Consider the following 56,697-nt stretch of genomic DNA (forward strand, 5'->3'; position numbering starts at 1 on the left):
GGCTCTGTTTACATTGATTGGCTACATTCTGGTGTATGCCTCTATCTTCACTGCCGGCCTGTACTACCTGATGCGGGTTCTGTACGTGGGGCTGGAAGGCGATGGCGGTCATACTGAAGACGAGGCCGACCGCCCTGCCCGACCACTGTCTGCGGCGCACGTCCAGTTCGAATACGATTCGGAAGAGAACTCGGCAAACCCGGCGAAAACCGCCAATGAAGGGGGGCAACAATAATGGAAGTGTTCGATTTGGCCCTCATTTGGGCGTTTATTATCGGTTTTGGCATCATCATGTACGTGCTGATGGATGGCTTCGATCTGGGCATTGGCATTCTCTTTCCCTTTGCCCCGGCGGAAGAAGATCGGGACACCATGATGAATTCCGTAGCCCCCGTCTGGGACGGCAACGAAACCTGGCTGGTGTTGGGCGGGGCCGGTTTGCTGGCTGCGTTCCCCATGGTGTACAGCATCATTCTGCCCGCCATGTACATCGGCGTGTTTTTGATGCTGGCCGGTTTGATTTTTCGGGGTGTTGCCTTTGAATTCCGGTTCAAAGCGCGCAGCTCTCGCTACCTCTGGAATTGGTCGTTTGCAGGTGGCTCTACCATCGCGACCTTCGCTCAGGGCGCCGTGGTTGGCGCGTACATTCAAGGCTTCAATACCGTCGATGGTGTTTACGTTGGCGGAGCACTGGATTGGTTAACGCCCTTTACGGTGCTAACGGGCTTAGGCACTTTGGCGGGTTATGCATTGCTGGGTTCCACCTGGCTGATTCTGAAAACCGAAGGGCGGCTACAAGACTGGGCCTACAGCATTACTACGCCGCTGTTGATCACCGTTCTGGTGGTGTTCGGCATTATCAGTGTGTGGACACCGTTCGTTGACCCCATGGTTTGGGATCGCTGGTTCTCGAATCTGGGCATCATCTGGATTCTGCCAGCATTGACGTTATTGTGTGCGTTCCAGATCTGGCGCTCGGTTCGCAATCGGTTTGAAGGCATGCCGTTTGTGGCCACCATGGGGCTGTTTATCACCACGTACCTCGGTTTGATCGTCAGCCGCTGGCCGTATGTGGTGCCACCAAACTACACCTTGTGGGATGCCGCCTCTGCCCCGGAAGCACAGCTGTTTTTGCTGCTGGGTTTGCTGTTCGTGATTCCCATCATTCTGGTTTACACCGCCTGGACCTATTGGGTGTTCCGAGGCAAGGTGCGCGCCGGAGAGGGGTATCACTAGGTGGAATCGTCGGACCCGGCCCGTGTCCGACGCTGGCTCTCTGAGTTAACCAAGAGCAGTCAGCGCTGGATACGAGCCACGGTTTTAGCCGGCGTATGGGTTGGGTTGGCAACCATCGTCCAGATGGCTTTGCTGGCCTGGCTGGTGTACCAAGGGATTATCGAGCAACAACCGGTAGCCAGCCTTGCCCCGGCATTTCTATTGCTGATCGCTGTACTCCTGCTGCGCGCCATCGGCCAGGGCCTGCAAACCCGCTTTGCCGCGCGCTGCAGTGAAGAGGTACGTCGGGAGGTGCGCCGGCAGCTGCACCGCAAGTGGCAATCGCTCGGGCCGGTCGCACTGTCAGATGCGTCGGCCGCGTCGCTTACGCGGGAATGGCTGGACCACGTGGAGGCCCTGCATGGGTACTTTGCCCGCTTCCTGCCGCAAATGATGTTATCGGTGATTATGCCGCTGTTGATTCTCACTGTGGTGTTCTGGCTGGATTGGTTGGCCGGTATTTTTCTGGTGTTATCCGCGCCCTTGATTCCTTTGTTTATGGCGCTGGTGGGGATGGGTGCCGAGAAGGTTAACCAGCAGCATTTTGAAACCGTCAGCCGGCTTTCGGGCCAGTTTCTGGACAAGGTGCGAGGGCTGACCACCCTGCAGTTGTTCGGGCACACGGCCCAAGCCAGTGCCACACTGCACCACCGTTCCGATCAGTTTCGCCTAATCACCCTCAAGACCCTGAAGATTGCCTTTCTCTCGTCTGCGGTGCTGGAGTTCTTCGCGTCAGTGGCGATCGCGGTGATTGCCATCTACATTGGTTTCGGGCTGCTAGGCTACATCTCGTTCGGGCCCAGCTCGGAGCTAACGCTGTTTTCCGGCTTGCTGATTCTGCTGTTGGCACCGGAATTTTTTCAGCCCCTGCGCACCCTTTCCCAGCATTACCATGATAGAGCCGCGGCTCTTGGTGCCAGCGCGGAAATTATCGCCCGGCTTGATCAGTCTGCGGCTCCGGCCAAAAAGTCTGCCTTGGTGGCTACCGGTGATGCCTCGGCCATCGCACTTCAGCATCTATCCCTCTGCTACGACTCTGGCCCCGAAGTCATCCGAAGTGTGACGCTTACGATCAAGCAAGGCGAAACCATCGTACTGACCGGCCCCTCCGGTGGCGGCAAGTCGTCGCTGCTGCATATGCTGGCCGGATTCCTTCAGCCGGAATCCGGCTCGATTTCGATATTTGGCCAACCAGCCGGAGAACAGCCTTTTGGTTGGTTGGGCCAGAAAGGTTTCTGGATTCAAGGCAGTTGGGCCGACAACCTGCGGATGACTTGCCCGGATGCCTCAGACATCGCGATTGAAAAGGCGCTTCATCAAGTGGGCCTGGCCGATCTGGTTGAGCAGCGAGAACTTGGTATCTACAGCCAAATTGGCGAGGATGGCCAAGGACTGTCGGGCGGTCAGGCCCGGCGTTTGAGCCTGGCACGAATCTTTCTGGCCGATTACGATCTGGTGCTTTTGGACGAACCAACCGCCGGGCTGGATGCCACCAGTGAAATCTATGTACTGGAAGCCCTGCACAAGCTGTCCCAAGACGGCAAAACCCTGATTCTATCCACTCATCACCAAGCCCTGTTCACCCTGGCCGACCGGCTCTTGATCGTTAATCACGGCGAGGTGAAAAATGCGTGATCTTCGCCCCTGGTTCACGTTGATTCTGCAGCGCCGCGGGCGTCTGTTCATCGGTGCGCTCTTACTGCTGGCGACGTTAATTTCCGGCATTGCCCTGCTCGCGTTGTCCGGTTGGTTCCTGACCGAAACCGCTCTGGTAGGTTTGCTGTTTGCGGCGGGCATTCAAGCCTACATCAACCTGTATGTGCCCGGTGGAGCCATCCGTTTTTTTGCCGTATCTCGAACCGTCGCCCGCTATTTCGAGCGGCTGTATAACCACAACACGGTTCTGCGTTTGTTGACCGACATCCGCGTTGCGCTGTTTGATCGAATGGCGCAATCGGGCCACCGGGACAGAGGCCGCCACAAAGGCGCGCATTGGCTATCCCGGCTTACCGCCGATGTAGATGCCCTCGATACGCTGTACCTCCGTCTGGTTGCTCCTTCGGCTTTGGCAGCGGTGGTGGCATTACTGGTGGTCGTCCTGGTGTGGCTGCTATTCACCTGGGAGATCGCCTTAACGCTGTTGGCATTACTGGGCTCAGCGTTCGTGATTGCTACCTGGGTGCTGTATCGCCGGACACAGGGGCTTTCAGGGCAGCTCAACGAACGGCAGGAGCTCCTGCGCAGCGAGGTAATTGAACATCTGGAAGGGTTCTCAGAGCTAACCGCAGCGGGGCGTATCGGAAAACACGCAGCCCTTTTGAAGCGCCAAGCCCTGGCGCTCGATAAAGACCAGGCTGTGATTGAGACTCAGACCGGGTGGCACCTGGCGCTGACGCAATTATTGATCAATCTGTCAGCAGTGCTTGTGCTCTGGACCGGATTAAAACTGTTTCAGAACGGATCGGTGTCCGGCCCGGTCTTGGTCATGCTACCCATCGTGTTGCTGGGGCTGAACGAGGTTTATGCCATGCTCCCGGACGCATTCGGCAAACTCGGGGCAACGGTGGCTGCGGCTAAGCGATTGAATGAGGAAATTAAGCCTTCTGCCGTCCATCCTGCGAACACAACCACCGGCACCACACTGATAGCGTCCGATCTTTCCGTCGGTCACCCCGGCAGTGCGCCGGTCATGACACACTTTTCCCTGTCGGCTCAGGCCGGCGATCGCCTTGGTATTGTTGGCGTATCTGGCAGTGGCAAATCCTCCTTGGCCGATACCTTTGCGGGTGTGATTCCAGCACTGTCGGGAAGGGTTGAGCGCCCGCCATGCGCTTACCTGACACAAAGAACCGTGGTGTTTGAGGATACGGTGAAAGCCAACCTGTTACTGGGAAATCCAAAAGCGACCGACGCAGAGTTATGGCGGATATTGCAGTTGGTGGAGCTGGCAGAGCGATTTACGCGGGAAGACGAAGGGCTGAACACGTGGCTAGGCAGCAGCGGTAACCGTTTATCCGGAGGGGAAGCCCGCCGATTGGTTCTGGCCCGGGTACTGCTATCGAGCGCTCCGTTGGTGATTCTGGACGAACCGTTTACCGGTGTAGATGCCGACACCCGTACCCGAATCGCGCCACTGATTGACCGCTGGCTGGAAGGCCGCACGGTCATCAGTCTGGGGCATGGGCCGGAAGCTCTGCTGCCTTCCGACCACATACTGCACCTGAGCTAGGCGCTTATCGGGTTTCCAGCACCTCGAAGGTCAGGCCAGCGTTGCTGGTCAGGCGCTCATGAAGCTTACCGTTCATGGCTGAAGACGGTGTCCAAAAACCGCCGGGCAACTCGTCGTTAGTATCCAGAGCCAGACACAAACCGGCTTCACCCAGCATTTTTCCTGTTGAGCCATAGCCCGGATCCCGGTCGCCCGTCACCTTGGTGATCATCGTTTTGCCATCTTGGGTGCGGCCGATGAAGCGAATATCGTAGAAGCCGGCTTCCTGTGCTTCCGGAGTCGGGCCTTCGCCTGGCTGAGGAACCAGTTTTTCAACCAGCCAACGGGTTGGTTTGATCGCAGATGCCGTGAAAAATGCACCCAGCGCGGCCACAACACCATAAGCCGTCAGACGGCCCTTGGTGCCCTTCCCTGTCATGATGGCTTCATCGTAGGTGAACTCTTTGCCGTAACGAGCACCCTGCACTGCGTTCGAGCGATGAACCACACGAGTGTTAATGGCACCCATTACAAACGGCGCCAGCCAAACGTCGAAATCTTTGTCGTATTCGGCGGATTTCAGGCTGGGCTGTCTTGTCTTCGAGCGGTGTTCTGGCGGGCAGATCGAAAACGGGTTCGCGAGTTCTTTACGCAACGCCGGGTTGGCACCCACTTCCTTCGCGATGTTAATCATGGATGCAACCGTGCCGCCCGAAAGACCGCCTTTAGCCACTTTCACGCGCATTCGAACGTCCTGACACGGTTGACCAAAGGTTTCTTCGGCCTTCTGTTGCAGGAACCAAACCCCCATGTCAGAGGGGATCGAATCAAAACCACAGCAATGCACGATGCGCGCGCCGCTTTCCTTTGCCTGATCTTCGTAACGCTTGATCATCCGGCTAATCCATTGGACCTCACCGGTCAGATCGCAATAATCGGTGCCGGTGGTTACACACGCCTTGATCAGCGGCTCACCGTACAAAGCGTAGGGACCAACCGTTGAAATCACCACTTTGGTTTGCTCGCACAGAGCAATCAAAGCGGTTTCGTCGCTGGCATCGGCAATCAGCACGGGCAAGTCAGCGGCGCTGGCACCCAACGTAGCTTTAAGATCATTCAGTTTGCCCTCGGAGCGACCGGCAATAGCCCATTTCACCTCACCGCCTATCCCGTAGTTCTTAGCAAGGTAGCTGGTGAGTATCTGGCCTACAAAGCTTGTGGCGCCAAATACAATCAGATCGTAATTTGCCTGTGTGTTGGTCATTGCGTGTCCTTGTCTTTATTGGATTTTATGATGGAAACGATGGTAACAGGTTTAATCGTGCGTGTTACTTTCATCTTTTCACGAAAACTGCGTCCTTCCGGCCAATCGTTTAATGGCAAAGCAGGTTCAAACTGGTGACACCTTAACAAATACCCCGGAGGACATACGTGGTTGTATTCCTGCTTATCACGAGTTTCGTACTGGCGTGCCTGAGCGGCCTTCTGCTCTGGCAATTGCTGGAACAGCGCAAGATGATTGAGCAAATGCTTGAGCGCGAAGATATACCCGAGCATCCGCCCGAACCAGAGCTGGCGATCGTTCTCAAGGTGCTGGACCCTATCGGGCTGGCCAAACGCGAGTCCAGAGCCGGGCGTCTGATCGGCGACCGTTTGCCCACGACGGCAACCAAAATGGTGTATCAGGAAGTTCTAAAGGAATTGACAAGCGAGCTGGAAGCCCGTGAAATCGATGTTGATATGCAAATCGAATATCGCTGAGGGAGCCCATCATGGCCATTTTGATAACCGCCGGTGTTTGTCTGGCTCTAAGCGCAGGTTTGCTGGCTGCCGGTTTCAGGGAATCTGTCAGTTCTCGTAAACAACTACGCGTTCTCAATGCCAGCCGGCTAAACGCCCAAAACGAGATTCAGCGAAAAAGAATGGAGCTGCTTGAGGTGCGTAATCGCGCCAAGCTGATGGAAGATACTGTATCCGGGGGTACAGCCGCCGTTGAGAAAGTTCACAAAGTGATTGCCAATACCACGTTTGGTTTGATCGACCGTTTCGCCAAGGATGAAGCGTTCAAGAGCACCGCGCGTAGAGTCAGGAAAACCCATCACGAGAAAAGCGAGAAAGTGTATAAAGTGGTAAGAACCACGAATCGAGCTGCGCATTTACTGGCCGACAGCCTATTCATCGGTAAAGCCGAGAAGCGCATTATCTCCAAAACAAAAAAGGCACCCTAAGGTGCCTTTTTCAGAGAGATCAGAAAGTTACAGAACTTTCTTCAACTCTTCTTCAAGCTGAGGAACAGCTTCGAACAGGTCCGCTACCAGGCCGTAATCGGCAACCTGGAAGATCGGAGCTTCTTCGTCCTTGTTGATCGCAACGATCACTTTGGAGTCAGACATACCTGCCAAGTGCTGGATAGCACCAGAGATACCAACCGCTACGTACAGCTGAGGCGCAACGATCTTACCAGTCTGGCCTACCTGCATGTCGTTCGGTACGAAACCGGCGTCTACCGCGGCACGGGAAGCACCTACAGCTGCGCCCATCAGGTCAGCTACTTGCTCAAGCATCTTGAAGTTTTCGCCGTTCTGCATACCACGGCCACCGGAGATAACGATGCCGGCAGAGGCCAGGTCAGGACGGTCAGAAGCGGCTTTCTCTTCGCCTACAAAAGAGGACAAGCCAGCGTCTTTAACAACGTCAAGCTGTTCTACAGAAGCAGAACCGCCTTCAGCAGCTACCGGATCGAAACCAGTCGGACGAACAGTAACAACTTTGATGCTGTCGCTCGCTTTTACAGTCGCGATGGCGTTACCAGCGTAGATCGGACGAACAAACGTGTCTTCAGATTCAACACGGATGATGTCTGAAACCTGGGCAACGTCCAGCAGCGCAGCTACGCGAGGCATGAAGTCTTTACCTGTGGTGCCGGCAGAGGTCAGGATGTGGCTATAGCCCTTACCTACTTCTGCGACCAGCTCACTCAGGTTTTCAGCCAGGAAGTGGCCGTAGGCAGCGTTGTCAGCAACCAGAACCTTGTTTACGCCTTCGGCTTTTGCAGCGGCTTCAGCGACGGCGCCTACGTTTTCACCAGCAACCAGCACGTCGATGTCACCACCGATGGCCTTGGCTGCCGCTACAACGTTCAGAGTAGCCTGCTTCAGGCTGCTGTTGTCGTGTTCAGCAATTACCAGGATGCTCATTTAGATCACCTTCGCTTCGTTCTTCAGTTTATCAACCAGCTCAGCAACGTCAGCCACCTTGATACCAGCCTGACGTGAAGCAGGCGCTTCTACTTTCAGGGTGGACAGACGAGGTGCGATTTCAACACCCAGGTCAGCTGCACTTACTGTCTCGAGGGGCTTCTTCTTAGCCTTCATGATGTTCGGCAAAGAAGCGTAGCGCGGCTCGTTCAAACGCAAGTCAGTGGTAACAACCGCAGGCAAGTTCAGAGCAACAGTCATCAGACCGCCGTCTACTTCACGGGTTACGTTAACTTTTTCACCGTCAACAACTACTTCTGAAGCGAAAGTACCCTGACCCATACCGGTCAGAGCGGCCAGCATCTGGCCAGTCTGGTTGTTGTCGGAATCGATGGACTGTTTACCCAGAATAACCAGTTTCGGCTCTTCTTTCTCAACGACAGCTTTGAGCAGCTTGGCCGCTTCGAGGGATTGGACTTCTTCGTCAGTCTCGATGTGGATACCACGGTCAGCGCCCAGTGCCAGAGCAGTACGGATTTGCTCCTGGGAGGCCTTCGGGCCAATGGATACAACAACGATTTCAGTGGCAACGCCTTTTTCTTTCAAACGAACCGCTTCTTCAACTGCGATTTCGCAGAACGGGTTCATTGCCATTTTGACGTTGGCGAGGTCAACACCGGTGTTGTCCGGCTTGACGCGCACCTTTACGTTGTAGTCGATAACTCGTTTTACAGCGACCAGAACCTTCATAGATTCCTCGTTCTTCTACAATGGGTTTAATGATGCACAGTGCTAAACAGAGCGCCTGCCACGGAAAGCATGACAATACTGCAGGTTAAAACAGAAGGGGTAATTGCCCCATCCGACGCTCCAGGCCTGCGTTCACAGCCAATCGACCGGGTTGACCCGGCCAGGCAATGAGACGATACTAAAAATCGACTCAAAACACACGTTATTTCGGTGTATACGTACAATGCCAAAGGTAAGTGCAAATTTCAAACAAACGTTTGTTTGATTTGTCAAATGCGTTATCCTTCGGAAAATAACATTCATTAAAGCTGTATGAGGAGACCAACGTGGAACGCGAATCAATGGAGTTTGATGTTCTGATCGTAGGCGGCGGCCCTGCGGGACTGTCGGCAGCCTGCCGAGTCATGCAACTGGCCCAAGAAGCCGGTGAAGAACTGACTGTTTGTGTAGTTGAGAAAGGTTCCGAGGTTGGTGCACATATCCTCGCCGGTACCGTTTTCGAACCTACCGCTTTGAACGAACTCTTCCCTGACTGGAAAGAAAGAGGCGCGCCTCTGAACACTCCGGTTACCCGGGACGACATTTTCCTGCTTAAAGATCAGGAAAAAGCCACCAAGATTCCGAACGCGTTTGTGCCCAAGAACATGCACAACCACGGCAACTACATCATCAGCCTTGGCAACCTGTGCCGCTGGTTGGCCGAACAAGCCGAGCAGCTGGGCGTAGAAGTTTATCCAGGCTTTGCCGCGTCAGAAACTATCGTTGAAGATGGTCAGGTTAAAGGCATCATTACTGGCGATATGGGCGTAGCCCGTGACGGTTCCGAGAAAGACGGCTACATGCCGGGCATGGAACTGCGTGCCAAGTACACCCTGTTCACCGAAGGTTGTCGTGGCCATCTGGGCAAGCGCCTGATTAACGATTTCAAGCTGGACGAAGGCAAAGACCCCCAGCACTACGGCATCGGCATCAAAGAGCTGTGGGACATCGATCCGGCTAAACACGAGCCAGGCCTGGTTGTTCACACCACTGGCTGGCCACTGAACGAATCCGGCTCTACCGGCGGTTCCTTCCTGTATCACCTTGAAGGTGGTCAGGTGTATGTAGGTCTGATTACTGACCTGTCCTACAGTAACCCGCACCTGAGCCCGTTTGAAGAATTCCAGCGCCTGAAGCACCACCCTGAAGTGAAGAAGTACCTGGAAGGCGGTAAGCGTGTTGCTTACGGTGCCCGAGCCATCACCAAAGGCGGCTACAACGCCCTGCCTAAGATGAGCTTCCCGGGTGGTCTGCTGCTGGGCTGTGATGCCGGTACGCTGAACAGCTCCAAGATCAAAGGTTCCCACACAGCCATGAAGTCTGGTCTGTTGGGTGCTGAAGCGGTGTTTGAAGCCCTGAAAGAAGGCAAGAACGGCGAAGAGATCACCAGCTTTGCGAAGCGTTTTGAAGACAGCTGGTTGTACAAAGAGCTTTACGCAGAGCGTAACTTTGGCCCGGCCATGCACAAGTTCGGCAACTTTGTTGGCGGAGCAATTGCCTTCTTCGAGCAGAACATTCTGCGCGGAAGCCTGCCGTTCACGTTCCGTGATACCACTCCCGATTACGCAACGATGAAGCCAGCAGCCGACTGCAAGAAGATCGATTACCCGAAACCGGACAACAAGTTGACCTTCGACCGCCTGAGCTCTGTGTTCATCTCGAACACCAACCACGAGGAAGATCAGCCGATTCACCTGAAGCTGACCGACCCGGACATTCCGCTGCAGGTTAACCTGCCAAAGTACGACGAGCCCGCGCAGCGTTACTGCCCGGCTGGCGTGTACGAAGTGGTTGAAGCCGAAGACGGAAGCGGTAAGAAGTTCCAGATCAACGCCCAGAACTGTGTTCACTGTAAGACCTGTGACATCAAGGATCCTTCACAGAACATTACCTGGGTAACACCGGAAGGAAGCGGTGGACCAAACTATCCGAACATGTAAGAAAATGTTCTGATATGACCAAAAAAGCCGGGATTTTCCCGGCTTTTTTGTGTTTTGATGGCACAAAAAAACGGCTCCCGAGGGAGCCGCTTTCAATCAACCTTTCGGAAGAGATCAGTGCACGTGACCGTGCTCTTGCTCTTCGTCAGTTGCTTCGCGAGCTTCTACAACTTCCACGTCGAAGTGCAGAGTCTCACCCGCCAGCGGGTGGTTTGCATCGATAGTGACCGTTTCTTCGCTCACTTCAACAACACGAACAACCTGAGGGCCGCCCGGAGTTTGTGCTTGGAACTGCATGCCCGGCTCGATGGTGTCTACACCTTCGAAAGCGGAGCGAGGAACAGGCTGGATCAGCTCTTCGTTAACTTCGCCGTAGCCTTCAGCAGGTTCTACGGAAACTTTAACCTGGTCGCCAGCGTTCTTTTCGTTCAGTGCGCTTTCCAGTCCACCGATGATGTTCTGTGCACCTTCCAGGTAAGACAGAGGCTCACGGCCTTCTACACGGGAGGAGTCAAGCTGCTCTCCCTGGTCGTTGGTGAGCGTGTAATGGATGGTGACAACACGTGGTTGGGCCATGTGATCTCCTTGCGAGTCGCAGTGACTATGTATTTAAAATGGAGGTAATCGAAAGGAACGTGAACAGATGCACTGCACAGAGGGACTAACGACCACCGGCCTCGTTAGAGAGCCTGGCTCGATAACAAGAAAGAAACCACAGTTTAACAAGTGACAGACTGCGTTTTCTACCTTCTTTATGGAGACAGCTCCGGGCTTTTCAACCGCCCTGCCCGATTTTCCAGAAATTTCCGTTGCTCATCACACCGACAACGTTAACTCCGTTGATCTCCCGCTCTTCAGCAACCGCCACCAAATCGTAAAACGCACTGGTTTGCAGCCGTGCTTCAACACCATGACGCACAGAGATTGTCGGTCTTGGCTCATCGCTGCCCGGATAGCTTTCAATCGTCAAGCCGTGGTCGCGGCCAATCTCGAGGGTTTCACCCATGTTGGTGGTAAAACTCAGCACCTGGCTCTCGCCTTCTCCCGTTACTACCAACGTGTGCGCAAGCAAGGGAGAATCCTCAACCTGGATACGCCATTTCTCTACGGGGGTTACCAGGTAATAATGGCCGTCGTCTTCACGGCGTAGAATGGTCGAAAAGAGTTTAACAATGGCCTCACGCTCGATGGGGTTGCCTTTGAAAACCCACTGGCCATCTCGAGTGATCACCAGGTCCATGTCACCGGAGAGTTCCGGATGCCATTTGTCCAGCGGTGGCAAACTGCGCTCATTCGAATGCTCGCTAACGACCTTGGCAATGTCTTCGGGTTTTGTACTCACGGGCGAACTCCTTCTACTTTGTTGCCGGCAGCGTTACAGACCGCGCATAGACTCGGGTCGCAAAGGCACAGCGCCCGGCTTGGTGATGGCGAGATTCACCTGCTCCAGCAACCTCTGCTTGTCCTGACCTAACGTGCCTTTGAGCACCAGATAGTTCGAAGCGTGATCACTGCGGAAGGTGGTATTCTCAAGCTCCAGGTGCTCAAGGAACACCTGAATTTCTTCAAACAGCCCTTGCTGGTCAAGAGGCTCGAAGTCGTCTCCAAAACCCTCACGGAACCGCTCTTCGCCCTGAGGAAAACTGACCACCAACGTAGACAAGTAATCCGGCTGGGTTTCGTTGCACAGCGTCGCGGTGTTGATGGCGTGTTGGCGAGAAAGTGTTTTGCCACCGAGGCCGTTAAGCACCATCACAGAACTGGTCAGGCCGGCCTGCTTGATTTTGTTCAAAGCAGAACGAGTGGATTCCCAGGTTTCACCTTTGTTGATCCGTCGCAGTACTTCGTCGTCGCCAGACTCCATACCCACGTACAGAATACCCAAACCAGCTTCACGCAGAGCGATCAAATCCTCAACGGACTTTTTGGTCAGATTTCGCGGCAAACAATAGCTGGACACCCGCTGCAACCCCGGGAACGCCTCTTTCAGCTCATGAAGAACTTCCAGCAACCGCCGCGTGGGTAGCACCATGGCATCGCCATCGGCCAAAAACACACGGGGCACGCTTCCAAACGCCTTGGCGGCCTTTTCGATGTCAGCCCGAACATCCGCAGGCTTTCTGGCCCGGAATTTTTTCTGGGGCTGGGTATACATCTCACAGAACGTACATTGGTTCCATGAACAGCCATTAGTGAGCGGCAGAATAAGAGACTTTGCCTCACTCGGTGGCCTAAAGACCGGTTCAATGTATTCAATCGGGAAACTGTACATAGCGGCTCAGTTAACGTGAGAAAAAATGGCAGTATCGATAATCAGGGCACGAACTGCGTTTTCAAGGTGGCACAGTCCGGCCCGACAACGGGCATGTCGAGCACAACCGCTTGCGCAGTCATGAACGGCATGCCATTGCGGTGCCCGTCTGATAACAAGGTTGTGAGGCTGCCCACTAAAGGCATGTGCGACACCAGCATCAACGGTGATTCCTTGTTTTCGAGCAACGCATCCAGGCATCGGCCCGGATCATCGTCCGGCGTGATGAAGGACTTCTCTTTCACAGGAACGCCCAGTATGTCGGCAACAATGGCAGCGGTCTGCCGTGCCCGGATGTAAGGGCTACACCATATAACACAGGGCTTGGAATCGGATTTGGCGATTTGTTCCGCCACATTGGCGGCCTGCTTCCGCCCGACCTCGGTCAACTCCCGCTCGTGATCAAGAGAGTGCCTGCCTGCCTCACCGTGGCGCATGATGATCAGTTGCATAATACTCTCCTCGTTCAGCTTGGGTGATTACTGAGCCACTGTACGGGGCAAAATGAACTCCACATCCGAGTTCTGAACGGCGTTCATCAGATTTTTGATAACGGCCCCAATCGGCGCATCGTTGTATAGAATCTCGTACAGCCCCCGTACCAGCGGCATGTGGATTCCGATAGCCTCAGATTTGTCTCGTACTAGCTTAAGAGTATAGATGCCCTCAGCCACCTGCCCCAATTCTTCGGCGGCCTCATCCAGTTTTTTACCGGTGCCTACGGCGTAACCCACCCGGAAGTTTCGGCTCTTGCTGGAGGTGCAGGTTGCAATCAGGTCGCCCACGCCGGCCAGCCCCATGAACGTCATAGGATTGGCGCCCAGGCTCACCGCAAACCGGCTCATCTCCGCCAGCCCGCGGGTAATCAGCATCGCTTTGGCGTTTTCACCAAGATTTTGGGCAGAGGCTAATCCTGCAACGATGGCGTAGATGTTTTTCAGTGCACCCGCCAGCTCGACTCCGTAGACATCAACGTTGGCGTAGACACGGAAATAGTCGCAACCGAGCAATTCCTGAACAGTCTGACGAACCGCTGGATCCTTCGCGGCGATAACCGTTGCCGTCAACTCACGGTTAACGATCTCACCCGCTAGGTTGGGACCACTCAGCACACCGGATCGGCAGCGCGGGATTTCTTCCAGCAAGATTTCACTCATCAGCTTGAAGCCTTGCTGCTCAATCCCTTTGGTCAGGCTGACAACAATCTGATCATCTTTGAAGGCGCTGCTGTTGTCGCGAATCACCGAACGGAACGCCTTCGAAGGAATGGCCACAAAGACCACATCGGCACTGCCCACGGCCCCGGCAAGATCCGTTGTCGGCAGGATCTCGCCTTCAAGGACGATATCCGGCATGTAACGGCCATTCATGCGGGTTGAGCGGATTTCTTCGACCTGACCTTCATCGCGCATCCAAAAGTGCACGGTATGGCCGTTTTCACCGAGAACCTTGGCCATAGCAGTTCCGAAACTGCCGCCACCAAGGACTGCAACGTTTTGCGTTTTCGCCAAATCAGATTTCGGCGTTACGTTTTCTGGCATAGTGTTTCCGTAGGTTCGTGTTAGGCATGACCCGGCGTTAGAGGATAACGATCAGCCGGGTTCTTCACACTCTAAAGCTCGGACGAGATTCTTGAACTCTTCCCGGTTTTTGCTGTTCATGCCCATCAATACCCGATGAGCGTCCAGCACTTTCTCGCGGACTTGTTGTTCGCTGGCCTTGAGAACCGGAATTTCTTCAAGATCTTCAATTCGGGACGCCGGCTCGCGGACAATGATAAAGATCTTGTCGAAGCCCATAGACGAGATGATGCGGGTGACATCGGGGTTGGTAGAAATCAGAGTCGGAAGAAAGTGGCTCTGTTTGTATGCCGCCAACGCAATCTTGGCAAGCAGCCCGAGCGTTGTACTATCGACAATCTCGGTTTCGGTGAGGTCGATTACGACCGTTTTGAAGTCTGGATCCCGGGTGATGGACTCGACGAGATTATCCAGCGTCGAACACAGGTTCAGCCGGATCTCTCCGATAAACTTCAGGACGTAGATTCCCTGCTTATCTGCTTGCAGGATTTTATAACCAGCCATTTTTTTCACAGTGCCACTAAGTCGACGACGTTTGATCTGAGCCAGTTAACTGGTCAGTTACCGATACTATCGCTATATCGTCAGGCAGCTCCGAGATGCTTTTTAATCCCAAGGCCTCGCTCAGCGATGCGATAGTGTGACTACCTCCTGATACGAGTTCAAGTAGCGTTCGTTCCTTTTCATCGAGACTTTTGTCAGGAATGACCTCCAAAATACCATCCGAGAACAATAACAGACGGAAGGGCCGATCCAGTTTAACCTCGTACAACTCCCATTCGGGCTCGTCGAACAAGCCCACCGGCAGGCCACTGCCTTCCAGAAACCGGGTCTCTCCGCCTTCAAATGATAAAATAGGCATCGGAAAATGCGCCCCCACCGCGTAACTCAAGGTTCGCTCGGACAACGTGATAATGCCGACAAATACAGTGACGTGTTTACCGAGCCCGGTATCCATCAACTCTGAGTTTATACGCTCGAGAATCCGCTGTGGATGCATGATGTCATCACTGGACTGGCGGCGCAGGTTACGCTTTAAGCGGTTGGTCAGGTTCTTGAGCAAGACGGTGACAAAGGCCGAGCTGGCACCGTGGCCTGATACATCGGCGATGTAGACCAGCACTTTGTCTTTTGTCAGGCGGATGTAATCCAGAAAATCGCCGCTGAGGTACAAAGACGGCTTGATCAGGTAATCCGTATGCAGCCCGCACATTTCCTGATTGTGATCAGGCAGCATCTTCAACTGAACTTTGCGGCCTGCGTTTTGATCGGCCCGCAGTTCGGCAATGCCGCTACGTAGGTCCAGGTTCGCCTCTTCCAGCTCTTCCCGATAAAGCTTGTTCAGTCGATTCACCCGAATTCGATCGAACAATTTTTCGATGACATCGTCCAGCGCATCTTTGCTGGCGCTGCAAGGCTTGAGCACAATGTCTTCGGCACCCGCACGCAGCAGCTCAACAACCTCGGCACTGGAGGTACTTCGGGTATACGCAACGATGGGGATATAGCTGTCAGCCGCATCCAAACGGCGGTTAAGATCTTCTATAACATCCGGAGCAAGGTCGGCAAAGATGGCGTCCGGCATGTGCTCGGCAAACAAACTGCGGGCCGCGCCAATATCCGGACAAACGCTCACATAGAAGCCCCTGGCATCCAGGTATCGTGACAGGTCTGAACGGGCCTGTTCATTGGCGTCGATAATTAAAATGCGCTCGGTGCGCGAGGTCATGTTAGTTGCCCTAAACTACCAGCGGTAAAAGAAAAACAGGCGTTATAAGGACTATTCTGGCATGACCTTGTGATATAACAAGGCCATACTGATTTTTTTGGGGGATTTGTAACCATGCGACGTGCCGTCAAAGACCTTCTGGGTGCCTACGACAAACTCATCATGGACCCTGTGCATGGTGGTATTCCTCTTTATCGGCACGAAATTCAGGTTATTGACCACCCTCTTTTCCAGCGTTTACGAAACATCTGCCAGAACGACATTCTCAGTTTGGTGTTTCCGGGCGCAACCCATTCACGGTTCCTGCACAGCATTGGTGTCATGCATGTCGGCACACGCATGTTCCGCGCAATGATCGACGCCTATCTTCGCGAGCGGCAACTTAGCGAACAAACGGAATTAAGCCTGAATCAACTCGATGCCATTGATTATCTCGCCAAGATCATCCGCTTAGGGTGTTTGTTGCACGACAGCGGCCACTCCAGCTTTTCACACCAGTTCACTCAGGCCCGCCGGATTCGGGAGCTTATGTCACGCCCTGAACGATTTAAGGAACTGTGGCGTGGCGAAGATTACAGCCGTTATCATCCTGAGGAACCAGAAGAGCTGGAGCACGAGCACTATTCGGTGCGTGTAGCGCACGAAGTGCTTTCATCGGTGGATCTAGACGCTGCTGGCCTGCATGCAGAAGACATCATTGGCATCATGGAAACGACTCAGGTAACGCCAAGTGAAACCTTCTGTCGCCACGCCCATACGTTCCTTGCTTTTATTGCGGGCGATCAGACACTGGCGAAATCCAACGGTGAGCAAGAAGTACCTAAGCTCGTAATGGGACTGTTATCGTCCATCGTGTCTGGCGAAATCGATGCCGACCGCGCCGACTACATGCTTCGGGACGGGTTCCACAGTTCCGTTACCATCGGCGGTTTCAATCTTGACCACTTGCTCAGTAACCTGCGGTTCGGCTGGGATGTTTCAGAGCCCTGGATGGGTCTTGCCATCACTCATAAAGGCCTCGGTGCCCTCGAGGATTTCGTTTACAGCCGCTACCAGATGTATCGCAAAGTGTATGGCCACAAAACTGCGCTCGGGTTTGACTGGCTCCTGCGGGAAGCTATTAACGAAGTGTTGGAAGATGCTGAGAGCTTTGAGTGGATTGATACCTGCCTCAGCGATATGAGCTTTTTTGCCGAGCTGACCGACAGTTTCTTCTGGGAAGCGTTCCGTAAAGTTGCCCGCAAACAGCCCAAGAGCTACTCGTTCCTGATTGTAAACCGGGTCAAGCTCAATCATCTGGATACCCGGGAAAACCTGAGCACCGCGGAGATCCAGAATCACAGCCGGTGGCTGGCAGGGGAACTCGGTTTGTCCGCTGACGACGTGGTGACCTGCACCATGAAAGCCCGGTTCTCAAACATTCAGGACAATTTCAACGGCATCAAAGTACTGGCCAAAGACCCGATCACCCGCAAGCGCTCCCTTCGCAAGATTACCGATGTGAGCGCCTTCTTCTCGAAATTCGGGGACGGCACCATCATCCACTTCTACCGGCAACCCGACGTTGCGGCTAAAGCGCCAGATCTCACTGAATAAATCCGACGCCCAAATCTCAACCCGCCAGCATGGCCTGGGTCAGCCGGCTGGCGCTTTCCCACGCCCCTTCAACACGACCACCCACCAGCCAATCACCGGCGATGCCCACGCCTTCGCTCTGATCCCACAAAAAGCCGGGGCGATCGGTAGACGCTGATCGCGCGTACAACCAGCGGTGTGCAACCGAATCAGTGGGCGTTCCGTCAAAGCCGGTTAGCTGTTTAAACTCCGCCAGCAAATCATTACTCACCTTTTCGGGACTGGCATCTACGTTAGCATCTGTCCACTCAGGCGTAGCATGCAGAACCCACCATTGCCCGTCATCATTGCGCCCCGGCTTTGACGAATTATTAGCCACCCAATACAGCACGTCGGAGTCGGGCCGCATCGCGTCGAATTGAGCCGAGGGCATTTCATCAAACCGCGCTGCAACAGCCCAGCAAGGCAGTATGTCGCCCCCGGGCGATCGGGTTTCGTTCACCAACGGCATCAATCCGCTCGCGGCCAACAGCTCCTGAGTTTGCGCGGGAGGCGCAGTGACCACCACCTGATCAAACTCACCGTGATCTTTACCGTCGGTGCAAATCAACTGCCAACGCGAACCTGCACGGTTCATGCGAGCAATCCGGACCTGCGCCGTGAGTTCTACATGCTCTGAAAGCCCACGAGTAATGGCGGTCATTCTCGGAATCCCTACGTAACGAGATTCGTCCGGAAACGGTTGCCAGCTTTTATCCGCTTGCTGGAACCCGAAAGTCGCGCCCCATTGCCCAAACGAATCTGAGCTCGCGTAAGTTTCGAGAAAGGTCAAAAACGCCGGATCCCGGCCCGTAAAATACTGGGCACCAATATCGACAGATCCGTCTGCTACTCTTTTTGAAGACATGCGGCCACCTGGCCCCCGGCTTTTTTCAAACACCCGGACACGATGGCCTGATTTGCCAAGCAAAATCGCTGCGGTCAAGCCCGCCAGACCTGATCCGATAACGGCAACGCTGCGTATAGCTGGGGTATCTAAGGTTTCACTTTCCATGGCTGTATATGACCCGAATTAATGATTTTTTGACAAACATTCTAAGATGGTTCGACTCTGAAGCAGGTTTGGATCACCTGGATTCTCAATGCCGCCGGTTCAACATGATCAGAGTTCTTCCCTTTCTGGCGCTGCACGCGGCCTGCCTACTGGTAATCTACACCGGAACGAGCACTTTTGCCGTGGGATTTGCCATCGCCTTTTTCCTGATCCGGATGTTTTCAATCACCGCCTTCTATCACCGATATTTTGCTCACAAATCGTTCAAAACCAGCCGCGCTGCGCAATTCGTTTTCGCCATTCTCGGTGCCAGTTCGGCTCAGCGGGGCCCTCTTTGGTGGGCAGCTCATCACCGGCATCACCACCAGCACTCGGATAACCCGGAAGACCTGCACTCCCCTCATCATGGCGGATTCTGGTGGTCACACGTGGGCTGGTTTACCTGCGACGCCGGATTTGTGATGGATGAACGCCGTATCCGGGATTGGCTAAAATTTCCGGAACTCCGCTTTATCAACCGCTTTGATTCCCTGATTCCTGCCGCTTTTGCCGTTCTGATTTACCTTTTCGGGGAGGCGTTGGCCAAATGGGCGCCCGCCCTCGGCACCAATGGCTTGCAGCTTCTCGTTTGGGGTTTCTTTATTTCAACCGTTGCGCTGTTTCACGCCACCGTATCCATCAACTCGTTGTCGCATGTTTGGGGCAAACGCCGGTTCGACACCAACGACGACAGCCGGAACAATTTCTGGTTGGCGTTGCTAACGCTGGGAGAAGGCTGGCACAACAACCATCACCGTTGGCCCCAGTCGGCTCGCCAGGGGTTCCGCTGGTACGAGATTGATATCACCTGGTACGGCCTCTGGATCCTTTCCAAGCTGGGCATCATTTGGGATCTGGCACCGATTCCGCCCCACATCGTTGCAGAAACCCTGGCCACCGACCAAAACCGATCAAGGAAGCCAAGACAATGAATCCCCCAGACAACGTTGTGGAAGTTGGCTCCAAAGAGAAAGCCATGCAGATAACACTGAACGCCTTCTGCGGCCTATACAACAAGCTGGATAAAGGCCACCTTAACGAATTGGCGGCGGTGTACCACGAAGACATCGAATTCCAGGACCCGTTCGGGCAGGTACTCGGGCTTGACGCATTGACCGAATACATGGCAGGCGCCTACCAGAACGTTATCCGGTGCCAGTTCCGATTTGGCGAGCCGGTTATCCAATACCCGCGGTGTTGTATCCCTTGGGTGATGGAACTCAGCCACAAACGTATCCAGCGCGGCAAGCCTGTTTACGTCGAAGGCATGAGCCATTTACTCATCCGAAATGGCAAAGTGTGCACTCACCGGGATTACTTTGATGCCGGGGAGCTGCTGTACGAGCACCTCCCGCTATTCGGTGGCGCAATACGCTGGGTTAAGAGGCATGCCGGATGAGCAAGCGTGTGATGCCTGAATCCAATATCTGGCTGACCGGAGCCTCCTCTGGCATTGGCGAAGCGCTCGTGCATGAGTTGGCCCAACACGGGCACAATCTGGTGATCACAGGTCGGCGCCAGCAACCTTTGAATGAGTTGGCCGGGCATTGGCCAGAGCAGATCCATACCGCGGCCGCTGACACTACCAGTCGGGATGAACTTGCCGAGCTTGCGAAGTCCCTGAATCACTTTGGCGACCTCGACATGGTGATTCTCAATGCGGGCACGTGCGAGTACGTAGACATAGCGGAATACGACAGCTCGATTATCGAAGCCAACCTGAACACCAATGTGCTCGGAACCGCGCGATGTCTGGATATTGCCCTGCCTGCGCTGCGAGCGACCCGCGCCAAAGGTAAACCGGCTCACGTGGTGATTGTCAGCTCCTCGGCCTGGTGGTTTCCGTTTAGTCGAGCAGAGGGATATGGCGCGTCGAAAGCAGCCCTCACCTATCTCGCTCACTCGCTGAGAGCCGACCTGGCCTCAGAGGGAATCGAGGTTGTGGTGGTTTCTCCCGGCTTTGTAAAAACCCCCTTAACCGACCGAAACGATTTCCCGATGCCCTTTATGGTCAGCGCCGAGGAGGCCGCAATCCGCATTCACCAGGGCCTCGCCAAAGGGAAACGGGAAATTGCCTTTCCTCGCCGTTTCACCTGGACTTTGAAGGCGCTGGGCTGCTTGCCTCAAAAGATGATTGATCGTATGGCCGCCTCAATGGCCCGAAACACAGATAACAACGTTTGAATGGATCTGCTACAGGAATTGCTTTGATGAATCAGGAACGCCAACGGATTGCAGTAATCGGTGCCGGAGTATCTGGCTTGACCGCAGCCTGGCTGCTTAGCGAACACCACGATGTGGAACTCTTTGAGGCAGCCGATTACGCCGGCGGTCATACCAATACCGAATACGTGAAAGTGGGTGAAAAAACCTGGCCGGTGAATACCGGTTTTATTGTGTTCAATGACTGGACCTACCCTAACTTCATCAAGCTGATGGATCGTCTTGGCGTGGCCTCGGAAGTCAGTACCATGAGTTTCAGCGTGGATTCCCACGCCACGGGGTTGCAATACAACGGTACGAGCCTGAACACCCTGTTCGCGCAACGTCGTAATCTGTTCAATTTCAAGTTCCTGACCATGGTTCGGGAGATTCTTCGCTTCAACAAGGAAGCCCGTGCCGATTTGTCCGATGGACAAATACCCGAAGGTGAAACCCTGGGCGAATATTTAAACCGCAACCGATACAGTCATTACTTCCGCAAGCACTACATTGTGCCCATGGGTGCCGCCATCTGGTCTGCTCCGGAGCTGGTGCTGGAACAATTCCCGATTCGTTTTTTCCTTCAGTTCTTTAACAACCACGGCATGTTATCTGTCGATGACCGGCCAACCTGGCGTGTCATTTCCGGGGGCTCTGCCAGCTACGTCACACGGATGATGAAACGGCTTGGCGACAAAACGCATCTGAACAGCCCGGTGTCGGATATCCAACGCGATAACGAGGGCGTGACCGTGGTGTCGAATGGCAGAAACCATCGGTTTGATCAGGTTGTTCTTGCCTGTCACAGCAATCAGGCTTTGGCGATGCTGAGTGCCCCAACCTCGAAAGAACAGGATATTCTGGGGGCTATCGGGTACCAGAAAAACGATGTAGTGCTGCACACCGATGCCAGCGTGCTGCCCTCAAACCGGCTGGCGTGGGCGGCCTGGAATTACATGGTACCGGAACACAGCACTCAGCCAGTTTCGGTTACCTACAACATGAATATCCTCCAGAACTTTGACGACGCTCCGGAAACTTTCTGTGTCACCCTGAACCGCAGCCACGATATCGCCCCAGACAAAGTCATCAAACGCTTCGAATACGATCACCCGGTGTTCACACTGAACGCAGTCGCCGCCCAGGAGCGTTACCACGAAATCGGCGAGCACAACCGCACACATTTTTGCGGTGCGTATTGGTTCAATGGTTTCCATGAAGACGGCGTGCGAAGCGCATTACGGGTCGCAAAAGCTTTTGGGGTGGAGCTCTGAGCATGGCCAGCCAATGGCTAGAAGGCACTATAAGACACAGGCGTAAGCGCCCGACACAGCACGAATTTACCTATAGCATTGGCATGCTGGCGCTGGACGTCGACGAATGGGGCACAGTCACAAGCATCAGCCCCTTTTTCTCGCTTGAGCGGTTTAACTGGCTGGCGCTTCGGCGCAAGGATTACCTGGATCCCGACGAGCCGAATTTGCGCAGAGCCGTAGATCAACGGGTTCAGGAGGCCACCGGCTGGCTGCCGGATGGCCCCGTACAGCTGATTACCCACCCTCGCTACTTCGGCCACATTTTTAACCCGGTCAGTTTTTACCTGTGTTATGAACAGGGCCAAGCCCCGGAAAAAGGCGACATTCCCAAAGTCATCCTGGCGCAGATCACCAATACGCCCTGGAAAGAACGGCACGTTTACTGCCTGGAATGCCAGAAACCTGCGGGTAGTTCGGATCAATGGCATACCGAGCGTTTCGCCTTCAGCAAGCGCTTTCATGTGTCACCGTTCAATGGCATGGATCAGCATTATCTGTGGTTATTCAGCTTTCGGGGCTCCGAACTGCGCATTCACATGAATGTCGAGCAGGCACATCAGAAGCAGTTTGATGCAACGCTGGTGGTCCAACGCACTGCTTTGGATCGTATAACCCTCCATCGAAGCCTGCGGCGGTTTCCGCTGGAATCCCTCAAAGGCGTTGTGGGGATCTATTGGAATGCTTTGAATCTAAAGCTCAAAGGCGCGCCCTTTTACACCCACCCGGACAAACTGGACGCCCAGGCACCGGACTACCGCAGAGGCGCAGACGATCAGGGCACAGACATCACCGAGCCGCACCTCTTGGAACAACCAGATACCACATCGACAGGAAGGGTAACCTCATGGAGAACGTGAACACCTCCAGCAACAAATCAAGCGTCGCGCAACGTTTGCCATTGGTGAGCCGGGTTGCCAGGCAGCTGGTTTGCCGTCAGCTGGCTCAACTTGGCAAAGGCACATTGCGTATCAGGGAAACTGACTTCGATGAACAGGTATTTGGCGATGATGATCCGAACTACCCAATAGCCGAGTTGGTTATTCACAATCACAGCACCTGGCGCGATCTGTTGACCGGCGGCAGTGTGGGAGCCGCAGAGTCCTTCGTAGCAGGCGACTGGAGCTCACCCGACCTTGTCGCCCTTCTGCGATTTTTTACCCGGAATGTGGATACCATGAACGCCTTCGAGGACAAGTTCAGCTGGGTCAGCAAGCCTGCGCTGAAAGGTCTGCACTGGTTGAATCGAAACACACCGGAAGGCTCCCGCAAGAACATCAGTGCCCACTACGATCTGGGTAACGATCTGTTCAGCCAGTTTCTTGACCCGACCATGATGTACTCCTCGGCGATCTATCCTCGGCCGGACGCCACACTCGACGAAGCAGCGGTGCATAAGCTGGATGTGATCTGCCAGAAACTGAATTTGCAGCCAAACGACCAGGTGATGGAAATCGGCACCGGCTGGGGCGGCTTTGCCATTCACGCAGCAAAACACTACGGCTGCCATGTCACCACGACAACCATCTCCCGGGAACAGCTGGAGCTGGCTCGATCACGAGTGAAAGCCGAAGGTCTTGAAGATAAAATCACTCTGTTATTTGACGATTACCGCGATTTGACCGGCCAATTCGACAAACTCGTCTCCATCGAGATGATTGAAGCGGTCGGCCCGGAGTTTCTTGACAGTTATTTGAGCCAGATCAGCGCCTTGCTCAAACCCGAAGGCATTGCATTGGTGCAAGCCATCAACATGCCGGAGCAGCGCTATGAGCGCGCTTTGAAGAACGTGGACTTTATTCAGCGATACATTTTTCCGGGCAGCTTCATCCCATCCTTCGGCGCCATTCTGGGTTCAATGAGCAGAGGCTCAGACCTGGTGCTCACACAGGTGGACGACTTCGGCTTCCACTACGCCCGCACACTGCACGACTGGTGTGTACGCTTTATGGCCAAGCGCGAAGAGTTGGCGGCACAAGGCTATGACACCCGGTTCCAACGCTTATGGCAGTTCTATTTTGCGTACTGCGAAGCGGGCTTCAGCGAACGTGCCATTGGCGTCGCCCACATAGTAATGGCCAAGCCTGCCAACAAGCACCGTAGCATTACTGCGTCATGATCAGCTCCGCCACCGTTCGGAATACGCTCAATTTTTTGTTGTTCCAGACCGGATGGTTGGTGTGTGTACTTTACCCAAGCCTCGCAGCCTCGTTGCTTGCGCTACTATTTGTGATCATCCACCTGCTGCTGGTGAGTACACAGCGTGGCGCCGAACTGCGGTTCATCGCGGTTGGCGTTTTCCTTGGCAGCCTGATGGACTCCCTGTGGCTGAACGCTGGCATTTTAGGCATTGAAACTCCTGACGCCATTCAGATTTCGCCAGTATGGCTGGTGGCCATCTGGGCGCTTTTCATGACCACCTTGTGTCATTCCCTCAACTGGGTTGCGAAGCGGGCATGGCTGCCGTTTGTGCTGGCGCCCTGTGCCGGCTCATTTGCCTACTGGTCCGCAAGCAAGCTGGGAGCAGTGACACTCCCCAACCACGCCGTGTCTCTGGTCGTTATCGGGGCTGGCTGGCTTGTGCTGTTCCCATTGTTGCTGTTCATTCGAAATCATCTGGTTCGGGAGCCGGCATCATGAATCAATGGGCAATGATCTGCGCAATACTGTTAACCAGCGGTCCGACAGCAGCCGAAACATTTGAATTTACCGGAACCGCCGAATCGGTTGATACCCAAAGCCAACTTTACGAAGAACGGCACCAAGTCACCGGAATTTGCTCAGATGCCGGGTTCCAACCCCTTGAGCACACCGTTAGTTACCACAAAGGCCCCGACGATCGGCGGTTTGCCGTCAAAACGCTGGAATACGGTAAACACCCGAGCCGGCCCAGCGTCGTTTTCCGCCAGCCGGATTTCGACGAGTCGCTGGAGATCCGTTTCACTGACTCGAACCAGCTAACCATCGACTGGCAACCCCCTTCGGAAAATCGGAAAAGGTTCCAGGTCATCTACAGCAATCGCTTGGTGATCGATGCAGGGTTTGATCAGTTTGTCAGGGCCAACTGGCAAGCGGTCACAGCCGGAGAGTCGCTTCCCTTTCGTTTTCTCGCTCCAACTAGCGGAGATCATTACGGGTTTGTGCTCGAACCGGCACCCGATGCAGCTATCGACGCAGACGTGGTGATTCAGATTCGCCCGACCAGCGTGGTATTACGTTTTCTGGTAGACCCCATCATTCTGGGTTACAACCAAAACGGCGCGTTAACGCACTATCAGGGCCTGACCAACATTCGGGCTAACCAGGAAACAAACCACACCGCACTCATCCGGTACCGTATCAGCCAACACCCCGGCTGCGATCTGACCTCCTGAAGCTTTACCCTGCGGCCACTCGGCCAAACAGTTATACCCCTTCGATATGGTAAACTCCGGGCCAAACTGATTCGGAGATTCCACAACCATGATGTTCGTGTCGTTCAACGTCAACAGTATCCGCACTCGCTTGCACCAACTGGAGGCTGTTATTGAACAGCTGAATCCTGATTTCATCGGGCTTCAGGAAACCAAAGTTCGAGATGAAGAGTTCCCCGAAGAGGCCATTCGAGAACTCGGCTACCACGTGCATTTCCATGGTCAGAAGACCCATTACGGGGTCGCGCTCCTTTCCAGGCAGGCACCCGACGAGGTGGTGAAAGGCTATGCAACCGATGATGAAGACGCACAGCGCCGGCTCATTACCGGCCATTTCACCGTGAACGGCGAACCGCTCACCGTGATTAACGGTTACTTCCCGCAAGGCGAGAACCGGGATCACCCGACCAAGTTCCCCGCCAAGCAAAAGTTCTACGCCGATCTTATGGATCTGCTGGATGAGCTGAACAAGCGACCGGGCCATGTTGTTTTGATGGGTGATATGAACATTTCACCCACCGACAAAGACATCGGGATTGGTCCGGACAATGCCAAGCGCTGGCTCCGTTCCGGAAAATGCAGCTTCCTGCCGGAAGAACGGGAATGGTTGAGCCAGGTCGAAGCTCGCGGATTTACCGACGTGTTCCGGCATTTGAATCCTGACGAAGCCGATACCTTCAGCTGGTTCGATTACCGCAGCAAAGGATTCGAGCGCGAGCCCAAGCGAGGCCTTCGTATCGATCTTGTGATGGCCAGTGACAACCTACTACCGAAAGCCAAGGATGCCGGTGTCAGCTATGAGATCCGGGCTATGGACCGTCCTTCTGACCACTGCCCGATCTGGGCCAGTTTCGAACTCTGATAGGCCAGCCGATCCGTCATGAAGAAAATAAAAACCAGGGACAGGATACTCAACACCAGCTTGCAGTTGTTCAACAGTCTGGGTGAGCCGAACGTCACCACCCTGTTGATCTCGGATGAGTTGGACATCAGTCCGGGCAACCTTTACTACCACTTCAAAAGTAAAGGCGACATCGTTGAAGAGCTTTTCAAAAGCTTTGAAGCTGAAATGCTGGATTTGCTCGCGGTGCCGGAAGATGCAGACGTACCACTGGATCAGTTCAGCTTCTTTCTGCACCTGTTGTTCGAGGCGGTGGCCCGCTATCGGTTCATGTATCAGGATCTGGTGAACGTGCTGTCCCGATACGACCAGCTGCAAGTGCGTTTTCGGCGAATCTTGAAGAAGAAAACCTTGGCGTTCGAATCGCTGTGTACCAGCTTCAAGCGCCAGGGCTTAATGGTCATCGAATCGGCGGAGTTGGATGCTCTGTGCCAGCAGCTGACATTGACTGTTTGCTACTGGAGCAGCTTCGACACGCTGTCGCATCTGGATGATCGGGAGTTCGTCGATCCCGGGAAAGGGGTGTATCAGATTTTGCACCTGATACTGCCCCATCTTACCGAAGACGACAAAGAAGAGGTCAAACTGATCAGTGAGACGTATCTGTAAGCGTTACCTATTCTTCTTCGTCCCTGCCATTTGCTGAGTCTCCTCGGAGCTTGGCCAGCTCAGCTTCAAGGTACTCGATGCGGCTTTCCAACGCCTGGATATCTTCTTTGCGATGAATGCCCAACCGGCGCAAAGCTCCGGAAACGCGCTGATCGAACATATGCTCAAGCTTGTCCCAGGTGCCGGTTGCGCGCTCGCGCACCTCTCCCACCCGGTCTTCTACGGTGCGAATCTGCTTGCCGACAACGCCACGGGTTTTCGATTCGAGCTGCTCACCTTCCTGAACCAGTCGTTCGAAAAACTTGCCGGCATCTTCCTCAGCTTTGGTATAGGCACCAAGCCCTGCCAACCAGATCTGACGAGCAGAGTCCTTAATCTTTCCCGGAAGCTGCGGATCTGTCTCGGGGGTTTGATCATCGTGCTCAGACATGAGTACCTCTTAAATACGGGCCGTAGGATTAGTTACGCATTATATTACAGCCATCTTTTGATTGCAGTGGTTGCGGCAACCCCCTGTAACCCGCATAACGAAGGGCTTCAATATAAAGAACGGCGGCATATGAAGAAATGTTTTCAAAGGAATCGGGCCAAAGCTTGAGTTGTACGAAATATGGTCAATACTTCTCAATACCGGTGTCCCCGTCGATGCCGGTTTGTCTGGAAGTCTTTCATGGATACTACTCGCACGCCTCTGCCCGGCATCCCAAGCCGGGCTTTTTTTGCGCTTATTTCCTGTTATTATATGCTTATTCCAAAACGAACAACCAACCGGAGTTAAGCATGATAGATATTGCCTGGAGTGAATTTACCCCCATCAGCGCCTTGGCTGGCGGTATTTTGGTGGGGCTTGCCGCCGCCAGTTTCCTTTTGTTTAACGGTCGCATCGCCGGCATTAGCGGAATTCTTGGTGGACTGCTAACCCCCGTGCGAAACGACATGCTCTGGCGCATGGCCTTTCTCGGCGGTTTGATCGGAACGCCGATCGTCTGGAAGCTGTTTGCCGAGCTACCGAAAATCGAAGTCAACGCCGGCTTCCCGGCGATTATCATTGCCGGCCTGCTTGTGGGCATCGGCACGCGCTACGGCTCCGGCTGCACCAGTGGTCATGGCGTATGCGGACTGTCACGTCTCTCACCTCGTTCGCTGGTTGCCACGCTGAGCTTCATGGCAACGGGCTTTATTACCGTTTACGTTATTCGCCACCTGATCGGAGCCTGATCCCATGAAATACAACATTACCTCTTTGGTTGCCGGTTTGATTTTTGGTTTGGGGCTGATCATTTCCGGTTTGGCTAATCCGGCGAAAGTGCTTGGCTTCCTCGATCTTGCCGGTCTGTGGGACCCGTCGCTTGCACTTGTCATGGGCGGCGCGATTCTAGTAGGTTTGGTGGCCTTCACGGTCGCCAAAAAACGCACGCTATCGCTGCTTGGCTTCAACATGAAACTTCCAACCAGCACCAAGATTGACAAACGCCTGGTGGGTGGCAGTTTAATGTTCGGCGTGGGCTGGGGCATCGCTGGTTTCTGCCCGGGACCGGCATTGGTTGCCGTCGGCGCAGGTGAAATTAAAGGGATAGTCTTTGTCGCGTCCATGGTGGCAGGTATGATGCTCTTTGAACTTATCGAACGGAAGCGCGCGCAATCTGCCTGAGGAAAATCCAGCGATCACGCTCGAATCCGTGCCGGGCTTATCAAGCCCGGCTTATCCAACCTTTGGAGAAGCCCAGTGGATATCAGAAAAATTGACGACAACATTTCTGTCGCGCCTCAAATCGCCATCGACGATATCGCCGAAATTGCCCGCCTGGGCTTCAAGACCCTGATCGCGAATCGGCCCGATGGCGAAGAATTCGGTCAGCCTCCGATGACCGACATCAAAGCAAGCGCAGAAGAACATGGGTTAAAGTGGGTGTATCTGCCTGTTGCTTCGGGCCATATTACTGATGATGATGTCGATGCGTTTGCCCCCATGTTCAAAGAGGCAGAAAAACCTGCTCTGGCGTTTTGTCGGTCCGGCACACGCAGCACCGTATTATGGGCCCTCAGTTCAGCGCGAGAACAAGACCCACAAGATCTGCTCTCGAAAGCATATCAAGCCGGTTATGATCTCACCGGGTTGATTGGCCGTATGCATACGCAGCAGCAAAACCACCAAAGTTAACACCCCACAACCGGAAAGTTTCAATGCCATACCAAGGGACTGAAAATTTCAGCCACTCCCAGGCCGAACGGCTGGGCGTTCTTGTCACGAATTTGGGCACCCCCGATGCTCCCACCCCGTCAGCGTTGAGAAAGTATCTGGCTGAGTTTTTATGGGACCCACGCGTGGTGGAAGTACCACGCCCACTCTGGTGGCTGATACTTCATGGCGTGATCCTGCGCATTCGCCCCAGACGAAGTGCCAAAGCCTACGCAGGCGTGTGGTCTCCCGAAGGGTCTCCGCTATTGGTACATACCGCCAAGCAAGCCGAAGGCATCCGCGAGGCCTTACAGGCAAAATACGGAAGCAACGTGGTGGTGGGGTTTGCCATGCGCTACGGCAACCCTTCTATCCCGCGAGTACTGGACGAGATGCAGCAGCAAGGCGTCAATAAACTTCTGGTGCTTCCCTTGTACCCGCAATATTCCGCATCGACGTCGGCTTCAACCTTTGACGCGGTTTCCAAAGACTTTATGGGGCGCCGCTGGCTTCCCGACTTCCGTTTTGTGTCCCACTACCATGACTTCCCTCCGTATATCGAGGCGATGGCACAGCACATTGAAGCTCATTGGGCCGAACACGGGCGCAAGCAAAAGCTGATTCTTTCTTATCACGGTATTCCACTGAAGTACCTGCTGAAAGGGGATCCGTACCACTGCGAATGCCATAAAACTTCGCGTTTGCTGGCGGAACGCTTGGGGCTGAATAGCGAAGAATACCTCACCACCTTCCAGTCGCGTTTTGGCCGCGAAGAATGGCTGCAGCCCTATACCGATGAAACCCTGAAATCACTGCCTGCGAATGGCGTGAAGTCGATCGATGTATTCTGTCCGGGCTTTTCAGCGGACTGTCTGGAAACCGTTGAAGAAATCGATGAGGAAAATCGGGAATACTTTATGGAAGCAGGCGGCGAGGCGTTTGCGTACATCCCCTGCCTCAACGCGACGCCGGGTCACATCGATGCACTTGTGCAGCTTGTGGAGGAGAATATCCAGGGCTGGGCCGTGCCTTCTAACCACAGCGAGCAACTGGAAGCTCGGGCAAAACGCGCAGCAGCGCGCAAAAACGCCACCTTCCCTGGCCGAACCGACATCTGATCTGAAGCGGAGGGCCATCATTCTTACTTGGGATGCTGGCCCTTGGTCACTTCGGTCTTCGACACGGCTCCTTTACGCTCCGCATCAGGCAATGCCTGACAGAACGTACACTCTTCTGTATCTATAGCGGCCCCGCCGGATTCAACGTAGCGAATTCGGTGGCTCGCGTTACCCCGATTGGCCGATACCGAGAATCGACGATTCTTGCGCTCATCCTGCTCGGCAAACTTGTCGTCGTGCGCCATAAAACACCTCCTTTCAGTTCACCGGTTATGGTCGAGGAACGGTGGGGTAAAGGCAATACGAAGATAGACGCACCAAAGGAAAGATCAGGCGAACCTGCCCACCGAACACGGTTTCGGCGGGCAGATCCTTTCAGGGGTCAGCTTTTACGAGCGTCCTCCCAGGTTTTCAGCAGTTCCTTGTAAGGCACGGTCTTGCCCTGCACTTTTTCGTTCGCCAGTTTCGGCTTAGGTGCACCGGGCTGATCCAACCAGTACTGGGGGTCGCGAGGCTCGTTGAGTTTCGGACCGCAATTGGGCATGACATTAGCCCGCTCCAAACGTTGCATTACACGGTCTTGAGCATCCGCCAAACCATCCAGCGCTTCTTGAGGCGTTGCTTCGCCACTGGCTGCCTGCGCAATGAACTGCCACCAGAGCTGCGCCAGTTTTGGGTAGTCTGGCACGTTGGTACCGGTTGGGGTCCACTGCACACGCGCAGGGCTGCGATAGAACTCGACAAGACCACCGAGTTTCGGGGCCATTTCCGTCATGTAGTCCGAGTTGATGTCGGAATCACGAATGGGGGTCAGGCCTGCGATGGTTTTTTCCAGGGAAACCGTCTTGGAAACCGTGAACTGTGCATACAGCCACGCAGCCAAGCGACGCTTCTCGGGTGTAGAGTTCAGGAACGTCCAGGAACCTACGTCCTGATACCCCAGTTTCATGCCCTCTTCCCAGTACGGCCCCCTGGGTGAAGGTGCCATCCGCCATTTAGGTGTACCGTCTTCATTCACCACCGGCAGACCATCTTCGATCATGCTTGCCGTAAAGGCGGTATACCAGAACACCTGTTGAGCAATGTTGCCCTGAGCCGGAACCGGGCCGGATTCAGAGAAGGTCATGCCAGTCGCTTCAGGCGGCGCGTATTTCTCCATCCAGTCAACGTACTTGGTGGTTGCATAAACCGCTGCTGGCCCGTTGGTAGCGCCGCCGCGCGACACATTGGAACCAACCGGGTGGCAGCCTTCAACACGAATGCCCCACTCGTCTACCGGTAAACCGTTAGGTAACCCCTTGTCGCCGGCACCGGCCATAGAGAACCAGGCATCGGTAAAGCGCCAGCCCAGAGACGGGTCTTTTTTGCCGTAATCCATGTGACCATACACTTTCTCTCCGTCGATCTCTTTCACGTGGACGGTAAAGAACTCGGCAATGTCTTCATACGCAGACCAGTTGATGGGCACCCCAAGTTCGTAACCGTATCGGTCCTTGAACTGTTTCTTGAGATCGTCTCTTTCAAACCAGTCCGCCCGGAACCAATACAGGTTGGCAAATTGCTGGCTCGGCAACTGGTACAGTTTGCCGTCCGGCCCGGTGGTGAAATCCAGCCCGATAAAGTCGTCCAGATCCAAACTTGGCAACGTCAGGTCTTTGCCCGCACCGTTCATAATGTCTTCAACCGCAACCACCTTGCCGTAGCGCACGTGGGTGCCGATCAAATCCGAGTCGTTGACATAACCGTCGTAAATATTACGGCCGGACTGCATCTGGGTTTGCAGCTTCTCGATAACATCGCCTTCCTGAATCAAGGTGTGGTTGAGCTTGATGCCGGTGATGTCGGTAAACGCTTTGGCGAGAACATTGGATTCGTATTCATGGGTCGCGATGGTTTCAGAAACCACATTGATTTCCATGCCGCGGAAGTCTTTTGCTGCCTCGGTGAACCACGCCATCTCTTCGAGTTGCTGCTGTTTGGTCAGCGTCGATCGTTTGAACTCATTCGTTACCCACTTTTCAGCGGCGTCTGAATATTGATCCGCGTAGGCTTGCAGGCTGAGCCCCATCGCCGCTGCGGCAATAGCCGCGCTGAGTATCAGGGCCCCGGGATGTTTTTTATTCTTGGACATATCCGACCTCATTTACTGTTGTTATTGAGAGAGCGCCACAAACCGCACTCGGGGTTTCATTACCTTTCAGTGACTCCATGAAAACCGTGTTCGTATAAACTGAATGGTCGTTTTCAAACACTGATTACAAGCTAGTTCGCAAACGAACCTTTTACAAATTTCATCGCCCTGCGCTCAGCCCCAACGCAACAGCACCAACGCCCACAGGACGGAAACGCCCAGCGCGACCCATAAACTGATGTCACTGACCGCCAGAAACGCCAGGTGAATATAAGCCGCGGATAGCAGCCCAATGAAAAGCCGGTCACCTCGAGTTGTTTCAATCGGTAGAAAGCCCTTGCGCTCGGTGCATGGGGAGACAATTTCGTAAACCGTCATAACCGCCAGTATGGCGGCAATGACTGCGAAAAAAATGGCGACGCTGGGCGTCCAGTTCATCCACGCAATCATAGGTTATCTCCTTAAACGCGCCCGAGCGCGAAGCCTTTGGCCACGTGATTCCGAACAAACCAGATCACCAGTAAGCCCGGGATAATGGTGAGCACACCCGCGGCGGCCAGAACGCCCCAATCAATACCGCTTGCCCCTATGGTGCGTGTCATGATGGCGCCGATGGGCTGGGCATCGACACTGGTCAATGTTCTTGCCAGCAGCAGCTCAACCCAGGAAAACATAAACGCAAAGAACGCCGTGACACCAATACCGGAGCGGATCATGGGCAAAAACACCTTCACGAAGAACTTCGGAAAGCTGTAGCCATCAATGTAGGCCATTTCGTCGTATTCTCGCGGCACCCCTTTCATAAACCCTTCCAGTATCCATACCGCCAGCGGCACGTTGAACAGACAGTGAGCCAAGGCCACCGCGATGTGGGTGTCGAATAAACCGATGGATGAATACAGTTGGAAGAACGGCAACAGGAACACCGCAGGTGGCGCCATGCGGTTGCTGAGCAACCAGAAAAACAGATGCTTGTCGCCCAGGAACTTGTAACGACTGAATGCATAAGCCGCGGGCAGAGCCACCAGCAAAGTGATAATGACGTTGATGGTCACGTAGGCCATGGAATTCAGATAGCCGTTGTACCAACTGGGGTCGGTGAAAATCACCACATAATTCTCAAGGGTGAAGTTCTCAGGCCACATGGTCAGCCCACCAAGAATTTCCTGATTGGTTTTGAACGACATGTTCAGCAACCAGTACACGGGGGTTAGCAGCAGAACAATAAACACGGTGATGGCGACATTTTTCGAGCGGGCTTGTTTCATCACACTCTCCTTATTGTTCTTTGTCAGCGTGAGTGATCGCGGTGAAGAACAACCACGAAATCAGCAACACAATCAGGAAGTAGATCAGCGAGAAGGCGGCCGCACGGCCAAGATCAAACTGCCCGATCGCCATGGTGGTCAAGGTTTGGCTCAGGAAGGTGGTCGAACTACCCGGGCCGCCACCGGTCAGAACGAAGGGTTCGGTGTAAATCATGAAGCTGTCCATAAACCGCAGCAACACGGCAATGATCAGCACGCTTTTAAGCCGGGGCAGCTGGATGTAACGGAACACCGCCCATTTGGAAGCCCGGTCAATTTCCGCGGCCTGATAGAAGGCTTCCGGAATCGCGCGAAGGCCGGAATAGCACAGCAACGCCACCAATGGGGTCCAGTGCCACACGTCCATTAACAGGACCGTTAACCACGCATCGACGGTGCTTCCGGTGTAGTTATAGTCCACGCCCAACTGGTTAATACCCCAGCCAAACAACCCAATGTCACCACGCGCAAAAATCTGCCAGATCGTGCCAACCACGTTCCAGGGAATCAGCAATGGAATGGCCACCAGAATCAAACACAAGGACCCTTTGATACCAGACTTCGGCATCATCAACGCAACCCCGATACCCAGCGGAATCTGGATCAGCAGTACGGCGCCCGAGAACAAGAACTGGCGCAGCAACGAATCCTGAAGGCGCTCATCCGTCAGGACTTCTTTGAACCATTCCGTACCGACAAAGTACGCCTGCCCCGGCCCGAAGATGTCTTGTACTGAATAGTTGACCACGGTCATCAGCGGGATAAGCGCCGAAAACGCTACCAACAGGAACACCGGCAACACCAACCACCAGGCTCGGTTATTCGGGATTTTATCCATCACGCTTGCTCCTGCATCAGGAATTCATCGACATACAGCATGGTCCATTCAGGCGGCAAAGTAAGGTGAACATGGCTGCCGACCTCGGCATTGAAATCCTCATCAACCCGTACCTTCAACGCCTGCGAATCCAGGTCTACATCGATGATTTTGTAGGTGCCAAGATCTTCCATATCCAACACCTTAGCCTCATACGAACTAACTTCAGGTTTATGGCTTAACTTTATGAATTCAGGCCGAATACCGATCTTTAGATTGGTTGATTCAAGTCGGTTTAATTGCTCAAGCCGCCAGCCCTCCAAGGCCACGTCGGTGGAGCCAAAACGAACGCCCGAAGCGCAGCGTTCAACGTCGATCAGATTCATCCCCGGACTGCCGATAAAGTAGCCAACGAAGGTGTGATTGGGTTGCTCGAACAACTCGGTCGGGGTGCCAAACTGTACGATCTGGCCGTCGTACATAACCGCGATCTTGTCAGCAAAAGTGGACGCCTCTAGCTGATCGTGGGTGACGTAAACCATGGTGATATCGAACTGCTCGTGGATTTGTTTGAGCTTGCGGCGCAGCTTCCACTTCAGCTGCGGGTCGATGACCGTGAGTGGTTCATCAAACAAGATGGCAGACACATCTTCCCGCACCAGCCCGCGCCCCATAGACACTTTCTGTTTTTCGTCGGCGGTGAGGTTCTTGGCTTTTTTATGCAGTTTGTCTTCGATCTCCAGCACTTCAGCGATTTCCTGCACACGCTCCTTGATACGTGCCGCAGGCACTTTGTTGTTCTTCAACGGAAACGCGAGGTTTTGGTAGACGGTCATAGAATCGTAAATCACCGGAAACTGAAAAACCTGGGCGATATTCCGGTCCCTTGGCGAGAGTGCGTTGACTCGCTTGCCATCAAATAAAACTTCGCCTTCCGATGGCTGAACCAAGCCCGAAATAATATTGAGCATCGTGCTCTTGCCACATCCGGATGGCCCGAGGAGTGCATACGCCCCTCCTTTTTGCCAAACGTGATCGAGCTGACGAATCGCGTAATCGTCGGGGCCGGATGGCGATTTGCTGTAGCTGTGAGCCAGGGACTTCAGGTGAATCTCAGCCATTACACTCCCCTCCCCGAACGCTGCGACGGCGTATGTACCAGCTGTTCGTGGGTATCGAATACAAACAGTTTGTTGACCGGCAGGTACACGCGAATGGGTGCGCCTGTGTGATATTGATGCACGCCCATCGATTGAGTGACCATCTCGAAATGGCGGCTCTCGACATGCATAAAGGTTTCAGAGCCGCTGATTTCACTCAGCGCCACTTCCACGGGGATCTCAAGATCGTCCTCGTTGGCGGGTGTCAGGGCAATGTGACTGGGCCGGATACCGAACCAGTATTCGCCGGGCTTTAGATTGGCGAGTTCCTGAGTCAGAGCGTGGCGGGTATCTTCATCGAACGACAGTTCCGTATCCGAAACACGGCCACGAATCAGGTTCATCGGTGGCTCGCTGAATAGTTGAGCGGCCAGCGTATTCACCGGCTTGCGGTATACGTCCATCACTGGACCACTCTGGACCACACGGCCTTCGTGAAGCAGTGTGGTGGTTCCGCCCAAAGCCAAGGCTTCGTTGGCCTCGGTGGTTGCGTAAACCGCAATACACTGACGCTCGCGGAACAAATCCCGCAATTCGGCCCTCAACTCTTCGCGCAACTTGTAGTCGAGATTCACCAGAGGCTCATCGAAAAGCACCAGAGTCGCGTCTTTCACCAAGGCTCTTGCCATGGCTGTGCGTTGCTGTTGGCCTCCGGAGAGCTCGAGGGGAAACCGTTTTAAAAGCGGTTCGATTCGCAGCATAGCCGCGGTTTCTATGACTCGCCGATCGATCTCCGATTCCGGCATCTTCGCTAGGCGCAGTGGTGAAGCGATATTCTCGTAGACAGAAAGATTCGGGTAATTGATGAACTGCTGATAGATCATTGAAATGTTACGGCGCTGGACACTCTGACCGGTTACATCGTTGCCGTTATAGATCAAACGGCCTTCGGTCGGCTTGTCCAGCCCCGCCATCAAACGCATCAGCGAGGTTTTACCTGCGAGCGTCCGCCCCAATAAAACATTGAACGAGCCAGCCTCAAATGTCAGGTTGGCATTCCGAATGTAATCGACCCCGTCGACGATTCGGGAAAGGTTCTCGAGCGTTAAGGACATGTGTCTTCCTTGTTGTTCTTGTGAAAACGTGTCCGGGCACTGGGATCCAGTGCAAGCTGCAATAGAGCTCGGGCTTAGGTTAGCTAAGCCCTTGCCTGCCTATAGCTTTTGCACCGCATTGATCCAGCCCTCGTACAAACGGTCGCGATGCTCCTTTGACATCACAGGCTCAAACCTGCGATCGCAGCGCCATAAATCCGATAAATCGTCCAGCGATTGATACGCCCCGGCTTTCAGCCCGGCCAGATACGCAACACCCAGCGCAGTGGTTTCGACCAGCGACGGACGATCCACCGTTGCCCCTAGTATGTCGGCCAGGAACTGCAGCACCCAGCTGTTGGCGACCATCCCGCCGTCTACCCGAAGTGTAGTCGGGCGAATCCCGTCTTTTTCCATCGCTTTCTGCAAATCCTTGGTCTGGTAACACACAGACTGCAATCCGGCGGTCACAATCTCTTTGATACCGGTATCCCGCGTTAAACCAAAGATAGCCCCTCGTGCGTCAGGATCCCAGTAAGGTGCGCCAAGTCCGGTAAAAGCAGGCACCAGATACACTCCGTGATCAACGGGCGTTCCCTGTGCCAGCGGTTCGGTATCGCAGGCGTTGTTGATCAGCTGCAGGCCATCCCGTAGCCACTGGATCGCGGCTCCGGCAATAAAAATACTGCCTTCCAACGCGTAAGTGGTTTTGCCGTTCAGGCGATACGCCACGGTAGTGAGCAGCCGGTGCTCCGAGCGCAGCGCCTTATCACCGGTATTGAGCATCAAAAAGCAGCCGGTGCCGTAGGTGCTCTTGGCCATACCCACTTCAAAACAGGTTTGCCCGAACAGCGCGGCCTGCTGGTCACCGGCGATTCCGTACACGGAGCTTCCGTTAAGCGCGCCGCCTTCGGTGATTTCGCCGAAGTCGTCGGATGAATCCATCACCTCGGGCAACAACGATTCCGGAATACCGAACATCTCTAACAGATCTTGGTCCCACTGTTGGGTATGAATGTTAAACAACAGCGTTCGGCTGGCATTAGTGGCGTCGGTGCGATGCACCCGACCACCGGTGAGGCGCCACAAGATAAAGGTATCCACGGTACCGAAGGCCAGCTCTCCCCTTTCCGCCCGCTCCCTGACGCCCGAGACATTCTCGAGAATCCAGCGAATTTTGGTGGCTGAAAAATAAGGGTCAATCAATAGCCCGGTTTTACCGTGCACCCAGGGCTCATGGGAGCTCAACTTGAGTGACTTGCAGTAATCTGCGGTTCGCCGGTCTTGCCAAACGATAGCGTTGTAGACCGGCTTCCCGGTTTTCCGGTCCCAGATGATGGTTGTTTCACGCTGATTGGTGATACCGACCCCAAGCACCTCATCGTCCGGACCAAACTCTTCCGCCATCACCGCGTCGCAGGTGCGCTTCACCGTTGACCAAAGATCCTCCGGGTCGTGCTCAACCCATCCGCTGTCTGGAAAATGCTGGGGGAATTCTTCTTGTCGAACTGCATGGATATTGCCGTCCAGATCAAAAAGAATAGCCCGGGAACTGGTGGTTCCTTGATCAATGGAAAGTAGATACTGACTCATGTGCTATCGGCCTCGGCTTCATTTTTGTTCGCATTTTTGCTTTTTTGAAAAAGAAATACCAAGAATTTTGACTCATCCCCCTTATATAGCAGTCATATTGCCCCCAACCCATCTGGAGAGCTGCACAAAGCCATTAAAACAACTAAACTTTCCCCGAATTTTCGTTTTCACGCGAAATCGAGCAGTAAACAGTCAATTGCGGAGGGTATTGAATGGCACAGCGGCGCCGACAGGAACTCATTCTGGAGTTGATCCAGGAAAATGGTTTCGTCACTACCGATCAGTTGGTCGAACAGTTTCAGGTTACGCCGCAGACCATACGCCGGGATTTAAACGAGCTCGCCAAGCACAAGAAGTTACGGCGACACCACGGCGGAGCCGGGATCGACTCGAGCACCGTTAATACCGCCTATCAAGCCCGGAAAATCATGGACCTCGAGGCGAAAGAACGTATCGCCGAGGCCATGGTAAAGCTCATTCCCGACAATGCTTCGCTGTTCATCAATATCGGCACTACCACGGAAACCATTGCCAAGGCCCTGCTGGCAAAAAATGGCTTACAGGTGGTCACGAACAACCTCCATGTCGCTTCGATTCTTTCAGCCAAAGAAGATTTTCGCGTGATCATCGCCGGCGGTGAAGTCAGAAGCCGCGATGGCGGCATTGTCGGCGAGGCAACCCGTGATTTCATCAACCAGTTCAAAATGGATTTTGGCATTATCGGGATCAGTGGCATCCACAATGACGGTTCACTTCTGGATTTTGATTATCGCGAAGTACGAGTCGCTCAAGCCATCATCGCCAATTCCAGCCAAACGCTGCTGGCTGCAGACCACTCCAAATTTGGCCGGAACGCCATGGTTCGCCTGGGCAGCATCACTCAAGCAGACCATGTGTTCACTGACGAAAAACCACCTGAAGAAATTTCGAAAATGCTCAGAGAGCACAACGTTACCCTGCATTTGGTTTAAGTCTCTTTTTTAATCCCCAAACACCCTCCTCGCGACGTTCGTTTGTTTTCTTATTTTCCTTTACGAACATCTAAGACTTTCGCATAATAGCGAAACGAATCTACCAAAGCGTCGGAGAGCATCAGAAATGTCAGCAGAACACCCCCACTACGATGTCGTTGTCGTCGGCGGCGGCATTAATGGTACAGGCATCACAATGGATGCCGCTGGCCGCGGATTGAAGGTTCTGCTGTGCGAAATGAATGATCTGGCGTCCGCTACGTCGTCAAACAGCAGCAAACTGATTCACGGAGGGCTGCGCTATTTGGAGCATTACGAATTCCGGCTGGTGCAAAAGGCGCTGGCTGAACGGGAGTCCTTGTTACGCAATTCTCCGCACATCATGCACCCGATGCGATTTCGCCTGCCCCACCGCTCCCATCTCCGCCCCGCCTGGATGATTCGAACCGGACTTTTTCTCTATGACCATCTGGCCAAGCGTGAAATGTTACCCGGCTCTCGCTCGATCCGCTTTAACGACTCCGGTCCGCTTAAGCCGGAACTGACCCGTGGTTTCGAATACTCCGACGGCTGGGTTGACGATGCCCGATTGGTTGTTCTGACCGCCAAAAAAGCAGAGCAAGCCGGTGCCACCATCATGACGCGAACCAAATGCGTCAACGCAAAACGCGGAGCCAAGGCGTGGCAGGTAACGCTTCGAAACACCCTTACAAATGACGAGAAATCGGTCACAGCGAAAGCGATCGTGAACGCATCCGGCCCCTGGGTGAGTGCCTTGTTCGGTGAAGCACTGTCGATGCAAGCGCCCAAGATGATTCGCATGGTGAAAGGCAGCCACATCGTGGTGCCAAGACTGAATCAGGAAGAAGAGGCCTACATCCTCCAAAACGAAGACGAGCGCATTGTCTTTGTGATTCCTTATGAAGATAACTTCTCCCTGATTGGCACCACCGACGTTGAATACGAAGGCGATCCGTCGAAAGCGAAAATTTCACCAGAAGAAACGAGCTATTTGCTGGGGGTCGTAAACGATCACTTCAAACGACAGCTGCAACCTACAGACGTCATCTGGTCGTATTCAGGCGTGCGTCCGTTGATGGATGGCGAGGAAGAGAATGCCCAGAAAGCGTCGCGGGATTACACATTTGAGGTGAGCGCGGAAAAAGGCCAAGCCCCCCTGATCTCGGTATTCGGTGGCAAGATCACCACTTACCGTAAATTGGCCGAAGCAGCCACCGACAGACTGTGTAATTTTTTTGAAACCTCCGGAAAACGCTGGACGAAAACTGCCGCCCTGCCCGGAGGCGATTTCGATAATCAGGCCAACCTGATCAGCGCGCTCAAAGAAGAGTATCCGTGGCTACCTACCCCAATCGCCCGCCGTTACGCGCGAACCTATGGCACCCTATCCCGCACCATCCTTCAAGATTGCGCGTGCATCGAGGATCTGGGTAAGCACTTCCTTGGAACACTCTACGAGCGTGAGGTGAGCTATCTAGTGCAAAACGAGTGGGCCATCACGTCCGACGACATTTTATGGCGTCGCACCAAGCAAGGGCTTTATGCCAAAGCAGGTGATGTAGAAGCGCTAGAGGCATTTCTGGCGGGCAAATAGTTCTGTGCACGTGCTGAGGGGCGGTTAACACAACGCTCTGAGGCACGAGTGCGTAAAAATAAGACTTCGGATTTGCTGTATTGGGGAGGAAAACTTGGAACTTATTGATAAGAAAGAAGAAATGGCGGTGGGCCAGGGATTCGAACCCCGGGAAGGCTATTAACCTTCGGCGGTTTTCAAGACCGCTGCATTCAGCCGCTCTGCCAGCCCACCGCATCTTTCTTGCCGTCATCTCGACAGCGGTGTGCATGATACCGGAATCGCTTATGCTGTCAACGGTCTATATCGAAATTCATGAAAATTCTCGATCACTTTCTCTATATTGATCAACGATTCACCAACACCGACAAGGTGAATGAACTGTAATGAACTTCTTAACCCTCTTTATTGTCACAAATGATTGAAAGTTGCGCATACAACCTTATTATGGGCTTCAGGTTAAAGGGAAGTGGCGAGGCGCATCGGCCTGCCCTACCCGCCGTTTGATAAATTCGGAGACGAGAATGGATAACAGGCAATACAACGTTCAAAGCCAGGGTGGCATCCAAGTCGCTCGCGGTAGCGCTACCGGCGCCATCAGCCCGGAAGCCACCAAGGTTCTACGTAACACTTACACCCTGCTGGCAATGACCCTTCTGTTCAGTGCTGTTATGGCTGGTGTTTCCATGAGCATTGGCCTGAGCCAAGGCGTAAGCCTGGTTTGCAGCCTGGGCGCGCTGGCACTGGTATGGCTGGTTCTTCCACGAACCGCTAACAGCGCAGCCGGTATCGGTGTCGTTTTTGCCTTTACAGGCCTGCTGGGTCTGTCACTGGGCCCCATTCTGATGCACTACCTTCAGTTTGCGAATGGTAGCCAAATCGTTATGCAGGCACTGGGCGGCACCGCTGTTGTATTTCTGGGTCTGTCAGGCTACGTTCTGACCACCAAGAAAGACTTCAGCTTCATGCGCGGTATGTTGGTAGCCGGCATGATGGTGGTGATCGTTGGCATGCTAGGCGCGTTCGTCGCCAGTTTGTTCGGCGTTCAGGTCACAGCTTTCAGCCTGGCCATGAGCGCAGCTATCGTGTTCCTGATGTCTGGCTTCATCCTTTACGATACCAGCCGCATCGTGAATGGCGGTGAAACCAACTACATCATGGCAACAACCGGGCTGTACCTGAACATTTACAACCTGTTCGTCAGCTTGTTGCACCTGATTGGCGCCTTCACCGGCGAAGACTGATTCAGCCCGCTGAACCAGCCTCCCGAAACCCCGGCGCTTTGCCGGGGTTTCTGCTTTAGGTACACTGCCTAACTGCATCTACCCATTATCAGAATCCCGACACATGCCGAATTCGCTTGCTTACACGCTCGTTATCACCGGTGCCCCATGGACCACTCAAGCACCTCAAACGGCCTTGATGTTCGCGAGAGCCGCACTGTCGGCCGGGCACAAGATTGACCGTGTCTTTCTATACGGAGATGGTGTGCACCTAGCATCCAATCTGAGCTCGCCCCCTTCGGATGAAACGCACTGGTCGCAGCAGTGGGCCGACTTTCTTGTAGAACACCAGATCCCCGCTACCGCCTGTATTGCCTCCGCCTTGCGCCGGGGACTGATAAACGAAACGGAACAGGCTCGCTACGAACTGCCCGCCAACAACCTTCGTTCTCCGTTCGAGATTGCCGGGTTGGGTGAATGGGTTGAAGGTAAGCGGGCTGCCGACAGAACTGTTTATTTCCATGGGGGAAGCTGACGTGACCACACTCATCGTGATCGACCAAGCACCCTACGGGTCATGGTCAGGGCGGGAAGCACTGGACATGGCCTTTTCACTGGCTGCATTTGATCAGCCTGCGGCTATGCTGTTTACAGGCCCGGGCGTTAACTGGCTTCGCAAAGGACAACAACCCGACGAGCTAGGCCAAAAGTCCGCCGAGAAAAACCTGTCTGCTGCGCCGTTATTCGGCATCGAGGCACTGATCGCTGATGAGCGTGCCTGCCATAAATACGGCCTGAGCTCAGAAACCATGCTGTCTGGCGTAGAGCTATCCAGCAACATTCAAGAGCTACTGAACGGCCACACTCACGTGGTATTCGCAAGCTAGCGAGCAGATATTATGAACCCCCACCCTACGCTTCATATCCTGAACAAGACGCCAGAGCACCCACGATACGAGTTGTGCATGCAAGCATTGCTGCCTTCTGACACCCTGATGCTCATCGAGAACGGCGTGCTCAGCATTGCTGGCGCCCAACTGGAAGCCCCTTGCAAGCTGTACGGACTGAAAGCCGATATCGCCGCCAGAGCGCTCGACACGCTCTACGATTCGAGCAATACAGTGGATTTTGAGGGACTGGTTCAGCTTACACAGAAACATGAAAAGGTTATCAGCTGGTAAACATGAGCATCGCAAATCTACCCGAACGAAATAACGAAGGCTTTCTGGAAAACGCCACCGACTGGACATCAGGTGTGGCGGAAATCATTGCTGCCGAAGACCAGATCACGCTGAATGATAAACATTGGGAAATCATAGAGTTTCTGAGGGAATTTTATACAAAACATGAAATGTCGCCTCCCTCCAACCGGCTATTCGTTAAAGCGGTGAAAGATGCATTGGGCGACCAAAAAGGGAACAGCATTTATCTGATGCAACTGTTCCCGGGCACTCCGGCAAAAACTGCCTGCAAAATAGCAGGATTACCTCGCCCCACAAACTGCCTGTGACCGGTTTCGGGGCTCGCCAGCACCCGGCCATTTACCTGGGATGCACTAAAAACCAAAGGGCATCATAGGAAGATAGGCTACTCCCAAGACTTGAACCAAACCGGCAGCTGCACCGAAAAGACCACCCACCAGCATTAGCTGGAGCTCCTCTTCACGGAACGCCGGGCGCAGGATGTCCTGAAACTCTTCAGGCTTTAAGGCCTTCATTTGCTCGGATAGCACGGTGGCCACCGCTGGCGCCCGCTCTTTTTTAAAGTTCGGGTCGGAAAACACATCTTTTGTGGCAATCACGGCCTTATCGTTCATAACACGCTTCAAATCGGTATAGCCTTCGAGCCCGACGCTTACTTGAGCCGCCATTTTCAGCACCAGCGATTCGTCCAGCATCGGCCGGAGATGCTTCTGCAGAATGGCGCGAGTTCGACTGCCCTGCTCACCGTTCACCATCGCATCTGCGACCTGCTCTACCGTAATCAACTCCTCCGCGACGAGTCTGGCCCAAACATCGCTGATTTCGTCCTGGCGACGCAAAAACAACCCCTGAACCTTCCAGAACAGAAATCGACGCGGCTTCAACGGAGCAAAGATAAGATTAATGGCCAACCAGTTGGTTATAAAACCAATGAAGAACCCCCCCACAGGTAAAGCCCACGGCTCCGGATACCGAACCCAGAGCGGTAACAAAGCAGCCCCGAGCAAGGCGCCAATTAATGCACCGCGATTCACCACAGACCTCAGCTCCACCGCACCGGCTTCCTGGAAGATTCGGTTCATGAGATCCGGGTGGGCTTGCAATTGACGACTTAACAGAGCTTTCAAGTCAACAAGGCTGTCGAGATCGTCACCGATATCATCAACCAACTCTTCGATCCGCGAAGGCAATTGCTCCCGGGCCCATCGATAGATTCGGGAGCGGACAAAAAGCGGCAGATTGTCCCAGAGTACGGGCTGAACTTCGTACATCATGGAGTCGATATACTCATCCAGCCTTGGAGAGACAAGATTAACCACGTGCTCGACGATTTTATGGGGTTCAAGCTTGCGGTAAACCGTATTCAGATCTCCAAACTGCTGCAGTGTTTGGTCGATACAAATGTGAGCCATTTTTTCCGCTTTGCGCGGTATTACACCCTGCCAACCGAGAAAGCCTATTCCAACAAACTGAACAGGATAGAACGACATTTGTATGGCAAGCCAGTTAGTGACCCAACCGACAAACGCAGCCACTGCAGGCACCACTAGAAAAGAGTATTCAGACAAGCGCGACCCCAAGCATCATCCCCGCAGCCGTGCGGGTTATTGTTCGAGTTAAGCGGCACACTACCGCATTAAACATGTATTTATATGACAAATAATGAAGCAGCCATGCGCCGGGCACATTGGCCGCATTGCCAGCCAGAAGGCGTGATACCGGCAGGAGGCGGCAAACACCGCCACCTGCTCAAGGAGGGAAACGCGACTACGCGGGGCAGGAATTACTGGTAATAAGCGTTTTCAGTCTGCGTATGATCCGTTACGTCACGAACAGCCGTGATTTCTGGCACACGTTCTTTCAGCGTTTTCTCGACACCCTGCTTCAGGGTGAGGCTGACGGCAGAGCAGCCTTGGCAGCCGCCACCAAAACGAAGCACGGCTACGGATTCATCAACGATCTCGACCAAAGACACGTCACCACCATGAGCCGCCAGGTTTGGATTGATTTCGGATGCGAGTACGTACTGAACGCGCTCCGGCAGCGGCGCATCGTCAGAAACCTGCGGAACCTTCGCGTTCGGCGCTTTGATGGTCAGCTGTCCGCCCATCTGGTCTTTCGAGTAATCCACGAAAGCATCTTCCAAAAACGGTACAGAGTTGTGATCCAGATACAGCATGAATTTTTCCAGATCTTTCGCTTCGTCCGTCGGCACCACTTCGTTTGGCGGACAATAAGCCAAACACGTTTCCGCATTTCGGGTACCCGGCTGGGTTACAAAGATACGAACCCCCATGCCTTCGACATCCTGTTTTTCAATCAAGCTTGCGAGATAATCTCGTGCGGAATCAGTCACAGTTACCACGGCCATGCTTCCTACCTGTTTTCAAATGTAGCTTCCATTTTAAGAGACTTGGATCAAAGTTGAAAGACCAAGTAAAACAGTCAAGCATTCCTGAGGTAACTAGTTTCCCGTATTTGCGCCGTCTTCACTCCTAATTTTCAGTCACTTGATAATGATCATCTGTACTAAGACCTTCTGTTGCATTTTTGCTATGATCCCGCCGCACTACCTTTATTAGATGTTATTCATGACTCCGGAAGATTTACCTATGACCGATCGCAGCAGCCGTCTGGAACAGCTCCATCTCGCCCTTAAAGAACGCATTCTGGTTCTCGATGGCGCCATGGGTACCATGATCCAGAACCAGAAACTGGATGAAGCCGACTTTCGAGGCGATCGGTTCAAAGACTTTGCCCACGATGTGCAGGGCAACAACGACCTGCTGAACCTGACCCAGCCCGCCCTGCTCCGCAATATCCACGCGGAATACCTGGACGCGGGCGCAGACATCATTGAGACGAACACATTCAACTCGACGCAATTGTCTCAAGCGGATTACGGCATGGAGTCACTGGCGCGCGAGCTGAATGTCGAATCGGCAAAAATTGCGCGTCAGATCGCCGACGAATACACGAAGAAAACCCCGAACAAACCTCGATTTGTCGCCGGTGCGGTGGGCCCTACATCACGCACAGCATCTTTGTCACCAGACGTAAACAACCCCGGCTTCCGTAACGTCGACTTCCAGACCCTGGTCGATAATTACTACGAAGCGGTATCCGGTCTGGTTGAAGGCGGTTCCGACATTATCCTGATCGAAACCATCTTCGACACCCTGAACGCTAAGGCCGCCATTTACGCCACTCAACAGTTTTTCGAAGACAGCGGCATCGAACTGCCGATCATGATCTCCGGCACCATTACCGATGCCTCTGGCCGAACCTTGTCCGGCCAGACCACCGAGGCATTTTACAACTCGATTGCCCACGCCAAACCGATCTCCGTCGGCCTTAACTGCGCTTTGGGTGCAGACGCATTGCGGCCATATGTCGAAGAGCTGGCCAACAAGGCCGAAACCTATGTATCGGCCCACCCCAACGCAGGTCTGCCGAACGAGTTTGGTGAATACGATCAAACCCCGGAAGAGATGGCAGAGATCATCGAAGGTTTCGCCCGGGATGGCTTCCTGAACATCATCGGCGGATGCTGTGGCTCCAGCCCCGAACACATCGAAGCCATTGTAAACGCAGTCGCTAAATACCCAGCCCGAAAAATACCGGACCGCCCGAAGTCATTGCGCCTGTCAGGCCTGGAGCCGTTTACAGGTGACGAAAACACTCTGTTCATCAACGTCGGTGAACGCACCAACGTTACCGGCTCTAAACGCTTCCTGCGCCTGATCAAAGAAGAACAATACGAAGAAGCTTTGAGTGTTGCGCGAGACCAGGTTGAAAACGGTGCTCAAATCATCGATATCAACATGGATGAAGGCATGCTGGATTCAAAGGAAGTGATGGTAACTTTCCTGAACCTGGTGGCCTCGGAGCCTGACATCTCCCGCGTCCCCATCATGATCGACTCCTCCAAGTGGGAGGTTATTGAAGCTGGCCTGCGCTGCATTCAAGGTAAAGCGGTGGTCAACTCCATCAGTCTGAAAGAAGGCGAAGAAAACTTTATCAAGCAAGCTCGTGCTTGCATGCGTTACGGCGCCGCGGTCGTGGTCATGGCGTTTGACGAAGATGGCCAGGCCGATACCTTCGAGCGGAAAACAGAGATCTGTAAGCGCTCATACGACACCTTGGTCGGCATTGGTTTCAACCCGGGTGACATCATTTTCGACCCCAACATCTTTGCAATTGCAACCGGCATCGAAGAACACAACAACTACGCCGTGGACTTCATCAACGCCACGCGCTGGATTCGAGAGAACCTGCCCCACGCGTCCATTTCCGGCGGCGTGAGTAACGTTTCGTTCTCTTTCCGCGGTAACGATGCGGTACGTGAGGCCATCCACTCGGTGTTCCTGTACCACGCCATCAAAGCTGGCATGAACATGGGCATCGTGAACCCCGGACAATTGGTGATTTACGACGAGATCGAGCCGGGCTTGAAGGAACTCGTGGAAGACGTGGTTCTTAACCGACGTGAAGATTCCACCGACCGATTGCTTGAAGCCGCGGAAAAGTTCAAAAGCAAAGGCGGGAAGACGCAAGAAGAAGATCTTGCGTGGCGAGAACTGCCTGTTCAAAAACGCCTCGAGCACGCTCTGGTCAAAGGTATTACCAGTTACATCATCGAAGACACCGAAGCTTGCCGCCTTGAGGCCGACCGCCCAATCCATGTCATTGAAGGTCCTCTCATGGATGGCATGAACGTAGTGGGCGATCTGTTTGGCGACGGTAAGATGTTCCTGCCACAAGTGGTCAAAAGCGCGCGGGTAATGAAGCAGGCCGTAGCTCACCTGATTCCCTTTATCGAGGCGGAAAAAGACGAAAACCAGCAGGCCAAAGGTAAGATCCTGATGGCCACGGTTAAAGGCGACGTTCACGACATTGGCAAGAACATCGTCGGCGTGGTTCTGCAGTGTAATAACTACGAGGTGATCGACCTGGGCGTCATGGTGCCCTGTGAAAAGATTCTGGAAACCGCCAAAAAAGAGAACGTAGACATCATCGGCTTGAGCGGCTTGATTACCCCGTCCCTGGACGAGATGGTCCACGTCGCTCGGGAAATGCAGCGATTGGATTTCCATCTGCCTCTGATGATTGGTGGCGCCACCACGTCTAAAGCGCACACTGCCGTGAAAATTGAGCCGCACTATAAAAACGACATCGCTCTGTATGTTTCTGATGCGTCTCGCTGCGTAAACGTTGCGTCACAACTGCTCAGCAAAACCGCAAAGCCTGCACTCGTTGAAGCGGCACGAAAAGAATATGAAGAAGTACGTGAGCGGCGCAAGAACCGTGGCGACCGTACCAAGCTCGTTTCGCTGGCCGAGGCCCGTGCTCGAGCGCCTGAGATTGACTTCGAGAACTATGAGCCACCCCGCCCGAAGTTCACAGGCGTGCGCGTTTTTGACGATTACGATCTGGCCGAGCTCGTTGACTACATTGACTGGACCCCATTCTTTATCGCATGGGACATTTCCGGAAAGTATCCGGCCATTTTCGACGATCCAAAACGAGGCGAAGCCGCAAAAACCCTGTTTGACGACGCTCAGGCTATCCTTAAGCAGATGATCGAAGAGAAGCGTGTCACTGCGCGAGCCGTGGTTGGCTTCTGGCCCGCAAGTCGCCGGGGTGACGACATTGTGGTCTATACCGATGAGTCGCGCGCCGAAGAGCTAACTACCCTGCACCACTTGCGCCAACAGGATGACAAGGCACCCGGAAAGCCGATGATGGCCCTATCCGACTTTGTTGCACCGGAAGACTCTCACAAACAGGATTATGTTGGCGGGTTTGCCGTGACAACCGGCATTGGCGCCGATGAGTACTCCAAGGAGTACAAAGACAAGAACGACGACTACAACGCGATCATGGTGCAGGCCTTGGCCGACCGCCTGGCGGAAGCCTTTGCTGAACGCATGCACGAGCGCGTTCGTAAAGAGTTCTGGGGCTACGCCAATGAAGAGCAAATGGCTAACGAAGATCTGATCAAAGAACGCTACCGTGGCATTCGCCCTGCTCCCGGTTATCCGGCCTGCCCGGACCATACCGAGAAAGCAACATTGTTCAAATTGCTGGAAGCAACGGACAACATCGAGCTTGAACTGACCGAACACTTCGCCATGTACCCCACCGCGGCAGTCTCCGGCTGGTACTTTGCTCACCCTGAGTCGAAGTACTTTCCGATAGGCAGAATTGGCGTTGACCAGGTTGAAGACTATGCTGAGCGTAAAGGCCTTTCGAAAGCCGAAGCGGAACGCTGGCTGATGCCCAGCTTGGCGTACGATCCTGCAGAATAGTTCAGGAATCTCACATGACCAACGTTGCTAACAACAAGAACAAATACAGCGAAAATGAAAAACCCCGGTCGCCGGGGGTTTTGAAAATCACTCAAAGCATTCTCGCCGGTGCGTTTGGTGTTCAATCAGAAAAACACCGGCAAGAAGACTTTTCCAGTCACAGCCCTGCACCTTTTATTATCGCAGGCCTGATCTTTACCGGCCTTTTTGTGGGCGGTCTGATTCTGCTCGTCAACCTGGTGCTATCTGGTCAGTAGGATTTATTGGCCAGACACCCACAGAACTGCGAATCCCACCACAAGTAGAACCAAGGCAATAGCGGCCATGGAATCTACGACACTGTCGGAACGTTCTGACTGCTTCATGCGGACCTCACTCGTATAACGTCATTGTTTTTATCAAGTTGCTGCTGAAATTAAAGCAGATAACTGACATTCGTCCAGCCCGCTCGTAGCCCTTATCACCTGAATCGATAAAGATATTTTGAAATAATCGTTTTGAGAATAAAAACTCGCTGGTATCCTTCGCATCAGGAATAAGGCGCAATGAAAAATTGCCGTCATAACTATTAGCTTCTGATGTTAGCAGGCAGGACGTTCCACTATGTACGTTTACGATGAACACGACCGACAAATTGCCGCAGAGCGCGTCGCCCAGTTTCGGGACCAAACCGAACGCGCCTTGGCGGGCGAACTTTCCGAAGAGGAATTTCTGCCTCTTCGCTTGCAGAACGGTCTCTATGTCCAACGCCTAGCACCCATGCTGCGTATCTGCGTACCCTACGGCATGCTCCGTTCCGAGCAGTTACGGCGTTTAGCCCGAGTGACCCGTGACTACGACAAAGGCTATGCCCACGTCACCACCCGGACCAATATTCAGCTGAACTGGCCGCGCTTGGAAGATGTACCTGACATTCTTGCCGAGCTGGCCGAAGTTGAAATGCACGCCAACCAGACCAGCGGTAACTGCATTCGCAACACCACCACAGACCAGTTTTCCGGCGTGCAGAAAGACGAAATCGCAGACCCGCGCCCGTACTGCGAGATTATCCGCCAGTGGTCAACTTTCCATCCGGAATTTGCGTTCCTGCCTCGTAAGTTCAAAATCGCGGTAAACGCGTCGGAGCATACCGACCGTGCAGCGATTCAGGTCCACGACATTGGCTTGCAAATGGTTCGCAAAGATCAAGGCGAACTGGGCTTCCGAGTTCACGTAGGCGGCGGCTTGGGCCGCACTCCCATGGTCGGCCCTGTAATCCGTGAATTCTTGCCGGAACTCGATCTTCTTACGTATTTGGAAGCCGTCGTTCGGGTATACAACCGCTACGGCCGTCGGGATAACAAATTCAAAGCGCGCATCAAGATCTTGGTAAAAGCTTTGAGCCCGGCAACCTTCGCCGAGAAAGTCGAAGCCGAATGGGAACAAATCAAGAACTCCCCGACTCGCCTTACCTTCGAAGAGATTGACCGTGTTAAGGGTTACTTCACCGAGCCCGCTTATGAAAGCCTGCAAGACGCCACCGATACATTGAGCCAGCAACGATTCGAGAACAAAGAGTTCGATCGCTGGCTGACCCATAACGTAGGCGAGCACAAAAAGCCAGGCTACGCCATCGTCACTCTGACCCTCAAGAAAACCGGCACACCACCGGGTGATTTGACCGACCGTCAACTTGAGCAGATTGCCGACCTGGCAGATGAATACAGTTTCGGTGAAGCACGCGCCACCCACGAACAGAACATGGTGCTGGCCGATGTGCGCCAAGACCGCTTATTTGAACTTTGGCAGTCAATCACAGGCATGGGCTTTGCCACCGCCAATCTGAACACACTGACCGACATGATTTGCTGCCCGGGTGGCGATTACTGCGCACTGGCAAACGCAAAGTCTATTCCAGTTGCTGATGCCATCCAGCGCCAGTTTGATGATCTGGATTATCTCTACGATCTGGGTCCTATTGATTTGAACATCTCTGGCTGCATGAACGCCTGTGGACATCACCACGTGGGCCACATTGGCATCCTGGGTGTCGATAAGAAAGGTGCCGAGTTCTACCAGGTAAGCTTGGGCGGCTCATCCCAGCATGATGCAAATATCGGTAAGATTCTTGGGCCGTCGTTTGCCCGGGAAGACATGCCGGCCGTTGTTTCAAAGATCATTGATGTGTTCGTTGAGAACCGGACTGAAGAAGAGACTTTCCTGGACACCTATCGCCGGGTTGGTTTGAAGCCATTCAAGGAGCGGGTTTATGCCTGATGTTATTGCCGCTGACGGCACTATTCGTAACGATAACTGGGTAGTGGTTGCCCGCCCCGCCGAAGGCGACTCTCTGGATATCCCGGAGGGCCAGCCGGCGCTGATTCCCGCTGATCTGTGGCTAGCAGGCTACGAGCATTTCGCGGGTCGTGCTGATATAGGCGTTTGGTTCGACAGTCATGACGAACCGGAACTTCTGGAAGGGAAGGTAAATGAACTGCCGTTGATTGCAGTGAACTTTCCTCGTTTCGTCGATGGCCGTGGTTACAGCATTGGCCGCCTACTGCGCCAGCGCTTCGGCTATACGGGTGAATTGCGAGCAATCGGTGACGTACTGCTGGACCAGCTTCAGTTCATGAAACGCTGCGGGTTTGATTCTTATGTGCTTCGCGCAGACAAGGATATTACCAAGGCCGCACGTTGCCTGAACTTCTTCTCTGAGACCTATCAGGCCGCGGTGGATAACGATGTACCACTGTTTCGCCGCCGGGTGTCTTAATCTGTAAGCAGTCAGCAGGTGCCAACGAAATAGTTGGCACCTGCTGACCCCGCCTGCTATTGAATTTTCTGATTCCTGAAGGCACTCAAGACCTTCCACACTGAGCGCTCCAGCGCTGTGCTGGTCGCAATGCCGATCTTCTCAGCCAACGTTCGCTTTTGCTGGAACGATACCGACACCACTTCTCCACGATCACAGGCCTCGATGAGGTATTCATCAGAGGTTTTGATGTGGTCAATCAGTTTTACGTCCAAAGCCCGCTTGCCGAACCAGATATCGCCATTCGCGACGGCCTTGATATCAAGATCCGGCCTGCGCTCACTGACATACTCTTTAAACAGGCCATGGGTATCTTCCAGATCTTCAAGGAATTTCTGCCGACCCTTTTCAGTGTTTTCACCAAACATGGTGAGCGTGCGCTTATGCTCACCTGCGGTCAGGACTTCAAAATCGACGTTATTTTTCTCGAGCAAACGATGAAAGTTCGGCAGTTGGGCAACAACACCGATTGAGCCGATCACCGCAAACGGCGATGCAAGGATTTTGTCAGCCACGCAAGCCATCATGTAACCGCCGCTGGCCGCCACTTTATCAACGCACGCGGTCAGTGGCACGCCTTTGCTCCGGATACGGTCCAATTGGGCCGATGCCAGGCCATACGCATGAACAAGGCCGCCACCACTCTCGAGGCGGACCACAACTTCGTCTTTTTCCGGGTCTGCAACGCTCAGAACCGCGCTCACAGAGCGGCGCAGAGTGTCCGTGTCACTGGCTTTGATATCACCGTCGAAGTCGATAACGTAAATACGGGACTTTGGCTTGCTATCTTCTTCAGCTTTCGTTTTTGCCGCTTTTTTCTTCGCTTTTTCTTCTTTCTTCTTTTGTTTGCTCCAGGCTTTGTATTCGTCATCTGACATTAACTTGGCCTGGATAGACTCTTTGAGGTTCCGGTATTTGTCGTTTAGGTTTCTGACCTTCAGCTCGCCTTCGTCGTCGTCCGAATCATTATGCTTACTTGCGGACACAATGACCGCGACCAGAATAATCGCAGCCACAACGAACGTTGCAACCTTTGCAAGGAACAAACCGTACTCACTAATAAATTCCAAAATGCATTCTCCAGTGCGCTTTATGCAAACCCCAGAGTGTACTCTGTCGCACCGTAACTGATAAGCCCGAACAAATTAAAACAAGCGTTCGATCAAGCTTGACATGATCCCTCTGTAACCATAAAGTCGAATACTGAGGTCGGCGATACCCAGCTACGACAGACTCAGTTCCGCTCGGGTTGTTGATCCGCCACGACAAGATATGACAAACACTAAAAAGGGTATAACTAATGTCTGTTGAACAGATTTTTGAGAAGCTGGAAAAGAACTTCAACGCAGACGCAGCACAGGGCTTGGACCTGGTGTTCCAGTTTGATATCGAAGACGACAAACCGTACAACCTGGAAATCAAAGACGGCTCTTGCAAGTTGAACGAAGGCACTCACGAAGATCCTTCTGTTACCCTGATCATGAACTCCGAAACTCTGCAAGGCATCGTTTCTGGCGAAACTGACGGCATGCAAGCATTCATGGCTGGTCAGCTGCGCGCCGAAGGCGACATGATGCTGGCTACCAAGCTGGGTGAACTGTTCGACATGGGCTAAGACCTATTCGGAAGTTCCACAAAAAAACCTGCGAGCTACGCAGGTTTTTTTGTGTCTGGTGATTGGCTAACAAAGCGTTATAAACCCACGTCCGCCAAAGATGTCTCCGCCAAATTCAGCAAGCCGACGTTGCTGTCTTCTCGCCGGCCAATGCTCTCGATATAGTACTCCAGCGAGGTAAGCGCATCTGCCAGCGCCTCCAATACCGAACTCGATGGCGCTTCTTTCGCGTCCAGTAACTCGTTCTGAATGGAATCAGCGATTCTCGCAATGACACTTGCGGCCGCGGGATCACTCACCATGATAAGCCCTCCCCATATGCTTCGCAGCGTACCCGGCAAGTTTGCGAGATGCAGTTTGTCATAATCGGATTCAATAAATGCGGTGATCGCACGCTTCGCCAGGGTTAACGCGCCTCGAGCCTCTTCGGTCACTACCAAAATGGCTTCCTGGAGATACACGGACTCTTCCGTTCGGCTCTCCCCACCCGCCAGCGCATCGGTTTCAGAGGTAATGCCGCGAGTTACGATTTGCATAACTGCGTCTTCGACCCCCAGAACCGAATCCGCCAGCTGGTAAAGCTCTTCTTCTGCCGGCAAACGATTTTCTTCTTCCCACGCGCGAAGCTTTCTGGCTTCTCCGCGGGAAATGCTCGCCAGGCGATTGAGATCAAGCATAACCAACGTGTTGCCAAGACGCTCCAGTGCATCCGCGATGGAGGCAAGTTCGGCGAGGTCAGGCTCGATGCCACGCTCAATGATGTCGAGTTTGTCTTTTAGCTGATTCAGCTCTTCCAGTAAAGCGTCAGACAACGACTTCAGCACATCACTACCAGGGCCATAAAGCCGTCGCGCGTGCGCCTGCATCATGGAATCAGGAAAGTCCGACGGCTGAAGTTTGTAACCTTGCAGAACCCTGGTAATTTCCGGATTCGCTGAACCACTGCGATACAGTAAATACAGCAGATCCTTTACGACTGAATCCGGAGCGTCTTTGGCGGTTGCAACCCGCCCTACGTACACAATTTCACGGGTATAGCGCTCCAAACGCATCAACAAGCGCTTTCGAGCCTTACTGAAGCCCATTGCCCTATCAAGCATGGCATCGGCGGTGATCGCCACCAGACACCACATCTGCCCCATGGGCGCATTCTGGCAAAGCCGCGCAAAACCACGAGCAGCACGAGCAATGAGCTTTTTGCCGATCTCTTCGTTTTGCTCCCGGAGTATCCCCAGCAAAGCGACCTGAAACGTCAAGCGCATACGACGCGCCAACATTTCGTATTCGTGATCATCGTCTACACTCGGACGCAGCGCCAAATCGCAGCAAAAATCTGGGCGTTCACGAACATCCACGTCGAAAAAACACGATTCCGGATAAGGTTTTTCCTTACGGGCTTCGCGCAAGTCGTTAATAACGGGGAGCAATAATTCGGGATGATCAACTCGTTGCTGATGGTAATACTCAACGTAACGGCGCAGAGTGAAGAGCGCGCTGTTCAGAGTTGTAAGCAAAATGTTCTTGTCGTCGTTGGCACCCACGGGTACGTCGTTCGCCAGGTTCACCGCTTCCTGACAAATCAACGTTCCACCGCGAAGTTCAACGAGCAGGAAAATACCGCGCAACTGGTTCAGATAGTCGACACAGTTTTGCAGGTCTTCCCCACTCTCCCGGTTTTCCTGAAAGCGTTCAAGGCTCGATTCCGCTTGTTTGATGGTCTGCTCAATTTCACCTTTAACCAGATCAAACGACTGCGATTTCGTCGCAAGAGACGATTGGACCATAAACGCTTCCTGTTACGTTGCGGAGACGACCGCTTCCTGTGCATGAACAATCTCAATTCGCATAAAACCCGCGAACTTATCATTACTTATAACATAAAATTCATGTAGCTCAAGAAAGCTGAAATGTAACAATTAGTACAGTTAGATACAGATCTCACTCTGAAGCATTAAGATTGCTCCACACTGTATGCCCCGCCTTTTTTTCGATCCGTTCCATCATTTCATTGTGCGCATTGATCTCATCGTTCGTGGCCTCGACAACAGGCAGACGCGCCCGCTCCGACGACAGTCTTCGCACGCCGGTTACACTTCCTTCTTCGCCCGATCCGGCATCCAGCGACAGCGCCGTTTGGCCACCGGTCATCAACAGATAGACATCCGCGAGAATTTCGGCGTCCAACAACGCGCCGTGTAGCTCCCGGTTGGAGTTATCTACGCCGTAACGCTTACACAGTGCGTCGAGGTTATTTTTTTGCCCGGGATGTTTCTTTCGCGCAATCGCCAAGGTATCGACAATGCCGCAGTGGTCAGCAGTTTTCCGTACCGGCTTGAGGCGGGAAAATTCGGCGTCCATAAAACCGACGTCAAACGCCGCGTTATGGATAACCAGTTCAGCCCCTTCGATAAACGCAAAAAATTCCTCGGCGATGTCCGCAAACTTTGGCTTATCCTGCAAAAACTCGTTCGTGATGCCGTGAACGGTAATGGCTTCCGCCTCCACTTCCCGCT

General features: G+C 53.7%; 59 protein-coding genes and 1 tRNA gene (2 of these 60 running past the window's edge). 34 read left to right on the forward strand and 26 right to left on the reverse strand.

Annotated elements, in window-relative coordinates; all coding sequences use genetic code 11:
• The 4 genes in view from Q9245_RS00535 to cydC are tightly spaced (each overlapping or abutting the next) and all read left to right on the forward strand, a layout consistent with a single transcriptional unit that may run on beyond the window.
• Positions 1–235, forward strand: the 3' portion of a protein-coding gene (locus Q9245_RS00535; RefSeq protein WP_305895334.1) for a cytochrome ubiquinol oxidase subunit I. The gene continues 1,211 nt to the left of window position 1, outside the view; 235 of the gene's 1,446 nt are visible here — the last part of the coding sequence; its start codon lies off the left edge, out of view; its stop codon occupies positions 233–235.
• Positions 235–1,236 carry a cytochrome d ubiquinol oxidase subunit II gene (gene cydB / locus Q9245_RS00540; protein ID WP_305895335.1) on the forward strand — a complete coding sequence of 334 codons (1,002 nt, stop codon included), beginning with the start codon at positions 235–237 and terminating at the stop codon, positions 1,234–1,236. The genes Q9245_RS00535 and cydB overlap by 1 nt, the downstream gene beginning before the upstream one ends.
• Complete coding sequence (gene cydD, locus Q9245_RS00545; protein WP_305895336.1) at positions 1,237–2,910, forward strand: thiol reductant ABC exporter subunit CydD; 1,674 nt, start codon at positions 1,237–1,239, stop codon at positions 2,908–2,910.
• Entirely contained in the window at positions 2,903–4,504 is a 1,602-nt protein-coding gene (gene cydC / locus Q9245_RS00550) for a thiol reductant ABC exporter subunit CydC (protein WP_305895337.1), read from the forward strand. The genes cydD and cydC overlap by 8 nt, the downstream gene beginning before the upstream one ends.
• A gap of 4 nt (positions 4,505–4,508) precedes the next feature.
• On the opposite strand, the gene Q9245_RS00555 is transcribed toward cydC, so the two are convergent.
• Positions 4,509–5,747, reverse strand: coding sequence for a trans-acting enoyl reductase family protein (locus Q9245_RS00555; protein WP_305895338.1), 1,239 nt, complete (start codon positions 5,745–5,747; stop codon positions 4,509–4,511).
• Between the two features lie 167 nt (positions 5,748–5,914).
• Between Q9245_RS00555 and Q9245_RS00560 the strand changes: the two genes are divergently transcribed.
• Both Q9245_RS00560 and Q9245_RS00565 read left to right on the forward strand, forming a co-directional pair.
• The gene (locus tag Q9245_RS00560; protein WP_305895339.1) at positions 5,915–6,244 is read left to right on the forward strand and encodes a hypothetical protein; all 330 of its coding nucleotides are present in this window, start codon (positions 5,915–5,917) and stop codon (positions 6,242–6,244) included.
• A gap of 11 nt (positions 6,245–6,255) precedes the next feature.
• The gene (locus Q9245_RS00565; protein WP_305895340.1) at positions 6,256–6,711 is read left to right on the forward strand and encodes a hypothetical protein; all 456 of its coding nucleotides are present in this window, start codon (positions 6,256–6,258) and stop codon (positions 6,709–6,711) included.
• A gap of 27 nt (positions 6,712–6,738) precedes the next feature.
• On the opposite strand, the gene Q9245_RS00570 is transcribed toward Q9245_RS00565, so the two are convergent.
• Positions 6,739–7,680 carry an electron transfer flavoprotein subunit alpha/FixB family protein gene (locus Q9245_RS00570; protein ID WP_199007094.1) on the reverse strand — a complete coding sequence of 314 codons (942 nt, stop codon included), beginning with the start codon at positions 7,678–7,680 and terminating at the stop codon, positions 6,739–6,741.
• Positions 7,681–8,430, reverse strand: a complete 750-nt coding sequence (locus Q9245_RS00575; protein ID WP_114333740.1) for an electron transfer flavoprotein subunit beta/FixA family protein — start codon at positions 8,428–8,430, stop codon at positions 7,681–7,683.
• 326 nt (positions 8,431–8,756) lie between these two features.
• Here Q9245_RS00575 and Q9245_RS00580 point away from each other — a divergent pair, with 326 nt between their 5' ends.
• On the forward strand, positions 8,757–10,409 hold the full coding sequence (locus Q9245_RS00580; protein WP_305895341.1) for an electron transfer flavoprotein-ubiquinone oxidoreductase: 1,653 nt from the start codon (positions 8,757–8,759) through the stop codon (positions 10,407–10,409).
• 114 nt (positions 10,410–10,523) lie between these two features.
• On the opposite strand, the gene Q9245_RS00585 is transcribed toward Q9245_RS00580, so the two are convergent.
• The 7 genes from Q9245_RS00585 to Q9245_RS00615 all read right to left on the reverse strand — a co-directional run bounded on the left by Q9245_RS00585 (position 10,524) and on the right by Q9245_RS00615 (position 16,029).
• The gene (locus Q9245_RS00585) at positions 10,524–10,985 is read right to left on the reverse strand and encodes a peptidylprolyl isomerase (protein ID WP_305895342.1); all 462 of its coding nucleotides are present in this window, start codon (positions 10,983–10,985) and stop codon (positions 10,524–10,526) included.
• 199 nt (positions 10,986–11,184) lie between these two features.
• Positions 11,185–11,751 carry a DUF1285 domain-containing protein gene (locus Q9245_RS00590; protein WP_305895343.1) on the reverse strand — a complete coding sequence of 189 codons (567 nt, stop codon included), beginning with the start codon at positions 11,749–11,751 and terminating at the stop codon, positions 11,185–11,187.
• A gap of 33 nt (positions 11,752–11,784) precedes the next feature.
• On the reverse strand, positions 11,785–12,681 hold the full coding sequence (locus Q9245_RS00595; protein WP_305895344.1) for a radical SAM protein: 897 nt from the start codon (positions 12,679–12,681) through the stop codon (positions 11,785–11,787).
• Between the two features lie 41 nt (positions 12,682–12,722).
• Positions 12,723–13,172 (reverse strand): phosphohistidine phosphatase SixA, encoded by a 450-nt coding sequence (sixA, locus tag Q9245_RS00600; protein ID WP_305895345.1) that lies wholly within the window; start codon positions 13,170–13,172, stop codon positions 12,723–12,725.
• A 27-nt stretch (positions 13,173–13,199) separates the two neighbouring features.
• The gene (locus Q9245_RS00605) at positions 13,200–14,231 is read right to left on the reverse strand and encodes an NAD(P)H-dependent glycerol-3-phosphate dehydrogenase (RefSeq protein WP_305897141.1); all 1,032 of its coding nucleotides are present in this window, start codon (positions 14,229–14,231) and stop codon (positions 13,200–13,202) included.
• 81 nt (positions 14,232–14,312) lie between these two features.
• Complete coding sequence (locus Q9245_RS00610) at positions 14,313–14,804, reverse strand: STAS domain-containing protein (protein WP_199007087.1); 492 nt, start codon at positions 14,802–14,804, stop codon at positions 14,313–14,315.
• Positions 14,805–14,820: 16 nt separating this feature from the next.
• Positions 14,821–16,029 (reverse strand): PP2C family protein-serine/threonine phosphatase, encoded by a 1,209-nt coding sequence (locus Q9245_RS00615; protein WP_305895346.1) that lies wholly within the window; start codon positions 16,027–16,029, stop codon positions 14,821–14,823.
• 114 nt (positions 16,030–16,143) lie between these two features.
• Here Q9245_RS00615 and Q9245_RS00620 point away from each other — a divergent pair, with 114 nt between their 5' ends.
• Positions 16,144–17,625 carry an HD domain-containing protein gene (locus Q9245_RS00620; protein WP_305895347.1) on the forward strand — a complete coding sequence of 494 codons (1,482 nt, stop codon included), beginning with the start codon at positions 16,144–16,146 and terminating at the stop codon, positions 17,623–17,625.
• 16 nt (positions 17,626–17,641) lie between these two features.
• On the opposite strand, the gene Q9245_RS00625 is transcribed toward Q9245_RS00620, so the two are convergent.
• Positions 17,642–18,658: an NAD(P)/FAD-dependent oxidoreductase gene (locus tag Q9245_RS00625; RefSeq protein ID WP_305895348.1), complete on the reverse strand. Its 1,017-nt coding sequence runs from the start codon at positions 18,656–18,658 to the stop codon at positions 17,642–17,644.
• An 8-nt stretch (positions 18,659–18,666) separates the two neighbouring features.
• On the opposite strand from Q9245_RS00625, the gene Q9245_RS00630 reads away from it, so the two are divergent.
• The 10 genes from Q9245_RS00630 to Q9245_RS00675 all read left to right on the forward strand — a co-directional run bounded on the left by Q9245_RS00630 (position 18,667) and on the right by Q9245_RS00675 (position 27,135).
• Complete coding sequence (locus tag Q9245_RS00630; protein WP_371824775.1) at positions 18,667–19,629, forward strand: acyl-CoA desaturase; 963 nt, start codon at positions 18,667–18,669, stop codon at positions 19,627–19,629.
• Positions 19,626–20,096 (forward strand): nuclear transport factor 2 family protein, encoded by a 471-nt coding sequence (locus Q9245_RS00635; RefSeq protein WP_305895350.1) that lies wholly within the window; start codon positions 19,626–19,628, stop codon positions 20,094–20,096. The genes Q9245_RS00630 and Q9245_RS00635 overlap by 4 nt, the downstream gene beginning before the upstream one ends.
• Positions 20,093–20,881 carry an SDR family oxidoreductase gene (locus tag Q9245_RS00640; RefSeq protein ID WP_305895351.1) on the forward strand — a complete coding sequence of 263 codons (789 nt, stop codon included), beginning with the start codon at positions 20,093–20,095 and terminating at the stop codon, positions 20,879–20,881. The genes Q9245_RS00635 and Q9245_RS00640 overlap by 4 nt, the downstream gene beginning before the upstream one ends.
• Before the next feature lie 26 nt (positions 20,882–20,907).
• On the forward strand, positions 20,908–22,173 hold the full coding sequence (locus Q9245_RS00645; protein WP_305895352.1) for an NAD(P)/FAD-dependent oxidoreductase: 1,266 nt from the start codon (positions 20,908–20,910) through the stop codon (positions 22,171–22,173).
• Positions 22,174–22,175: 2 nt separating this feature from the next.
• A complete protein-coding gene (locus tag Q9245_RS00650; protein ID WP_305895353.1) occupies positions 22,176–23,072 on the forward strand; it encodes a DUF1365 domain-containing protein in 897 nt (298 codons plus the stop codon).
• On the forward strand, positions 23,060–24,331 hold the full coding sequence (locus tag Q9245_RS00655; protein WP_305895354.1) for a cyclopropane-fatty-acyl-phospholipid synthase family protein: 1,272 nt from the start codon (positions 23,060–23,062) through the stop codon (positions 24,329–24,331). The genes Q9245_RS00650 and Q9245_RS00655 overlap by 13 nt, the downstream gene beginning before the upstream one ends.
• Entirely contained in the window at positions 24,328–24,852 is a 525-nt protein-coding gene (locus Q9245_RS00660; protein WP_305895355.1) for a DUF2878 domain-containing protein, read from the forward strand. Before Q9245_RS00655 ends, Q9245_RS00660 begins: the two co-directional genes overlap by 4 nt.
• A complete protein-coding gene (locus Q9245_RS00665) occupies positions 24,849–25,586 on the forward strand; it encodes a hypothetical protein (protein WP_305895356.1) in 738 nt (245 codons plus the stop codon). The genes Q9245_RS00660 and Q9245_RS00665 overlap by 4 nt, the downstream gene beginning before the upstream one ends.
• A gap of 88 nt (positions 25,587–25,674) precedes the next feature.
• A complete protein-coding gene (xthA, locus tag Q9245_RS00670) occupies positions 25,675–26,487 on the forward strand; it encodes an exodeoxyribonuclease III (RefSeq protein ID WP_305895357.1) in 813 nt (270 codons plus the stop codon).
• Between the two features lie 18 nt (positions 26,488–26,505).
• Positions 26,506–27,135, forward strand: coding sequence for a TetR/AcrR family transcriptional regulator (locus tag Q9245_RS00675; RefSeq protein WP_305895358.1), 630 nt, complete (start codon positions 26,506–26,508; stop codon positions 27,133–27,135).
• Positions 27,136–27,142: 7 nt separating this feature from the next.
• Here Q9245_RS00675 and Q9245_RS00680 read toward each other — a convergent pair whose 3' ends face one another.
• Positions 27,143–27,565, reverse strand: a complete 423-nt coding sequence (locus tag Q9245_RS00680; RefSeq protein ID WP_305895359.1) for a phasin family protein — start codon at positions 27,563–27,565, stop codon at positions 27,143–27,145.
• A 350-nt stretch (positions 27,566–27,915) separates the two neighbouring features.
• On the opposite strand from Q9245_RS00680, the gene Q9245_RS00685 reads away from it, so the two are divergent.
• From Q9245_RS00685 to hemH, 4 genes are all read left to right on the forward strand, one after another.
• On the forward strand, positions 27,916–28,353 hold the full coding sequence (locus tag Q9245_RS00685; protein ID WP_305895360.1) for a YeeE/YedE family protein: 438 nt from the start codon (positions 27,916–27,918) through the stop codon (positions 28,351–28,353).
• A gap of 4 nt (positions 28,354–28,357) precedes the next feature.
• Positions 28,358–28,786 (forward strand): DUF6691 family protein, encoded by a 429-nt coding sequence (locus Q9245_RS00690; RefSeq protein ID WP_305895361.1) that lies wholly within the window; start codon positions 28,358–28,360, stop codon positions 28,784–28,786.
• Positions 28,787–28,861: 75 nt separating this feature from the next.
• Entirely contained in the window at positions 28,862–29,296 is a 435-nt protein-coding gene (locus Q9245_RS00695; protein WP_305895362.1) for a TIGR01244 family sulfur transferase, read from the forward strand.
• Positions 29,297–29,319: 23 nt separating this feature from the next.
• Positions 29,320–30,432 (forward strand): ferrochelatase, encoded by a 1,113-nt coding sequence (hemH, locus tag Q9245_RS00700; RefSeq protein WP_305895363.1) that lies wholly within the window; start codon positions 29,320–29,322, stop codon positions 30,430–30,432.
• 23 nt (positions 30,433–30,455) lie between these two features.
• On the opposite strand, the gene Q9245_RS00705 is transcribed toward hemH, so the two are convergent.
• From Q9245_RS00705 to glpK, 8 genes are all read right to left on the reverse strand, one after another.
• On the reverse strand, positions 30,456–30,677 hold the full coding sequence (locus Q9245_RS00705) for a hypothetical protein (RefSeq protein ID WP_305895364.1): 222 nt from the start codon (positions 30,675–30,677) through the stop codon (positions 30,456–30,458).
• A 137-nt stretch (positions 30,678–30,814) separates the two neighbouring features.
• On the reverse strand, positions 30,815–32,563 hold the full coding sequence (locus Q9245_RS00710; RefSeq protein WP_305895365.1) for an ABC transporter substrate-binding protein: 1,749 nt from the start codon (positions 32,561–32,563) through the stop codon (positions 30,815–30,817).
• A 174-nt stretch (positions 32,564–32,737) separates the two neighbouring features.
• On the reverse strand, positions 32,738–33,013 hold the full coding sequence (locus tag Q9245_RS00715) for a DUF2160 domain-containing protein (protein ID WP_305895366.1): 276 nt from the start codon (positions 33,011–33,013) through the stop codon (positions 32,738–32,740).
• An 11-nt stretch (positions 33,014–33,024) separates the two neighbouring features.
• Entirely contained in the window at positions 33,025–33,831 is an 807-nt protein-coding gene (locus Q9245_RS00720; protein ID WP_305895367.1) for a carbohydrate ABC transporter permease, read from the reverse strand.
• A gap of 10 nt (positions 33,832–33,841) precedes the next feature.
• Positions 33,842–34,708, reverse strand: a complete 867-nt coding sequence (locus tag Q9245_RS00725; RefSeq protein ID WP_133007549.1) for a carbohydrate ABC transporter permease — start codon at positions 34,706–34,708, stop codon at positions 33,842–33,844.
• Positions 34,708–35,808, reverse strand: a complete 1,101-nt coding sequence (locus Q9245_RS00730) for an ABC transporter ATP-binding protein (protein ID WP_305895368.1) — start codon at positions 35,806–35,808, stop codon at positions 34,708–34,710. The genes Q9245_RS00725 and Q9245_RS00730 overlap by 1 nt, the downstream gene beginning before the upstream one ends.
• The gene (locus tag Q9245_RS00735) at positions 35,808–36,902 is read right to left on the reverse strand and encodes an ABC transporter ATP-binding protein (protein WP_305895369.1); all 1,095 of its coding nucleotides are present in this window, start codon (positions 36,900–36,902) and stop codon (positions 35,808–35,810) included. The genes Q9245_RS00730 and Q9245_RS00735 overlap by 1 nt, the downstream gene beginning before the upstream one ends.
• 99 nt (positions 36,903–37,001) lie before the next feature.
• On the reverse strand, positions 37,002–38,474 hold the full coding sequence (gene glpK / locus Q9245_RS00740) for a glycerol kinase GlpK (RefSeq protein ID WP_305895370.1): 1,473 nt from the start codon (positions 38,472–38,474) through the stop codon (positions 37,002–37,004).
• Positions 38,475–38,686: 212 nt separating this feature from the next.
• Between glpK and Q9245_RS00745 the strand changes: the two genes are divergently transcribed.
• Positions 38,687–39,445, forward strand: a complete 759-nt coding sequence (locus Q9245_RS00745; protein WP_305895371.1) for a DeoR/GlpR family transcriptional regulator — start codon at positions 38,687–38,689, stop codon at positions 39,443–39,445.
• Positions 39,446–39,572: 127 nt separating this feature from the next.
• Positions 39,573–41,060 carry a glycerol-3-phosphate dehydrogenase gene (gene glpD, locus Q9245_RS00750; protein WP_305895372.1) on the forward strand — a complete coding sequence of 496 codons (1,488 nt, stop codon included), beginning with the start codon at positions 39,573–39,575 and terminating at the stop codon, positions 41,058–41,060.
• Positions 41,061–41,182: 122 nt separating this feature from the next.
• Here the strand turns inward: glpD and Q9245_RS00755 are convergent.
• Positions 41,183–41,273 (reverse strand) — tRNA-Ser (locus Q9245_RS00755).
• Positions 41,274–41,563: 290 nt separating this feature from the next.
• Between Q9245_RS00755 and Q9245_RS00760 the strand changes: the two genes are divergently transcribed.
• From Q9245_RS00760 to Q9245_RS00780, 5 genes are all read left to right on the forward strand, one after another.
• On the forward strand, positions 41,564–42,283 hold the full coding sequence (locus Q9245_RS00760; protein WP_114333706.1) for a Bax inhibitor-1/YccA family protein: 720 nt from the start codon (positions 41,564–41,566) through the stop codon (positions 42,281–42,283).
• 103 nt (positions 42,284–42,386) lie between these two features.
• On the forward strand, positions 42,387–42,797 hold the full coding sequence (tusD, locus tag Q9245_RS00765; RefSeq protein WP_305895373.1) for a sulfurtransferase complex subunit TusD: 411 nt from the start codon (positions 42,387–42,389) through the stop codon (positions 42,795–42,797).
• A 1-nt stretch (position 42,798) separates the two neighbouring features.
• Entirely contained in the window at positions 42,799–43,149 is a 351-nt protein-coding gene (locus tag Q9245_RS00770) for a DsrE family protein (protein ID WP_305895374.1), read from the forward strand.
• Positions 43,150–43,161: 12 nt separating this feature from the next.
• Entirely contained in the window at positions 43,162–43,443 is a 282-nt protein-coding gene (gene tusB / locus Q9245_RS00775; RefSeq protein ID WP_305895375.1) for a sulfurtransferase complex subunit TusB, read from the forward strand.
• Positions 43,444–43,445: 2 nt separating this feature from the next.
• Complete coding sequence (locus tag Q9245_RS00780; protein ID WP_305895376.1) at positions 43,446–43,772, forward strand: TusE/DsrC/DsvC family sulfur relay protein; 327 nt, start codon at positions 43,446–43,448, stop codon at positions 43,770–43,772.
• A 45-nt stretch (positions 43,773–43,817) separates the two neighbouring features.
• Here the strand turns inward: Q9245_RS00780 and Q9245_RS00785 are convergent, their stop codons facing one another.
• Positions 43,818–45,032, reverse strand: a complete 1,215-nt coding sequence (locus Q9245_RS00785) for a DUF445 family protein (RefSeq protein ID WP_305895377.1) — start codon at positions 45,030–45,032, stop codon at positions 43,818–43,820.
• 215 nt (positions 45,033–45,247) lie between these two features.
• Complete coding sequence (nfuA, locus tag Q9245_RS00790) at positions 45,248–45,835, reverse strand: Fe-S biogenesis protein NfuA (RefSeq protein WP_199007053.1); 588 nt, start codon at positions 45,833–45,835, stop codon at positions 45,248–45,250.
• A gap of 241 nt (positions 45,836–46,076) precedes the next feature.
• Between nfuA and metH the strand changes: the two genes are divergently transcribed.
• The 4 genes from metH to Q9245_RS00810 all read left to right on the forward strand — a co-directional run bounded on the left by metH (position 46,077) and on the right by Q9245_RS00810 (position 52,530).
• A complete protein-coding gene (gene metH / locus Q9245_RS00795; protein ID WP_305895378.1) occupies positions 46,077–49,775 on the forward strand; it encodes a methionine synthase in 3,699 nt (1,232 codons plus the stop codon).
• A 14-nt stretch (positions 49,776–49,789) separates the two neighbouring features.
• On the forward strand, positions 49,790–50,032 hold the full coding sequence (locus Q9245_RS00800; RefSeq protein ID WP_305895379.1) for a DUF2970 domain-containing protein: 243 nt from the start codon (positions 49,790–49,792) through the stop codon (positions 50,030–50,032).
• 346 nt (positions 50,033–50,378) lie between these two features.
• Positions 50,379–52,031: a nitrite/sulfite reductase gene (locus tag Q9245_RS00805; protein WP_305895380.1), complete on the forward strand. Its 1,653-nt coding sequence runs from the start codon at positions 50,379–50,381 to the stop codon at positions 52,029–52,031.
• Positions 52,024–52,530 carry a DUF934 domain-containing protein gene (locus tag Q9245_RS00810; protein WP_305895381.1) on the forward strand — a complete coding sequence of 169 codons (507 nt, stop codon included), beginning with the start codon at positions 52,024–52,026 and terminating at the stop codon, positions 52,528–52,530. The genes Q9245_RS00805 and Q9245_RS00810 overlap by 8 nt, the downstream gene beginning before the upstream one ends.
• 56 nt (positions 52,531–52,586) lie before the next feature.
• Here the strand turns inward: Q9245_RS00810 and sohB are convergent, their stop codons facing one another.
• Positions 52,587–53,639 (reverse strand): protease SohB, encoded by a 1,053-nt coding sequence (sohB, locus tag Q9245_RS00815; protein WP_305895382.1) that lies wholly within the window; start codon positions 53,637–53,639, stop codon positions 52,587–52,589.
• A gap of 230 nt (positions 53,640–53,869) precedes the next feature.
• On the opposite strand from sohB, the gene Q9245_RS00820 reads away from it, so the two are divergent.
• A complete protein-coding gene (locus Q9245_RS00820) occupies positions 53,870–54,184 on the forward strand; it encodes an SCP2 sterol-binding domain-containing protein (RefSeq protein ID WP_199007047.1) in 315 nt (104 codons plus the stop codon).
• A gap of 77 nt (positions 54,185–54,261) precedes the next feature.
• On the opposite strand, the gene Q9245_RS00825 is transcribed toward Q9245_RS00820, so the two are convergent.
• Positions 54,262–55,968, reverse strand: coding sequence for a chemotaxis protein (locus Q9245_RS00825; protein WP_305895383.1), 1,707 nt, complete (start codon positions 55,966–55,968; stop codon positions 54,262–54,264).
• A 154-nt stretch (positions 55,969–56,122) separates the two neighbouring features.
• Positions 56,123–56,697, reverse strand: partial view of a DNA polymerase III subunit epsilon gene (dnaQ, locus tag Q9245_RS00830; RefSeq protein WP_305895384.1) — the 3' portion only. 136 nt of this gene lie beyond the right edge of the window; the window shows 575 of its 711 coding nt (coding positions 137–711); its start codon lies off the right edge, out of view; its stop codon occupies positions 56,123–56,125.

It is taken from the genome of Marinobacter sp. MDS2 (assembly GCF_030718085.1).
Taxonomy (GTDB): Bacteria; Pseudomonadota; Gammaproteobacteria; order Pseudomonadales; family Oleiphilaceae; genus Marinobacter.

Coding starts and splice junctions, on each gene's coding strand:
- cydB (WP_305895335.1), top strand. CDS start 235: ATGGAAGTGTTCGATTTGGCCCTCATTTGGGCGTTTATTATCGGTTTT.
- cydC (WP_305895337.1), top strand. CDS start 2,903: ATGCGTGATCTTCGCCCCTGGTTCACGTTGATTCTGCAGCGCCGCGGG.
- Q9245_RS00555 (WP_305895338.1), bottom strand. CDS start 5,747: ATGACCAACACACAGGCAAATTACGATCTGATTGTATTTGGCGCCACA.
- Q9245_RS00565 (WP_305895340.1), top strand. CDS start 6,256: ATGGCCATTTTGATAACCGCCGGTGTTTGTCTGGCTCTAAGCGCAGGT.
- Q9245_RS00570 (WP_199007094.1), bottom strand. CDS start 7,680: ATGAGCATCCTGGTAATTGCTGAACACGACAACAGCAGCCTGAAGCAG.
- Q9245_RS00575 (WP_114333740.1), bottom strand. CDS start 8,430: ATGAAGGTTCTGGTCGCTGTAAAACGAGTTATCGACTACAACGTAAAG.
- Q9245_RS00585 (WP_305895342.1), bottom strand. CDS start 10,985: ATGGCCCAACCACGTGTTGTCACCATCCATTACACGCTCACCAACGAC.
- Q9245_RS00595 (WP_305895344.1), bottom strand. CDS start 12,681: ATGTACAGTTTCCCGATTGAATACATTGAACCGGTCTTTAGGCCACCG.
- sixA (WP_305895345.1), bottom strand. CDS start 13,172: ATGCAACTGATCATCATGCGCCACGGTGAGGCAGGCAGGCACTCTCTT.
- Q9245_RS00610 (WP_199007087.1), bottom strand. CDS start 14,804: ATGGCTGGTTATAAAATCCTGCAAGCAGATAAGCAGGGAATCTACGTC.
- Q9245_RS00615 (WP_305895346.1), bottom strand. CDS start 16,029: ATGACCTCGCGCACCGAGCGCATTTTAATTATCGACGCCAATGAACAG.
- Q9245_RS00620 (WP_305895347.1), top strand. CDS start 16,144: ATGCGACGTGCCGTCAAAGACCTTCTGGGTGCCTACGACAAACTCATC.
- Q9245_RS00625 (WP_305895348.1), bottom strand. CDS start 18,658: ATGGAAAGTGAAACCTTAGATACCCCAGCTATACGCAGCGTTGCCGTT.
- Q9245_RS00630 (WP_371824775.1), top strand. CDS start 18,667: ATGACCCGAATTAATGATTTTTTGACAAACATTCTAAGATGGTTCGAC.
- Q9245_RS00635 (WP_305895350.1), top strand. CDS start 19,626: ATGAATCCCCCAGACAACGTTGTGGAAGTTGGCTCCAAAGAGAAAGCC.
- Q9245_RS00640 (WP_305895351.1), top strand. CDS start 20,093: ATGAGCAAGCGTGTGATGCCTGAATCCAATATCTGGCTGACCGGAGCC.
- Q9245_RS00645 (WP_305895352.1), top strand. CDS start 20,908: ATGAATCAGGAACGCCAACGGATTGCAGTAATCGGTGCCGGAGTATCT.
- Q9245_RS00650 (WP_305895353.1), top strand. CDS start 22,176: ATGGCCAGCCAATGGCTAGAAGGCACTATAAGACACAGGCGTAAGCGC.
- Q9245_RS00655 (WP_305895354.1), top strand. CDS start 23,060: ATGGAGAACGTGAACACCTCCAGCAACAAATCAAGCGTCGCGCAACGT.
- Q9245_RS00660 (WP_305895355.1), top strand. CDS start 24,328: ATGATCAGCTCCGCCACCGTTCGGAATACGCTCAATTTTTTGTTGTTC.
- Q9245_RS00665 (WP_305895356.1), top strand. CDS start 24,849: ATGAATCAATGGGCAATGATCTGCGCAATACTGTTAACCAGCGGTCCG.
- xthA (WP_305895357.1), top strand. CDS start 25,675: ATGATGTTCGTGTCGTTCAACGTCAACAGTATCCGCACTCGCTTGCAC.
- Q9245_RS00675 (WP_305895358.1), top strand. CDS start 26,506: ATGAAGAAAATAAAAACCAGGGACAGGATACTCAACACCAGCTTGCAG.
- Q9245_RS00680 (WP_305895359.1), bottom strand. CDS start 27,565: ATGTCTGAGCACGATGATCAAACCCCCGAGACAGATCCGCAGCTTCCG.
- Q9245_RS00685 (WP_305895360.1), top strand. CDS start 27,916: ATGATAGATATTGCCTGGAGTGAATTTACCCCCATCAGCGCCTTGGCT.
- Q9245_RS00690 (WP_305895361.1), top strand. CDS start 28,358: ATGAAATACAACATTACCTCTTTGGTTGCCGGTTTGATTTTTGGTTTG.
- hemH (WP_305895363.1), top strand. CDS start 29,320: ATGCCATACCAAGGGACTGAAAATTTCAGCCACTCCCAGGCCGAACGG.
- Q9245_RS00705 (WP_305895364.1), bottom strand. CDS start 30,677: ATGGCGCACGACGACAAGTTTGCCGAGCAGGATGAGCGCAAGAATCGT.
- Q9245_RS00710 (WP_305895365.1), bottom strand. CDS start 32,563: ATGTCCAAGAATAAAAAACATCCCGGGGCCCTGATACTCAGCGCGGCT.
- Q9245_RS00715 (WP_305895366.1), bottom strand. CDS start 33,013: ATGATTGCGTGGATGAACTGGACGCCCAGCGTCGCCATTTTTTTCGCA.
- Q9245_RS00720 (WP_305895367.1), bottom strand. CDS start 33,831: ATGAAACAAGCCCGCTCGAAAAATGTCGCCATCACCGTGTTTATTGTT.
- Q9245_RS00725 (WP_133007549.1), bottom strand. CDS start 34,708: ATGGATAAAATCCCGAATAACCGAGCCTGGTGGTTGGTGTTGCCGGTG.
- Q9245_RS00730 (WP_305895368.1), bottom strand. CDS start 35,808: ATGGCTGAGATTCACCTGAAGTCCCTGGCTCACAGCTACAGCAAATCG.
- Q9245_RS00735 (WP_305895369.1), bottom strand. CDS start 36,902: ATGTCCTTAACGCTCGAGAACCTTTCCCGAATCGTCGACGGGGTCGAT.
- glpK (WP_305895370.1), bottom strand. CDS start 38,474: ATGAGTCAGTATCTACTTTCCATTGATCAAGGAACCACCAGTTCCCGG.
- Q9245_RS00745 (WP_305895371.1), top strand. CDS start 38,687: ATGGCACAGCGGCGCCGACAGGAACTCATTCTGGAGTTGATCCAGGAA.
- glpD (WP_305895372.1), top strand. CDS start 39,573: ATGTCAGCAGAACACCCCCACTACGATGTCGTTGTCGTCGGCGGCGGC.
- Q9245_RS00760 (WP_114333706.1), top strand. CDS start 41,564: ATGGATAACAGGCAATACAACGTTCAAAGCCAGGGTGGCATCCAAGTC.
- tusD (WP_305895373.1), top strand. CDS start 42,387: ATGCCGAATTCGCTTGCTTACACGCTCGTTATCACCGGTGCCCCATGG.
- tusB (WP_305895375.1), top strand. CDS start 43,162: ATGAACCCCCACCCTACGCTTCATATCCTGAACAAGACGCCAGAGCAC.
- Q9245_RS00780 (WP_305895376.1), top strand. CDS start 43,446: ATGAGCATCGCAAATCTACCCGAACGAAATAACGAAGGCTTTCTGGAA.
- nfuA (WP_199007053.1), bottom strand. CDS start 45,835: ATGGCCGTGGTAACTGTGACTGATTCCGCACGAGATTATCTCGCAAGC.
- metH (WP_305895378.1), top strand. CDS start 46,077: ATGACCGATCGCAGCAGCCGTCTGGAACAGCTCCATCTCGCCCTTAAA.
- Q9245_RS00800 (WP_305895379.1), top strand. CDS start 49,790: ATGACCAACGTTGCTAACAACAAGAACAAATACAGCGAAAATGAAAAA.
- Q9245_RS00805 (WP_305895380.1), top strand. CDS start 50,379: ATGTACGTTTACGATGAACACGACCGACAAATTGCCGCAGAGCGCGTC.
- Q9245_RS00810 (WP_305895381.1), top strand. CDS start 52,024: ATGCCTGATGTTATTGCCGCTGACGGCACTATTCGTAACGATAACTGG.
- Q9245_RS00820 (WP_199007047.1), top strand. CDS start 53,870: ATGTCTGTTGAACAGATTTTTGAGAAGCTGGAAAAGAACTTCAACGCA.
- Q9245_RS00825 (WP_305895383.1), bottom strand. CDS start 55,968: ATGGTCCAATCGTCTCTTGCGACGAAATCGCAGTCGTTTGATCTGGTT.